We start from the raw sequence: 57,540 nt of genomic DNA on the forward strand, positions 1-57,540 counted from the left end.
AGGACCTCGAACGCATCGCCGCGACCCTCAACAAGCGACCCCGCCCTACCCTGGGACTCAAGACCCCAGCCCAAGCGCTGGCCGAGCTCCTGTCGAACCCGACAGCAGCATGAACGTTGCTTCCACCGGTTGACCCCGCCGGTGCCGAAGGTCAGGGACTATCGCCTCCTCAGCGGTCCCCGCGAATGGCCGCGGCGACCGCCTTCGGCACGTCCGGGTGGAAGACCGTCGGGATGATGAAGCTGGAGTTCAGCTCCTCGTCCTTGACCACCAGCGCGATCGCCTCGGCGGCGCGGAGCAGCATGTCGATGGTGACGTCGCGCGCCCGCGCGTCCAGCAGGCCGCGGAAGACGCCGGGGAAGGCCAGCACGTTGTTGATCTGGTTCGGGTAGTCCGAGCGGCCGCTGGCCACGACGGCGGCGTACTTGTCGGCTTCGGCGGGGTCGACCTCCGGGTCGGGGTTGGCCAGGGCGAAGACGACCGGGTCGGTCGCCATGTCCTTGATCCACTCCGCCTGCAGCACGCCCGGCGCGGAGACGCCGATGAACACGTCGGCCCCGGCCAGGGCGGCGCGCAGGTCACCCTCCACGCCACGGGGGTTCGTGGCCTTCGCCAGTTCGACCTGGGCGGGCGAGAGGCCGTCGAGGTCGGGGACCAGGCAGCCGAGACGGTCGAAGACCACGACGTCCTTGACGCCGGCGGCCAGCAGCAGGGTGACGATCGCGGTGCCGGCCGCGCCGGCGCCGGAGACCACGAGCCGGACCTCGGGCAGCTTCTTGCCGACGACGCGCAGCGCGTTGGTCAGCGCCGCGAGGACGACGATGGCGGTGCCGTGCTGGTCGTCGTGGAAGACGGGGATGTCGAGGCTCTCGCGCAGCCGGCGCTCGATCTCGAAGCACCGCGGCGCGGCGATGTCCTCGAGGTTGATGCCGCCGAAGCCGGGGGCGATCAGCTCGACCGCGCGGACGATCTCGTCGGTGTCCTGGGTGTCGAGACAGATCGGCCAGGCGTCGATGTCGGCGAACCGCTTGAACAGCGCCGCCTTGCCCTCCATCACGGGGAGTGCGGCGCCGGGGCCGATGTTGCCGAGACCCAGGACGGCGGAGCCGTCGGTGACGACCGCGACCGAGTTGCCCTTGATGGTCAGCCGCGAGACGTCCTCGGGGTGCTCGGCCAGCGCCTTGCTGACCCGGCCGACGCCCGGCGTGTACGCCATCGACAGGTCGTCGCGGTTGCGCAGCGGCACCTTGGAGGAGACCTCGATCTTGCCGCCGATGTGCAGCAGGAAGGTCCGGTCGGAGACCCGGTAGACCTCGACCCCCTCGATCGCGTCGACGGCGTCCTCGAGGACCTTGGCGTGGTCGGCGTCGATCGCCGAACAGGTCACGTCGACGACGAGGCGCTCGTGGCTGGACTCGGTGACGTCGATGGCGGTCACGATGCCGCCGGAGGACGTGATCGCGGTGGCGACCGCCCCGACCACCGCGTGGTCCGGGGCGGTGTGCAGCCGCATGGTGATGGAGTACGACGACGTGGTGGCGGTTCGAGGGGAGGACACCCGACCACTTTCTGCCTCGCGCTCGGTTACCAGCAAGTCATCGTGCCCGCCGCGGCCTGAACCGTGACGAACCGCACGCGGGACGCCGTACGCGGCCCCTCACCGCCATCCGGACCCCGGTGACCACCGTCACAATTTTGCACTCCTTGGTACATAGTGCAAGAATGCACTTCATGACAGAAAGTGCAACGCTCCGCCAGGTGAAGCGGCTGCAGACGGAGCGGCGGATCAGCCGCTGCGCCCAGCAGCTCACCGACGAGCGCGGCCTCGACGGCTTCACCATGGACGAGCTCGCCGAGCGCGCCGAGGTCTCGCGCCGCACCCTGTTCAACTACTTCCCGAGCAAGCTCGACGCGGTCCTCGGCCCGCTGCCGCTGATCTCGCAGGAGGCCTGCTCCGCGTTCCTCGCCGGTGGGCCCAGCGGCGACCTGATCGACGACCTCGCCGCCCTGGCCGACGACATCCTCGAGGCCCACGACGTCGACCGCGAGGACATGGAGCGGGGCAAACGGGTGATCATCGGCGAGCCGCGACTGGTCGTCATCGCCCACGAGCGCTTCGAGAAGGTCCTCGGGGAGCTCACCGACCTGATCCTCGAGCGCGAGGGCGCTCGGATCGACCGCCCGCGCGCCCGTCTGCTCATCCGCCTGCTGGTCACGCTGTTCGAGTGCGCCATGGCCGCCGCCATCGCGGGCGACGACCGGCCGCTCGACGAGCTCTTCGACGAGAACCTGCACACCGCCCGCGCCCTGCTCGCCTGACCCGCCGCCCACACCCCTTCCCCAGGAGACCTCCATGGCCACCCTGCTCCATCGACTCGGCAAGACGGCGTACCGCCGCTGGCCGTTCTTCATCGCCGCCTGGCTGATCGCGTTCCTCGCGGTCGGCATCTTCGCCGGGACGATGTCCAAGCCCATGACGGATGCGTTCTCCATCCCGGGCATCCCGTCCGAGAAGGCCGCCGACATGCAGGCCGAGCTGTTCCCGGGGGCCGTCGACGCCTTCGACCAGGCCTCGGTCAAGGTCGTCGTGGCGGCACCCGAGGGCCACACCCTCGACGAGCCGGAGTACGCCGACCAGGTGGCCACTCTGGTCTCGGACCTGCAGGCGCTCCCGCAGATGCCGGACACCCCGCTGGTGGACCCGGTGACCGCGGCCGCGCAGCAGGAGCAGGCCCTCGTCGACGCCGCCCGGCAGTCGGGCGGCGACGTCGCGGTCGCGCAGGAGAACGCGCAGGCGCTCTCGCCGCTCTCCGAGGACGGTCGGGTCGGCACCATCTCGTACGACTTCGACGTCGAGACGATCGCCGACGTGGAGCCGGAGACGATCGAGCAGCTCACCGAGGTCATGGAGAGCGCAAGCCAGGACGGTCTCACCGTCGAGGCCAACGGCGCCGGCTCGGCCGGCATGATGGAGATCAGCGCCAAGTCCGAGCTGATCGGCATCGCCGTCGCGCTCCTCGTGCTCGTGCTCACCTTCGGGTCGCTGATGGCCGCGGGGCTCCCGATCGTGACCGCCCTGGTCGGCGTCGGGCTCGGCATCACCGGCATCACCGCCAGCACCGCCTTCTTCGACATCGGCTCGACCACCCCGATGCTCGCGACCATGATCGGGCTCGCGGTCGGCATCGACTACACCCTGTTCATCCTGGCTCGCTACCGCACCGAGCTGCACCACACCAGCGACCGCGAGGAGGCGGTCGGCATCGCGGTCGGTACCGCCGGGTCCGCCGTGGTGTTCGCCGGCCTGACCGTGCTCATCGCCCTCTCGGCGCTGGCCCTCGTGCAGATCCCCTTCCTGACCACGATGGGTCTCGCCGCCGGCGCCACTGTGCTGATCGCGGTCCTGGTGTCGCTGACGCTGCTGCCCGCCGTACTCGGGCTGCTGAAGAAGCGGGCCTTCGGCGGGACCGTCCGTCGCTACCGCCCGGAGCGGGACACCGACGGCCTGGTCAAGAACAACGGCGTGCGCTGGGCCCGGCTCGTGGGTCGCCGCCCCATCACGTCGGTGGTCCTGATCGTGATCGCCCTCGGCGCGGTCGCGCTCCCGCTGAGCAACCTGCACCTGGCCTTCCCCACCGACAGCACCGCGTCCGCGGAGACCACCCAGCGCCAGGCCTCCGACCTGATCGCCGACTCCTTCGGTCCGGGCCGCGACGCCCCGATGATCGTCGTGGTCGACGGCCGCGAGGTGCCCGACACCGACCGGATGGCGGCGTACGGCGAGGTCGTGTCCTGGGCCGCCGGGATGGACAACGTCCGCAACGCCCAGCTGATCGGCACCAACGAGGACGCCACCGGCGCCCAGGTGCTGATCACGCCGGAGACCGGACCCGAGGACACCGCGACCGAGGACCTGCTCACCGACCTGCGCGACGGGCAGTCCGAGATCGAGGAGGCCACCGGGACCACCACCGGCGTCACGGGCCTGACCGCCATCACCACCGACGTCTCGGAGCGGCTCAGCGACGCGCTGCCGATCTACCTGGCGGTCGTGATCGGACTGGCGTTCATCCTGCTGATGATCGTCTTCCGCTCGGTCCTGATCCCGCTGACGGCGACGCTCGGCTTCCTGCTGACCGTGCTGGCCACCCTGGGCGCGACGGTCGCCGTCTTCCAGGAGGGTGCGTTCGGCCTGATGGAGGGCCAGCCGATCGTGAGCTTCATGCCGATCTTCCTGATCGGCCTGGTCTTCGGCCTGGCGATGGACTACCAGGTGTTCCTGGTGACCCGGATGCGTGAGGCGCACGTCCACGGCATGTCGACCCGCGAGGCGGTCGTCGACGGCTTCCGTAACAGCGCCCGGGTGGTCACCGCCGCCGCGGCGATCATGATCGCGGTGTTCGCGGCGTTCATCCTGATCGACGAGCCGATCATCCGCTCGATCGGCTTCGCGCTGGCCGTGGCCGTCTTCTTCGACGCCTTCCTGGTCCGGATGACGCTGATCCCGGCGCTGATGTACCTGATGGGCGAGAAGGCCTGGTGGCTCCCGGCGTGGCTGGACCGGATCCTGCCGAACGTCGACGTCGAGGGCGAGAAGCTCGACCGGCCGCACCTGCGGACCTACCCGGACGAGGCGCTCGACGACCAGCAGGCGGAGACCGTCCGCGTCTGAGGTCGCCCGCCGGGGTAGTCCGTCACACCAGGGGTCGAGATTTTCGAGATGACCCCCCTCATGTGACGGACTACCCCGGCGTCACCCCCACCTCCCGCAGGAGGTTGGCCGAGAACCGGTCACCCATCGTGCCCAGCACTCCCCGCATCGCGGCGGTGACCGCGGGGGCGGAGAGGCGGGGCAGCGGGAGGTCGAGGGTGATCTCCAGGCTGGTGGCGAGCCGGGTGCCGCCGGGGGCGTCGGCGAGGTCGTACCAGCCCGCCACCCCCGACCGCTCGTGTACGCCGGCGGGCGGGTCGTGCTCGAACTCGATCCGCTCGCCGTCGACGAAGCGCATCCGCTCGGTGAACGCGGGCGCGACCTTCACCCCGAGCACGTCGAGGCCGGTCATCTCCCAGCGCCAGTGCTCGCCGTCGGCGCTCACCCGCTTCAGGAACGGTGTGAGCCGGGTGATCGCGTCCGGGTCGACGAGCAGGTCCCAGATCCGCTGACGGGGCGCGGCGACCACGGCCTCGGCCGAGGTCGAGGCGGTGAACCGGGTCATGGCCCGGTCGTTACCCCGCGAGCGCCTTCTCGATGTCGGCGGCGATCTTCTCCGGCTTGGTCGTCGGCGCGTAGCGCCCGATCACCGTGCCGTCGCGACCGATGAGGAACTTGGTGAAGTTCCACTTGATCTTGTCGCCGAGCACGCCGCCCTTCTCCGCGCGCAGCCACTGGTAGAGCGGGTGCGCGCCGTCGCCGTTGACCTCGATCTTCGAGAACATCGGGAAGGTGACGCCGAAGTTGCGCTGGCAGAAGCCGGCGATCTCCGCGTCGTCACCGGGCTCCTGGTGGCGGAACTGGTCGCACGGGAAGCCGAGCACCGTGAAGCCCCGGCCGTCGAAGCGGTCGTACAGACCCTGCAGGCCCTCGAACTGCGGCGTCAGACCGCACTGCGAGGCGGTGTTCACGACCAGCACGACCTGGCCGGAGTACGACGCCAGGTCGATCTCCTGACCCTCGATCGAGCGAGCGGCGAAGTCGGCCAGGGTCGTGGGCGTCGTCTGCGACATGCGGGCAGTCTGCCAGCGCGGACCCGGAAGCGTCCGGGCGTCTCGGTCAGCCGATCATCCGGCCGCGCACCCGGGCGCTCTGCTGATGGCCGACCGGGTTGTGGTGACCGTCGAGCTCGACGACCACCCGCCGGTCGTCGACCAGCAGCACCACCCGGCCGTCCTCGATGGCGTCGACCTCGCCGGCCACGACGTACTCGTCGCCCTCGACCCGCTCCAGCACCGCGCCGGGCGGGCACCGCTCCACGTCCCCGTTCGCCACCAGCGTCAGCTGCGGGCGCACCCGGCGACGGAAGCGCCACAGCAGCAGGACCACCAGCAGCAGGACCACGTCGGCGACCAGCGTCACGACCAGCGCGCCCGATCCGCGCACCTGACCCTCGACGGAGTACGCCGAGGGGTTGTCGGGCAGCACCCGGACGGTCAGCTCGCCGTCCGCCACCGCCGTGAGACGGGCCTCGTCGGTGACCTCGACGGTCCACCCGCGCTCGCCATCGGAGAGCAGCTCCCCCTCGATCTCGTCGGGCAGCACGAAGCCGACGAAGGACCGGCCGCCCTCGACCTGGTCGCCGACGACCTCGGCCCGCACGTCGACGCCGGACCGCTCGACCCGCTGCTCCAGCCAGGTGCTGTGCAGCAGCGGCAGGTTGACCAGCGCGAGCACGACGACACCGAGCACCACGGCCATCGGCCGGCGGGAGGGGGCGGACATGCGAGCAGTATGCGGGTCACCCGCCGGTTCACCCGCGCCGATCGGCGCGTTCGTTGCCGCCGCGGAGCGAATCTTGCGATGATGTCAAGCAGCCGCGCCGTAGGCGCGCGCCGGTACCACGTCTCCACGTGGTCGATGAGCACGATGTTTCACCTGTGGCTGGGGGGCCTCGACCATGAGTCGTTCTATGCCCGCGCGCGTGCGCGGTTTCCGTCTGCTGACCCATGCGGTCATCACCTCGCTGGTGGGCGGCATGCTCGCCGTCACCACGGCGCTGCTGGGCGCCGCTCCCGCGCAGGCGGCCGGTACGCCGGACCTGCAGCTGAGCGGCGGCCCGGCGGCCGACGTGCTGTACGGCGAGCCGGTGCCGGTCCGGCTGACCGCCTCGCTGCCCGCGGGCGCGCCGAAGGGCTACAACCTGGCCTACCGGTTCGTGCTGCCCACCGGCACGTCGTACGTCGGTGGCTCCGCGGGTGAGGAGGCCGGTGAGCCGACCGTCCTCGCGAATGCGCCGACCAGCGGGAAGACCACGCTGATCTGGCCCAACACCTACGACCTGGTCGCGAACGCCGCCCACACGCTGGCCTTCGAGGTCCGCTACCAGACGACGGCCGCGGCCACCGCGCCCCGTTACGACGTCGGCGGCCCGCTGGCCTTCGACTTCGGCGCGTACCTCTCGACCGACCCGCGCGACCTGGCGGACTTCAGCGCCACCGGCGTCCCGCAGCCGGGTCCGGACTCGTACTCCGGCTTCGCCGAGAAGAGCGCGACCACGAACCTCACCGCGATCGAGATCGAGAAGTCCGAGCCGCACCCGGAGGGCGAGATCCCGCGCGGCGTGCACGACCACCAGACCGTCTACACGCTGACCGTCACGAACAACAAGGTGAACCCGACGACCGGCGTCACGGTCGACGACTACCTGCCCGCCGGCCTGGAGTTCCTCGGCTGCGCCGGCACCACCGACTCCACCACCGACGCCCCGACCAACCCGGGCTCCGACCGGGAGTACCCCGGCTCCGGCCCGATCGTTGTCACCCAGCCGACCACCGACTGCGTCGACCCCGACCTGGTCGAGACCGTCGACACCGACCCCGACGGCGCCGGACCGCTGCCCGCGGGCGTCTACACCCACGTGCGCTGGACCCACCTCGGCGACTTCCCCGCCAGCGGTGTCAAGAAGATCAGGTACGCCGCCGCGATCCCGATCCGCGAGAACACCCTGACCTGGACCACCGCCGGCGGCACCCCCGCCACCACCGGCGCCCAGGCCGCGAACCTCGACAACAACTCCGGCCCTGAGACGTACGACGAGCAGCCGCTGCTCAACGGCGCGATCGCGGCCGGCACCTACCAGTCGCCGATCTCCGGCGGCATCGCCGTCAGCGACGAGGGCACCCTGCTCCGGACCGCCGAGGACATCGCGATCCAGAAGAGCAACGACAACCTGACCCTCGAGCAGGGCGACCTGACCAAGTGGACCGTCGACCTGCAGGTCTCGGAGTACCGCTACGTCGACGACGTCGTCATCCGCGACACCGTGCCCAACGGCCTGTGCCCGCTCGGCGCGACCAACCTGACGACGCAGAACGACGCCAGCGACGCCGAGTGCGCGCCGGTCGCCGGCCGGCTGCCGAGCCAGCCGTACAGCTCGGTCGCCGAGCAGTCGAACGGCACCTTCGCGGTCGTCTGGGACGAGTCGACGTACCCCGCGCTGGCCCGTCTCGCCCCGAGCGCGACCCGGCAGCTGACCTTCTGGACCCGCACCCGGGCCAACTACCAGTCCGACTTCGCGAACAGCACCCCGATCCTGTCGAGGGACGCGGTCACCAACAACATCTCCGCCGAGGGCGTCGACTGGGTCCGCTGCGCGCCGGCCGACCCGACGTGTGCGGGCTCGGGCACCAAGATCGACCACGACGAGACCGACGGCGAGCTCGACCTCGACGTGTCGCAGTCCGGCAAGGCCGCCGACGGCCCGTCGATCCTCAAGCAGGTCGCGGCGACGTACCCCGCGAGCGGCGACTGCGGCGACCTGGCCGCCGCCGACTACGGCAAGGCCGTGCCGGCGTACGGCCCGGGCGACTTCGTCTGCTGGAAGCTCCGGCTGGCCTTCCCGATGAACCTGGACACGTTCAGCCAGGACGTCTTCGACATCCTGCCGAACACGCTCTCCTACGTCCCCGGCACCTGGAAGAAGACGGCGACCAACACCGTCGAGATCACCGACTTCGACGACACCGCGGACGGCACCGAGGGCCGGCTCAGCTGGAAGATCGGCGGCGGCGGGACCGACGTCGACACCGGCGGCGAGATCTTCGAGGTCACCCTGAAGTCGACCGTGGGCTCCCCGCTCGGCCACCACTCCGGTGACGTCGAGGGCAACCTGCAGAAGTTCTCCTACGAGAACACCGCCGGCAAGGCGTTCACGCTGCGCGACCTCGTCGACTTCGAGCTCACCCTGCCCGAGCTCGGCGTCACCAAGACCGCCGACGACGAGGAGGTCGAGGCCGGCCAGGCCGTCGGCTACACCGTCGGCGTGCGGAACACCGGCACCGCTCCCGCCCAGGACGCGCGCGTCTGGGACGTGCTGCCCGCCGGCATCACCTGCGCCGAGATCTCCGCCATCTCGGACGGCGGCTCCTGCACCGGCGGCCGGATCACCTGGACCGGCGTCGACGTCGCCGCGGCGGCCACGAAGAACCTGACCTACACCGTCACGGTCCCCTCCGACGTCAGCCCGGGCGTGGCCTACACCAACCGGGTCGGCGTCGTGGAGTACGGCTACACGACCAACAGCGGGACGACGTACCAGCTCATCCCGGCCAACCCGGTCGTCAAGGACCCGTTCCTGCCGACGCCGAACATGCCGGCCGCGGAGGCGACGGAGACGATCCGCACCCGCGACGCGGCCGTGGTCAAGACCCGCACCACCTCGGTCACCGAGTCGGGCAACAACGCCGGCAGCCAGGCCACCGTCGGTGAGGTCGTCACCTACACGGTCACCACCACGATCCCGAAGAACACGACGGTCTACGGCGCGAAGGTCACCGACCCGCTCGGGTCGCGCCAGACCCTGGTGCCGGGCAGTCTCTGCGTGAGCGGCTGCACCCTCGACGGTGCCCCCTTCGGCGGCGTCACCGAGTCGCCGGCCAACACCGTGCTGGCCACGCTGCCCTCGACGTACGCCGCCCCCTCCGGGACCGACGGCGTGCTGGTGCTGACCTTCCGGGCGAAGGTGCTCGACGTGTCCGCCAACTACCGCGGCCAGTCGCTCGGCAACACGGCCACGTTGGCCTACACCGACCAGGACGGCGGGGCGCACACGCGCTCCGGCTCGGTCAGCACGACGATCGTCGAGCCGAAGATCGCGGTCGCGAAGACCGTCGCCGGGTCGAGCGTCGTGACCTCGGGCGAGGTCAAGACCTTCACCGTCACCGCCTCGAACGCCAGCGGCAGCAACGTCTCGACCGCCCACGAGGTGGTCGTCGTCGACACCCTGCCGGCCGGCACCGAGCCGGTGACGATCCACAACGGCGGCGTCTGGAACTCCGCCGCCCGCACCATCACCTGGACGCACGCCTCGCTCGCGCCGGGTGCCTCGACGGCGTTCACCTACACCGTGCAGGTCGAGGACCCGGCGGTCGGCGGTACGACGTACAAGAACACGGTGCTGGCGACGTCGACCAGCCTGCCGACCTCCACCGGCGGCGTCCGCACGCCCGCCTCGACGGCCACCACGGCCGGCGACTACGACGCCACCGCCGACCGGACGATCTCGGTCGTGCTCCCCGGGATCACCAAGGAGGTCACCCCGGCGACCGCGACGATCGGCAGCAACGTCACCTGGAAGGTCCGGGTCACCGTGCCCGCGAACGTCCGGTACTTCGACACCACCGTCGTCGACACCGTGCCGGACGGCCTGGCCGTCGACGGGTACGGCGCGATCACCTGCGTCTCCGGCTGCCCCGGCACCGACCCCGCGGTCGGCACCTTCCCGGTGACGACCAGCGGTGCGACCCAGCAGGCGGCGTGGTTCCTCGGTGACCTCGCCCCCGCCGCGCAGCAGCGCAGCTACGAGCTGGTCCTGAACGGGCACGTGCTGTCGACCAAGCGCGGCGGCGGCAGCGTCACCGCTCCGGTCTCGTTCACCAACGAGGCCCGGGTCCGGACCAACCGGACCGACATCCTGCCGGTCGCGCCGTCCACCGTGCCGGCGTCGTACTCCGACACCGTCGGCCCGGCCTCCGCGACGACCGCCGTCCGGGAGCCGGCGCTGACCATCGACAAGTCGGCCGACAAGGGTCCGCGGGTCGAGGGCAACGACGTCGTGACCTACACCGTGAAGGTGAAGAACACCGGCTCCTGGCCGGCGTACGACGTGGTGGTCACCGACCAGCCCGACACCGAGCTCGTCGACATCACCCTGGTCGACGGCGCCGCCCAGAGCACCGACGGCTGGAGCACCGGCGACCCCGACCTGGCCTGGCTGGTGCCCGGCCCGATCGCGGCCGGTGCCACCGTCACGTTCACCTACACCGCCAAGGTCAAGCCGGGTGCGCAGCTGAACGCGGGCGACCAGGTCGTCAACACGGCCAAGGTCCCGTCGTACTTCGGCGCCTCGACGGCCGAGCGCACGGCGGACGGCGACAACCCGTGGCGGGAGTACGTCGGCCCGCAGGACACCGTCACCCTGACCGTCGTGAAGCCGAACCTCACCATCGCCAAGACGCCCGACAACGGCGCCGCGACGGCCGGCGAGGACGTCACCTTCACGATCAAGGTCACCAACACCGACGCGCACGCCACCGCTCACGGCACCGTGCTGCGTGACGTGCTGCCGGCCGGGCTGACCTACGTCAGCAGCACCCCCTCCGGCACGGCGTCGGGCTCGACCGTCGACTGGACGATCGGCGCCCTGGCCCCCGGGGCGACGAAGACGATCACCGTCGTCGCCCGCGTGGGCTCCGGGGTCGCGACCGGCACCACGCTGACCAACACGGCCTCCACGCACGCCGAAGAGGTCCCGACCGACAAGACCGACGACGGCTCCGTGGTCGTCGGGACCAAGACCGACCTGAAGGTCACCAAGACCGCGTCGAAGTCGTCGGTGCTGGCCGGTGAGGAGCTCGTCTACACGCTCACCACCACCAACGTCGGCCCCTCGGACGCGCTCGCGTCGACGCTGACCGACACGCTGCCGGCGTACCTCACCTTCGTCTCGCTGGACGACGACGAGCGGTGCTCGGTGACCGGCCAGGCCGTCAGCTGCGACTACGGCACGCTGGCACCCGGCGCGACCCGCACGGTGAAGATCACCGTCCAGGTCGACCCGGCCCGGACCAGCCCGGTCACCAACGCGGTCGACGTCACCACGACGACGCCGGACACGGCGCCGGGCAACAACCACAGCCAGGTCACGACGCCGGTCACCCCGGTGGCCGACGTGTCGGTCACCAAGACGGCCGACGGCGTGGACTACGAGGGCGGCGACACCGTCACCTACACCCTCGTGGCCCGCAACGACGGCCCGTCGACGGCGCAGAACGTCACGCTCACCGACCCGCTCCCGGCCGAGCTGACCTTCGTGTCGGTGACCCCGGGCGCGCCGACCTGCACGCAGGCCGCCGGCACGGTCAGCTGTGCGTTCGGCGCGCTCGCTCCGGGCGCCGAGCGGACCGTCACGATCGCCGCGAAGGCCAAGGGCACCCCGCCGGTGCCGGCCGTGGACAGCCACGACCACCAGCTCGACGTCTCGAAGTCCGAGCAGTACGTCTCGCTGCAGGCCGGTGAGACCCGGACCCAGGACCTGAGCTGCACCGGCGGCGCGACCATGACCGACGGCTCCGTCGAGGTGATGAGCGTCGACCAGGGCACCGGCACCAAGGCCGACGTCGTGGTCCGCGAGGCCCGCTCGACCGGTCTGGGCACCTACCGGTTCGAGGTCACCAACCACGCCACCGGCCAGGCCCAGGTGAAGCTGTTCGGCACCTGCCTCGCGGGCAGCACCACCACCGTCGCGGGCCACGCCCACGACATCTCGGTGGGCTCGCTGCAGACCCTCGGCACCGGCGCACTCGCGGTCGGCCGGCACGACGTGACGCTGCCGGTCGCCGCCGGCACCCGCGCGGTCTCCCCCGGCATCGAGGTGCTCAGCGGTCAGGCCCGCCTGGTCGCGGCCGAGCCGGTCGCGGGCGGCTGGCGGTTCACGGTCGACGTGATCACCCCGGCCCAGGCCACGCTCAGCATCCGGGCGCTCCAGACCCGGACCGCGATGGGTGGCACGCCGGCGCACCTGCACGGGCTGGACCTGCAGCACGTGACCCGGACCGTCACGCTCACACCCGGAGTCGAGCAGACCGAGCGGGTCTCGTGCCCCGTCGGATACAAGGGCATCACGGCGACGTACGACCTGCCCGCCGGCGTACTGCCCCTCGGCAACGAGCCGCAGCCGGTCAACCGGGACTTCCGCCTGCTCAACACCACGGACGGGCCGCTCGACGCGCTGCTCGACCTGGAGTGCATCGGGAACCGCACCGGTCCGGAGCTGGCCGAGGTGCTGACCGTGGTCAACACCGCGTCGGTCGCCACGACGACGTACGACTCCGACGCGGCGAACGACACCGGCTCGGCCACGGTCACCGTGGCCCGCGCGGCCGGCAGCGTCACCCCGACGCCGTCGCCCGCACCGCCGGCCGCGCCCGCCGCACCGGCGGCGGCCCCGGTCTCCGCGGTCCGCGCGTTCCGCGTGGTCTCGGCCAGCCGCGGCGCCACCGTCCGGGTCGCCTGCTCCGGCGCCGGCGTCTGCTCCGGGAAGGTCACCCTGACCGCGGTGATCGCCAAGAAGCACGGCCGCGCGACGCGCACCGTGATCGGCACGGCCCGCTACCGGGTCGTGGGCGGCGACACCGACCGGGTCCGGGTGACCATCAAGAAGCGCTACCGCACGGCCGTTCGCCACGACCGCGCCCGCCGCTTCCGGATCGGCTGACGCACCGCACCACCTGACACACCAGGGCCGGTCCCCCCACACACGGGGGGACCGGCCCTGCTGCCTTCCGCCGAGTCGGCAGAACTTGCGCGCCGAGTCGGCAGAACTTGCGCGCCGAGTCGGCAGAACTTGCGCGCCGAGTCGGCAGAAGTTGTCAGTCCCAGTCGGGCGGCGTCTCGGTGGTGATGGCGACGTACTCGAGGAACCGGGCCACGGCGGCGGGGTCCTCCTCGCGCTGCCAGCCGAACGTGGTCGGTCGCTGGGCGCGGTCGTGCCAGAAGTGCCCGGGGGCCGAGTCGGGCCGGGTGGCGATCAGCCAGACGGCCGTGTCGGCCCCGTCCTCGGCCGTCCGCAGCAGCGGCCGGGTGAGCTTGCGGAAGGTGGGCAGGTGGCTGGCGACGCCGGGCGTCTCGACCCAGCCGGGGTGCATGCTCTCGACGCGTACGTCGGTGCCGTCGTACCGCCGTGCCCAGGCGTCGGCGAGCACGACCTGCATCCGCTTGGTGCGGGCGTACGCCTTGAGCCCGCGGTAGTCGCCGTCGCGGTACTCGATCCCGTCCGGGTCGGACTCCAGGCTCGCGCCGTACATGCCGCCGGTCGACATCCACACGACCATCCCGCGGCTGGCGGTGAGCGCGTCGAGCAGCAGCTCGGTCATCAGGTGCGGGCCGAGGACGTGGACCGCCAGCTGGAGCTCGTGGCCCTGCGGGCTCTCGGTGCGGGTGTCGGTCACCGTGCCGGCGTTGTGGACGAGCCCGTCGAGGCCCGGCACCCGGTCGGCGAAGTCCGCGCCCCACGCCCGTACGGCGGCCAGGTCGCCGACGTCGCAGACCTCCTCGACGAACTCGGTGGCGGGGTGGTCGAGCCGGAGCCGGCGTGCGACGCCGGCGAGCTTCTCGGCGTTGCGGCCCAGCACGTGCACCGTCGCCCCGAGGGTCGCGAACGAGGCGGCCATCGCCTCGCCGATCCCCGACGTCGCGCCCGTCACCAGCACCCGCTTGCCCGCCATCGATCCCGGCTCCGGGTCGGCCGGCCACCACCGCCGACGCAGCCGCGAGCCGAGACTGGTGTAGCCGAGCACGACGGAGCGGTCCAGCGCCGTGTCGAGAACCTGGGTGATCGCCATGGCCCCAGGTTGCCAGGCGTCTGGGCGTCCGACGGGCGAGCCTGTGGAAAGCCGACTCCGGCCGGTCAAGTTCTGCCGACTCGGCGCGCAAGTTCTGCCGACTCGACGCGCAAGTTCTGCCGACTCGGCGCGCAAGTTCTGCCGACTCGGCGCGCAAGTTCTGCCGACTCGGCGCGCAAGTTCTGCCGACTCGGCGATGTGGGTGGGTGGGTGGGGATGGAGCGGGATTGGGGCTGGGGTGGTGGGGGGAGGGTGGGGGTGTGCCGCAGGTGAGTGCCGAGACGTGGGTGCCGGTCCCGCCGGAGATCGCGTTCGCGGTGTCCCAGACGACCGGGGAGGTCCGGTTGTCGTGGGACCCGTTCATCCGGCACCAGCGGCTGCTCGACGCGGAACGACCCGGGGCCGGCGTACGGACGTTCACGCGGGCGCGGGTGGGGCCGTCGATGATCAGCCGGTACGTCTCCTACCGCCCGCCCACGTCGGTCGGCATGACGATGGAGAAGGGGCCGTGGTTCTTCGCCTCGTTCGGGGGCGGCTGGCGCTTCACGTCCGAGGAGCGCGGCGGCGTCGCGGGCACCCGGGCGGTGTGGAAGTACACCTGGTCGGGACGTCCCGCCTGGCTCTCGCCCGTCGCGGACCGGATGGGTCGCCGGCTGCTCGGCCGCGAGATCCGGGCGCGGATCGCGGCCTTCGCCCGGGCCTGCGCCGACGAGCGGGTGCTGGCCTCGCTCAGCGATCGCTGAACAGGGTCCAGTGGCTGCGGTAGTCCGGGTGGTCGACGTACGCCGCCGCCATCCGGTGCAGGAAGCGCGAGACCTCGTCGGCGCGTCGCGGGTCCTCGCGCAGGTCGCGGCGCATGTCCTCGAGGATCGCCTGGGTCTGCCGGGAGAACCGCTCGGCGGGGGCGTCCCCCGCGGCCGCGGCGACGCCCACCGCCTCGCGGATCCGTGACTGGAGGAAGTCGAAGAGACTCGTCATCCCGGGGTCGGCATGGAGGTGGGGCATCGGTCATCGACTCCGGTCGAGGGCATGCGGCAGCGGTACGCGGCGCCCCACCCTAAGACGGCTCTGTTTCGTCGCGATGACAGATCGCTCAAGACCACCCCGCCCACCGCGAACCGTCCGCCAGGTGGTCCGGTCCAGACGTGTCCAGGCCCGCGACCGACCCCTTGCCGGGGGGCCTCCCGTCGCCACTACCTTCCGCTCCGGGGGCCGGGTGGAACGGAATTCCACAGTGACCGAGGGAGCAGTCTGTGAAGAACGTACGAGCCATGATCGGTGCCGCGGCACTCGCGGGCGCCACGATCGCCGCCGGGCTGGTGGGCATCTCGCCCGCCGCGCAGGCGGCGGACGTCGCCTGCAACAACTACAGCTCGACCAGCAGCACCTGCGTCAACAGCCAGCTGGTGCTCGACGGGACCAGCCACAGCGTCGACTGGTACCTGCCCAACGGCACCGCCTCCGCACTCATGGTCCTCGAGCACGGCTTCAGCCGCGGCTGCGGCAACCTGCGCGGCACCAGCAAGGCCATCGCCGAGAAGGGCGTGATGGTGTTGTGCGTGAACGGCGACCTGACCGGCGGCAACCCCGCGCTCGCCGACGCCCTCGGTGACGTGCTCAGCGCCCGGACGGCCACGCCGCCGGCCGGCAAGCCGCTCCCGAGCCGCTACATCGTCGGCGGCCACTCGGCGGGCGGCCACTTCGCCAGCGAGCTCGGCGCCCGCCTGGTCGCCAACGGGTACGGCGACCTCGCCGGCGCCATCCTGTTCGACCCGGTCGCCTCCGGCGACTTCACCGCGAACCTCGAGGCGATCTCCGCCGGCGGCACCCGCCCGGTCCTCGCCGTGACTGCGCGGCCGAGCGTCACGAACCTCTTCAACAACGCCCACGGCGCGCTGACCGCGCTCACCAACCCGTACGTCGGCATCCAGCTGGTCTGGGAGCGGTACGTGCTCGGCGTGCCGGTCGGCGGCAGCTGCCACATCGACGTCGAGGGCGAGAACACCGACATCATCGGCACCGCGGGCGCGCTCTGCTCCGCCAACGCCACCCAGACCGCGCGGCTGCGTGACTTCGGCTCGACCTGGGCCAAGGACCTCGCGACCGGCACGACGACGTCGGCGTACTACTGCACCGACGCGAACGTGGTCTCGACCTGCGGCTCGAAGGTCAAGGACCTGGTCGACCGGACCCTGCCGCTGGCGGCTCCGATCCGCTGATCCACGACGGCTCCACCCCTCGACCGAGCCGGGCGGCCTGCCGCGTGAGGTGGGACCGCTCGGCGACGCTGGGGGCCAGGTCGGCGGCGCGGGCGTACAGCGCCCGCGCCGTCGCCGTCTCTCCCGCCCGCTCACGCAGCCAGGCCTCGGCTGCCGTCCGGCGGGGTACGTCGGCCGGCACGTCCTCGAGCGCACGGAGCCCGGCCAGCGGCCCGTCGACCTCGCCGACGGCCACCGCGCGGTTCAGCGCGACCACCGGGGAGTCGGTGAGCCGCAGCAGCTCGTCGTACCACTCCAGGATCTGGGGCCAGTCGGTCTCGGCCGCCGTCGGGGCGTCGCAGTGCAGGGCGGCGATGGCGGCCTGGGCCTGGTACTCCCCCAGCCGGTCGACGGCGAGCGCCGCCTGGAGCACGTCGACGCCCTCCGCGATCAAGGTCGTGTCCCACCGGGACCGGTCCTGCTCGGCCAGCGGCACCAGCGACCCGTCCGCCGTGAACCGGGCAGAGCGCCGCGCGTGGTGCAGCAGCATCAGCGCGAGCAGCCCGGCGACCTCCGGCTCGGCGCTCGCCCGGGCCAGGCCCCGGGTCACCCGGATCGCCTCCGCCGCGAGGTCGACGTCGCCGCCGTACCCCTCGTTGAACATCAGGTAGAGCACCTTCAGCACAGTGCGCAGGTCACCCGTCGCGCCGATCCCCTCGCGGGCCACCGTCCGCTTGGCCCGGCTGATCCGCTGCGCCATCGTCGCCTCGGGGACGAGGTACGCCGCCCCGATCTGCCGGGTCGTCAGCCCGCCGACGGCGCGGAGCGTGAGCGCCACCGCCGAGGCGGGCGTCAGCGCTGGATGGCAGCACCAGAAGAGCAGCAGCAACGTGTCGTCGTGCTCCTCGGCGGGTCCGGGGGCGGGCTCGTCGTGAACCCGCTCCTCGCGCGTACGGCGGGCCGCCTCCGAGCGCTGCGCGTCGACCAGCTTGCGCCAGGCCACGGTGATCAGCCAGCCCTTCGGATCGGTCGGCGGGTCGTCGGGCCAGCGCCGTACCGCCTCGAGGAGCGCCTCCTGCACGGCGTCCTCGGCCGTCGCGAAGTCACCCCCGCGGCGGACGAGGACGCCGAGGACCTGCGGCGTCAGGTCCCGCAGCAGCTCGGGCATCGGCGGCGCCGACACGCTGCTACTCCGTGACCGTCTCGGGGTGCTCGAGGAAGGGCCGCACCTCGATCCACTCGTGCAGCGGCCGGCCGCCCTGGCCGGGCGCCGAGGACAGGAACGCGGCCGCCTCGTGGGCGCGCTCGACGCTCTCGACGTCGATGACCATCCAGCCGGCGATCAGGTCCTTGGTCTCCGCGAACGGACCGTCGGTGACGGGCGGGCGACCCTCGCCGTCGAAGCGCACGAAGGTGCCCTCCGGCGAGAGCGCCTGGCCGTCGACGTACTCGCCCCGCTCGCGCAGCGTGTCGGCCACGTGGTTCATGAACGCGAGGTGCGCGTCGATCTCCTCGGGCGTCCAGCGGTCCATCAGGACCGTGGCGTCGGGGTGCGGGGTCGGGCCGCCGCGGTAGTGCTTGAGCAGCAGGTACTTGGCCATCTCGGTCTCCTTCGTCCGACGCCGCTCTCGGCGTCACTCACCTCTGGGACGGAGCCGCCGACGGGTTCTCGACATCCTGCGGCGGACATTCTCCCCGGAGCCCGGAGAGCCTCAGTGTCGCTCCTCGAGACCGACCGCGTCGCGGAGGCGGCGTACCGCCTCCTCCAGCTCGGGGTCCTGCCGGGCGCGGGAGGTCATCAGCGCCGAGAGCGCCTCCGCGATCACGTTCAGCTTCTCCTGCGCCGCCTCCTCGCTGCGTCGTCCCGCATTCTCCAGCAGCACGAGCAGCATCAGGGAGAGCACGCTCGCGACGGTGTGGATGGCCACCTGCCAGGACTTCGCGTCCGGGAACAGGGGGAAGCTGAGGAACCAGGCCACGACGATCAGGACGCAGATGCCGAAGAACGGCGCCCGCTCACCTGGAGGTACGTCGCCTCGACGAACCGGTCGAACCCGCTGCGCCCGTCGCTCTTGTCCCGGTCGTCGGCGGCCGCGCTGCGTCGGCCCTCGGTCTCGCTGCTCTCCATCTGCGCACCCTAGGCCGGGACGCCATGAATGGACGCGATCCGCCTCCGGCGGAGGCAGAGCTGGGATAGGAATGGACGGGTGTCGATGAGCGAGTCGGAGTTCGAGGCGTCGCCGGAGACCCAGCAGCGCCCTCCGACGGCCCGATTCGACCACGAGCCGGACGCCCCGGGGATGCCCTTCCCCGGGACCTCGTTCGATCCGCGCAGCGCCCGGCCCGCGGCCTTCGATCCGTCGATCCGGCCGGGCCAGCAGCCGTCGGGCGGCTTCGGCGCCAACCTCCGCGCTTCTGGACCGTCGGGCTCTCCGTGGCTCCCCGTCCCCCACGGCGATCCACTCGGTTCCCTGCCGACGCGCCCACCGGAGCGGAGGGTCGTCAAGGTCCCGAAGGACAAGAAGGAACGGCAGAAGACGCAGAAGACGCTGGAGAAGGAGGCGGCCCTCAAGGTCGTCCAGCAGGCGTACCGGGCGAACAGCGGCACCTCGTCGTACGACCCGGCCGAGAGCGGGAGTAAGCAGGTCGAGACCACGAAGGACGCCACCGGGCAGCGGGTCGCCCAGCTGCTCAAGCTGATCTCCGAGCGGGTCCGCGAGATCGGCGGCGGCGACGAGTTCGAGAGCCTGTGGGTCGACGGCACCCTCATCGTCGCGGCCAACGACAAGGACGCGATCGACCGCGTGGTCCAGTCCATCGCGTCGTCGAGCGACCTGCTCGACGAGAAGCTCGTCTGGCGGCTCCTCGCCGCGCCCCGGGTCTGGCAGTACACGGCCGAGCGCGATCGCCACACCCGGAAGAAGCTCACCAAGGTCGCCCTCGGGGAGCGCGGCGCGAGGTGGACCGACGACCGTGGCGGTCAGGACTTCGCGGCGTACCAGGAGATGGAGGCCCTGCTCGGCGCCCAGCTCCCGAACGTGAAACTGTACGACGAGAAGGGCGCCCTCGAGCAGCTGAACACCTCGAAGGACCAGCGGACGCGGGTGATCTTCTTCCACGGGACGGCGATCCACGCCGAGCAGCAGCTCGTCCGCCTCCTGGCGAAGTCCTCCCTGAGCGCTGCCAGCGCGATGGTGCGGGGCACCAAGCGACCCTGCTACGGCTGCTACGTCGCGATGCGCTGGGCCAAGGAGTCGGGCGCCTGCCCGGGCCTCGACTACACGATGAAGCCCGGGCTGCTCTGGGTCAGCGCGGCGAAGTCGGCCATCGACTCGGTCTTCGACAAGCACTCCGGCCAGCGACCGAGGGACTACATCGACCAGATGTTCCTGGACTTCGCGAACTGCGAGACCTGGCGCTCGCGGGTCGGCGACAAGGACGAGGCCGACATCGACGCGTTGTCGGCCAGCTCCGAGGACGAGACCGAGGAGTCGAGGATCCCGCAGTCCGTCCGCGCCGGGCTGGCCGTGCCCCTCCGCAAGCTGGGGCCCAAGACGAAGAAGCGACAGCGGGCCGCGTCGGACGCCACGCCTGACGCCACGCCTGACGCCACGCCTGACGCCACGCCCGACGGCGCGGATCCAGACGAGACCGGCGGCCGGGCCCAGAAGGTCCCGCGCACGAGGAACCGGACCTCGGCGTCGGGCACCGGCGAGCCGAAGGCCTCGACCGCCACGACGACCCGAAGGCCGCCGAGGCGGAGGCCGGCGCGGGTCCGGCCGGTGGCGGTGCGGGGCGTGGGCGGGGACGACTCCGATCACGCGGACGACGAGGCCGACCTGATGGACAGCACGCCGAGCGCCGCCACCGATCCGTTCCAGTGACCCGACGGCCGTGGGCGCGGGAGCGGCCTGCCCGACGGCCGCAATTGCAGCGACTGGACATGCCGGCGCGCCCAGAACCCGTCCAACGGCCGCAATTGCGGCGCTTGGGCGCCGACCGCGACCGCCCCCGCGCCCGCCCCTCCGCTCAGCGTGCCGGGTCGGGCATCCCCAGGAAGCGCAGGGCGTTGCCCCGCACGATCAGCTCCCGGTCGTCCGCGTCGAGGAAGTCCGAGCGCCGGATGACGTCGGCGACGGGCCGCTCCCCCAACGGGTAGGGGTAGTCGCTGCCGACCATCACCTGGGAGGCGCCGAGGGTCTCGACCAGCGTGCGCAGGGCGGTCGGCTCGAAGACGACCGAGTCGACGCTGAACCGGCCGACGTACTCCGACGGGGGCCTCTGCGAGGTCGCGATGACGTCCGAGCGGCGGTGCCACGCGTTCTCGAGGCGGCCGAGCCAGTGGGCGAAGGACCCCCCGCCGTGCGCGAAGCAGATCCGCAGCGACTCCGGCACCTTGTCGAAGGTGCCGCCGAGGATCATGGCGATGATCGAGAGGTGGGTCTCCGAGGGCATGCCCGCCAGCCACTGCGCCATCCAGCGGTTCAGGCGCGGGGAGCTGGCCATGTCCCACGGGTGCACGAAGACCGGTACGCCGAGGGACGCGGCGTGCTGCAGGAAGGTCACGATGCCCGCGTCGTCCAGGTCCCGGTCGCCGACGTGGTTGCCGATCTCGACCCCGCGGTGACCGGAGGCCACGGCCCGCTCGAGCTCCCGGCACGCGGCGTCGGTGTCCTGCAGCGGCACCTGGCAGAACGGCACCAGCCGCTCCCCGCCCGGCGCGCAGATCTCCAGGGCGAGGTCGTTGAAGATCCGGGCGATCTTCTCGGCCTCCCCGACCGGGGCGTCGTAGTTGAAGAACACGGGGGTCGGGGAGACCACCTGCATCTCCACGCCGTCGGCGTCCATGTCGGCGAGGCGTACGTCGGCGTCCCAGCAGTCCGACTGGACCTTCCGGAACTCCCGGGAGCCGACCATGATCACGGCGTCGCGCTCGGAGTCCACGCGCAACCAGGGCCGGCCCTCACCCAGGTCGGGCCACCCCTGGGGGACGAAGTGGGTGTGGACGTCGATGGTGGACAACGTCGGTCAGCCCTTGCCTGGATGGACGGCACCGCACTGGGGGCAGGTGCGTCCCTCGTCGGAGTTGTAGAAGTCGGTGAACACCGGGGGCAGGTCGGCGACGATGTCGCGCACCTGCAGCTCGACCTCGTGCACCTTCGCGTTGCAGTCGGGGCAGAACCAGGCGAACTTCTCCAGCGTGCCCTCTTCGCGGATCCGCTCGATCACGATCCCGATCGAGCCCTCCTCCGGGCGCTGCGGGGAGTGGTAGATGTCGCGCGGCAGCATCCACATCTCACCCTCGCGGATGTCGATCCGCTCCGGACCGTCCTCGGTCATCAGGTTGACGTGCATGTTGCCCTTGTACTGGTAGAACCACTCCTCGTACGGGTCGAGGTGGAAGTCGGTGCGCTGGTTCGGGCCGCCCACCACCTGCACGATGAAGTCGCCCATCGGCTCCCACATCTGCTCGTTGTTGACCGGCGGCCGGAGCCGGTGCTGGTGCTCGGCGATCCAGGCCTCGAAGTTGAAGACGGGCGGGATGGTGGTCATCGGTTGCCTTCCTTGACGTCCAGGCGGGCGACCGCCTGGATCTCGATGAGCAGGTGGGGGTGCGGGAGCTGGTGGACGGCGACGGTGGTCCGGGTCGGCCCGTGCTCGTCGAAGTGCTCGGCCCAGACCTCGTTGTAGCCGCCGAAGTCGTTCATGTTGACCAGGTACGTCGTCACCTGGACGAGGTCGGTGAGCTCGGCGCCGACGGCGCCCAGGAGGTCGCGGATGTTGGCGATGACCGCCCGGGTCTGCTCGCGGATGTCCAGCGCCGTGACGCCCATGGGGTCGACGCTGGCCCCGGCGAAGCTGTTGTCGGGCCGGCGGCTGCTGGTGCCCGAGACGTAGACGGTGTCGCCGACGACCTTCACGTGCGGGAAGCGGCCGCGCGGGGTCGCCTTGCCCTCGACGACGCGCGCGCCGGAGTCGTTCCGCTCAGCCATCGAGGTCGCCCGTCGTCGCGACGCGCACCGGACCGAGGCCGCCGACCGTCGCCTCGACCGTCGTGCCGGCCGGGAGGGTGACGGCGGCCGTGGCGGCCCCGGCCAGGATGATCGACCCGGCGGGGAGCGCCAGTCCGTGCTGGCGTGCCATCCGCTTGACCGCGTCGAGGGCCAGCACGGGGTCGCCCAGGATGTCGGCGCTCGAGCCGCGCGCGGCCTCGGCCCCACCCACGGTGAGGACGACGTCGAGCGCGGCCAGGTCGAGCTCCGCTCGGGCCTGGTCGAACGGGCGCCACTCCCCCACCACGAAGGCCGCCGACGAGGCGTTGTCGGCGACGACGTCGGTGAGGCTGAAGCGGAAGTCGCGGTAGCGGCTGTCGATGATCTCCAGCGCGGGCGCGACGTGGGTGACCGCGGCGACCGCGTCCCCCTCGTCGTGGGGGTCGATGTCGGAGCCGGTCAGGAACGCGATCTCGGGCTCGATCCGCGGGTGCACCATCGCGGCGACGTCGACGGTGCCGCCGTCGGTCACGGCCATGCCCCGGTGGAGCACGCCGACGATGACGTCCGAGACGCCCATCTGCTCGGCCTTCGCCCGCGAGGTGAAGCCGAGCTTGGCGCCCACGACGGCGTCGCCCCGCTGCTCGCGGATCCGCACGCCGGCGGCCTGCACGGCGTACGCCTGCTCGAGGGTCAGGTCGGCCTCGAGGCTCAGCTGCTCGATGGCCGTGGCGGTGCGCACGGCCGCGTCGAGGCGGCCGGCGAGGTCGTCGAGGTCGGTCACAGGGGTCTCCTTCGCTCAGAGCTGGACGCAGATGTTGGTGGGCTCGGAGTAGAAGTGCATCGAGTGCCGTCCGCCCTCCCGGCCCACCCCGGACAGGCCGACGCCGCCGAAGGGCGAGCGGAGGTCGCGGAGGTACCAGGTGTTCACCCACGACATCCCGACCTGCATCTGCCGGGCGACGCGGTGGCCGCGCTCGAGGTCGCGGGTCCAGACGGCGGCCGCCAGCCCGTAGTCGGTGTCGTTGGCCAGCCGGACCGCCTCCTCCTCGGTGTCGAAGGGGATCAGCGCCGCGACCGGTCCGAAGACCTCCTCGCGGACCGTCCGGTGGGAGTTGTCCAGGCCCGTCCACAGGGTCGGCTGGATCCAGGCGCCACCGGCGAGGTCGTCGCCGAGGTCGGGTACGCCGCCCCCGACCAGCACCTCGGCGCCCTCGGCGACCGCGAGGTCGAGGTAGCCCTGGACCTTCTCCCGGTGCCCGCGCGAGATCAGCGGGCCGGTGGTGGTCGCGGGGTCGTCGGGGCGGCCGAGCCGCAGCTTCCCGGCCCGCTCCACGAGTCCGGCGGCGACGTCGTCGAAGATCGAGCGCTCGACGTACACCCGCTCCGTGCACAGGCAGACCTGGCCGGTGTTGAGGAAGGTCGAGCGGGCCAGGCCGTCCAGGGTCCGGTCGAGGTCGGTGTCGGCGAAGACCACCGCGGCGTTCTTGCCGCCGAGCTCGAACGAGACCGGACGCACACGCGGGGCGACGGCGCGCATGATCGCCGAGCCGGTGGAGGTCTCGCCGGTGAAGGTCACCGCGTCGATGCCGGGGTGGGTGGTGAGGAACTCCCCGGCGGAGCCGGGGCCGAAGCCGTGGACGACGTTGTAGGCCCCGTCGGGTACGCCGGCCTCCGCCAGGATCTCGGCGAGCAGGGCGGCCGTCGACGGGGTCTCCTCGGACGGCTTCACCACGACGGCGTTGCCGCAGGCGAGCGCCGGGGCGACCTTCCAGGTCAGCAGCAGCAGCGGGAGGTTCCACGGCACGATCACCGCGACCACGCCGAGCGGCTTGGGGACCGCGTAGTTGAGCGCCTGACGGCCGCCGGGCAGGTCGGTCAGGAACGAGTCCAGGCCCTCGGCCGCGACCGTGTCGGCGAAGGAGCGGAAGTTCATCGCGGCCCGGGCGACGTCGAGGTCGCGTACGAGCGACTCGGGCTTCCCGGTGTCGCGCACCTCGGCGGCGACGAGGTCCTCGAAGCGCTCCTCGATCCGGTCCGCGATCCGGCGCAGCAGCGCCGCCCGCTCCTGGACCGTGCTCCGTCCCCAGGCGCCGTCGAGCGCCGCGCGGGCGGCGGCGACGGCCGCGTCGACGGTCTCGCGCCCCGCCTCGTGGACGACGGCGGTCAGGCCGCCGTCGACCGGGCTCACCTTCTCGAACGACGCGACGCCGGGAGCGGGAGCACCGCCGACGAAGTTGTGGATCTCAGCAACGGCCATGCCACGAGCGTAGAGATCCGTCACATGCCCGGCTAATGCCTTTCGACTGCGGTTCTATGCCCAATATGACATCCCTGTGTCTAGGGTGTCCCCGTGCAACCACTCTCTGAACGCCTGCTCGAGGGTCGCCTGAAGCTCCGGCACCTGACCCTGGTCACGACCATCGCCGACCACGGCACGGTGATCGCCGCCTCCAAGGCGCTGCACGTCACCCAGCCGGTGGTCACGCGGGGCCTGCAGGAGACCGAGGAGATCCTCGGCGTCCAGCTCTTCGAGCGCGGCCCGCGCGGCGTCACGCCGACCATCTTCGGCGAGAGCTTCATCGGCCATGCCCGCTCGATCATCGCGCAGCTGCGCGACGCCGGCAGCCAGATCGAGCTGCTCGACCGTGCCGAGGCCGGCCGGGTCCGGGTCGGCACCCACCTGGCGGGGTCGAACCTGCTGCTGCCCAACGCGATCGCGTCCCTGAAGGCGGAGCGACCGCGCCTCACGGTGGTCGTCCGGGAGGCCACCCCGGACCTCCTCACCAACGCGCTGCTGGCCGGGGAGATCGACCTGATGGTGGGGCGGCTGATGTCGGCCGCGCCCGCGCAGCTGAGCCAGGAGCGGCTCTACCTCGAGCCGATCACCCTGGTGGCCCGCGCGGGGCACCCCGTCCACCAGCGACGCAAGCCTCGGCTGACGGACCTGGTCGACTACCCGTGGATCTTCCCGATCGCCCAGACGGTGCTCCGCGCCGAGCTCGAGGAGACCTTCATCGCCGAGGGCGCGAAGATCCCGGAGAACCGGGTGGAGTGCACCTCGATCCTCACCCTGCGCCACCTCCTGATCACCACGGACTCGATCGCCGCGCTCCCGCTGCTGATCAGCCACAACGATCCCGAACTGGCCGCGATCCGCACCGACCTCCCGCTGATCCCCCGCTCGGTCGGCGTCACCATGCCCGGCGACCGCCAGCGCACCCCGGCCGCCGAGGCGCTGCTGCAGCACCTGCGCGCCTCGGCGCGGGACCTCGCGAGCACCCTGGCGTAGGGCTCCGGGGGATCAGGGCAGCGCGCGCCCGAGCCGGGGATGCCGGTTGACGTCCTTGTAGAGCAGGTAGCGGAAGCGCCCGGGACCACCGGCGTAGCAGGCCTGGGGGCAGAACGCCCGGAGCCACATGAAGTCGCCCGCCTCGACCTCGACCCAGTCGCGGTTGAGCAGGTAGACCGCCTTGCCCTCGAGCACGTACAGCCCGTGCTCCATCACGTGGGTCTCCGGGAACGGGATCACGCCGCCGGGCTCGAAGGTCACGATGTTCACGTGCATGTCGTGGCGCACGTCGCTCGGGTCGACGAACCGCTGGGTCGTCCAGGATCCGTTCGTGCCGGGCATCTCCTCGGCCGCCACGTCGCCCTCGTGGGTCACGAACGAGGCGGGCCGCTCGATCCCGTCGACCGGCTCGTACGCCTTGCGGATCCAGTGGAAGCGCGCGGGCTCGCCGCCCTCGTTGCGCAGCGTCCACGCCGCTCCGGCCGCGAGGTACGCGTAGCCGCCCGGGGCCAGCCGGTGCTGGTGTCCCTCGAGCGTCACGGTGACCTCGCCGTCGACGACGAACAGCACGGCCTCGGCCGCCGGGTCGTCGTCAGGCCGACTCGAGCCACCGCCCGGGGACACCTCGACGACGTACTGGGAGAAGGTCTCCGCGAAGCCGGACAGCGGCCGCGCGATGACCCAGAGCCGGGTCCCCTCCCAGTGCGGGAGGCTGCTCGTGACGATGTCCCGCATCGTCCCGCGGGGCAGGACGGCGTACGCCGTGGTGAAGACCGCGCGGTCCGTGGTCAGCTCGGCCTGTCCGGGATGACCGCCACGCGGGACGTAGTAGCTCGACATCAGCTGGTGCCTCTCTGCAGGAGCCGGCCTCGCGGGTCGGCGTCGACGTCGAGCTCGGCCCCGCGCAGCCAGGTGCTCCTGACCACGCCGTACAGGCGCTGCTCGGCGTAGGGGGTGATCGGGTGCCGGTGGTGGAGTCGCAGCGGATCGACGACGAACTCCTCGTCGGGGGCCAGGACGCAGAGGTCGGCGTCCCTGCCCACCTCGATCGCGCCCTTGGCGGGCAGACCGGCCAGGCGGGCCGGAGCCTGGGACATCCACCGGGCGACGTCGTCGAGGCCGAGACCACGACGGCGGGCCTCGGTCCACACCACCGGCAGGCCGAGCTGGAGCGAGGAGATACCGCCCCAGGCACGGGCGAAGTCGCCGGTGTCCAGGCACTTCAGGTCGGGCGGGGACGGCGAGTGGTCGGTGACCACCAGGTCCAGGGCGCCGACCTCGAGACCGCGCCACAGGGCCTCGCGCGCGGAGCCCTCCCGGATCGGCGGACAACACTTGTACGTCGTGGCGCCGTCCCCGATCTCCTCGGCGGCGAAGGCCAGGTAGTGCGGACAGGTCTCCGCACTCACCCGGACGCCGTCGTGGCGGGCGGACTCGATCATCGGGAGCACGTCGGGGCTCGCGATGTGCAGGAGGTGGATCCGGCAGCCGGTCCGGCGGGCCAGCTCGATGACGTGGGCGACGGCCAGGTTCTCCGCACCCCGCGGCCGGGAGGAGAGGAAGTCGGCGTAGCGGGGTCCGCCGGCCGAGGCGGCGTGGTGCTCGATGACGGCACTGTCCTCGGCGTGCACGATCAGGAGGCCGTCGAAGGCGGCGATCTCGTGCATCGCCGCCTCGAGCTGACCGAGGTCGAGCGCGGGGAACTCGGGCGATCCGGAGTCGACCAGGAAGCACTTGAACCCCGAGACCCCGTGCTCCCAGAGCTCGCGGAGCCGGCCGAGACTCTCCGGCACGGCCCCACCCCAGAACGCCACGTCGACGCGGGACTTCGCCCCGGCGATCTCCCGCTTGAGGCGGAGCGCGCGGAGGTCGATCGTCGGCGGGACGCTGTTCAGCGGCATGTCCACGATCGTCGTGACGCCGCCCGCCGCCGCGGCCCTCGTGGCGGTGGCGAAGCCCTCCCACTCGGTCCGGCCGGGCTCGTTGACGTGCACGTGGGAGTCAACGAGCCCCGGCAGCAGCACCTCGTCCTCGCCGAGGTCGACGACACGGGCGGCGGGCAGCGGCGTGTCGAGCGACGTGACGGTCGCGATGCGACCCTCGCACACCCCGACCGCGGCGGGGCGGACGCCGTCGGGCAGCACGACGCGCTCGGCCCGGAGGAGCAGGTCGAGATCCGTCATGCCGACCCTCCCGCCCGGGGCCGGGCCAGGGCGCGGATGCCGTCCGGGGACAGCCCGGAGAGCTCCTCGACCTCGCCGGCGCCGAGAGCGCCGCAGTCCAGGCCCCGCACGAGGAAGGAGGTCATCGCGCGCACCGTCGCCGGCTCGTCCAGGAAGCCACCCTCGTCCTTCGACGTCGCGGCACGCAGTCGCTGGGCTGCCTCGGGCAGGCCGTCGCGGAAGAAGGCGTACGTCGCGGCGTACCTGCTCACCAGCTGGGCGGGATGCAGGTCCCACCCCTGGGGGATCCCGGCCGCCAGCGAGCGCCGGACCAAGCGGGCGTGGAGCCGCCAGGCCGAGCGCACCTCGTCGGGGCTGCCGACGGGCAGGACGTTGGAGGACCCGTCGGAGACGAAGACGCCGGTGCCGGCCGCGGCGACCTGCATCACCGCCTTGGCGTGGTCGGCGACCGGGTGCTCGGTGCTCTGCAGGTGCGGCGCGACCCCGAAGGCGGCGGAGTAGTCGTAGGTGCCGTAGTGCAGGCCGGTCACCCGGCCCTCCCCCGCGCGGATCATCGGCGCGAGCGGCGCGTTCCCGCCGGCACCGAGCACCGACTCCGGGGTCTCCACCTGCAGCTCGAACCGCAGTACGCCGGGGGGCAGGTCGAGCGCCGCCTCGAGGCGGGACAGCACGTAGGCGAACGCGGCGACCTGCTCGGTCGAGGTCACCTTGGGCAGCGTGGTGACGAGCCCGTCGAGGGACGCGCCGCGGCGGGCCAGGGTGGCGACGAAGAGCTCGAGGGTGCGCAGGCTGCGGACCCTCGTCTCCGGCTCGAGGCTCTTGACCCGGATGCCGTGGGCGATCCCGGCGCTCCCCGCGGCGATCGCCTCCGCCAGGGCCGTCGCCGCGGTCTCCGCCGCGCGGTCCTCCTCCGCGTCGGGGCGGTGGCCGTAGCCGTCCTCGAAGTCGATGCGGAGGTCCTCGATCGGCTCGGTGGTGAGCTTGGCGAGCACCTGGCGGCGCAGTGCGTCGACGTCACCCGACCGGCACCAGGCCTCCGCGAGCTCGTCGTCGGTGCCCGCGTTCGCGGCCAGGGCCTCCACGGCCGAGCGTCCCCAGGTGCGGGTCGTCGACGCGTCGAACCGGTCCGCCGGCACGTAGACCGTGTGCACCGGCTGCCGCCCGCGCGGCATCCCGGCGTACGCCGACGCGAGGGCGAGGTCCGCGGCGGCCAGTCGCCGGTCCACCTCGTCGGCGAGATCGGTCAGGCCGGCGAGCCCGGGGCTGTCCGGGGTCGTGCTCATTCGTCTGCCTCCCGGGCGAGGGGCCACCCGGAGATCCGCTTGGGGCGCGGGGTGGCGTAGGTGCGGATCTTGCTGGTGCCGAGACCGAGCGCGACGAGCGACTCGGCCAGCTTCACCGCCGCGGTGATGCCGTCGACCACCGGGACGCCGACGGCGTCGCGGACGGCGTCGTCGAGCCCGCCCATGCCGCCGCAGCCGAGCACGATCACCTCGGCACGGTCGTGGCGGACCGCCGCCTCCGCCTCGGCGACGATCGCGCGTACGGCGCGGTCCGGGTCCGCCTCCAGCTCCAGGACCGGCAGCCCGCTCGCGCGCACCGACGCGCAGCGTCCGAGCACGCCGGTCAGGCGCAGGCGGTCCTCGATCAGGGGGACGGTGCGGTCCAGGGTGGTGACGACCGAGTAGCTGCGGCCGACGAGGCAGGCCAGCATCGCGGCGGCCTCGGTGATGTCGACCGCGGGGACCGAGCCGAGCTCGCGCAGCCCCTCGATCCCGTGCTCGCCGAATCCGGCCTGGACGACGGCGTCGTACGGGCCGTCGTACCGGGTGACGGCGTCGAGGACCCCGACGGCGGCCAGGTAGCTCTCCAGGTTTCCCTCCACCGAGTCCGCGCCGAAGCGGGGCGTGAGCGGCACGATCTCGGTGCCGGGGGCGGCGACCGCCCGGGCCGTGGCTCCGATCTGCTCGCTCACCTGCTCGGTGGTGTTCACGTTGACGACGAGGATCCGCACCCTCAGTCCTCCTCTCCGGGCAGTTCTCCGGGCAGCACGACCGGCCGGTCGAACCGCTGCCGGGACGAGCCCCACTGCGGCGCCGTCACGAAGGGCGCCAGCCCGGCCCGCTCCACCGCGCGCCGGGCCTCGGCCACGGCGTCGTCGAGCACCTCGTCCGGGTCGATCCGGGTCAGCACCCGGTCCCGCATCACCACGTCGCCGCCGACGACGGTGGTGACGACGTCCTGCCCCGCGGCCTTGTAGACCAGCGCCTGGACCGGCATGTGCAACGGCTGCAGGTGGGCCTGGCGGGTGTCCACGACGATGACGTCGGCGGCCTTGCCGACCTCCAGCGAGCCGATCTCGTCGTCCCAGCCGATCGCCCGGGCCGCGTCGATGGTGACCATCTCCAGCAGCTTCCCGGGCGGGAGCAGGTAGACGTCGCGCAGCTGGAGCTGGGTCAGGGTCTGCGCCTGCCGCATCGCGGTGAACAGGTCGTACGACGACATCGGGGCGCAGCCGTCGCTCGTGATCGCCGTCGTGACGCCGGCGTCGATCAGCTCGGGCACGGGGCACCGGCCGCGCAGCGCCCCGACGACCACGCCGGGGCCGTGGGTCACCGAGGTGCCGGTCTCGGCCAGGATCCGGACCTCGTCCGGCGTCAGGCCGAACCCGTGCTGGAAGTGCACGTCCGGCCCGAGGAGGGCGTGCGGGTCGCGCGCATGGGCCAGCGCGACCATGCCGCCGAAGGCGTCGGTGTGGATGCGGGTGCCGGCCCGCCGGGCGAGGTCGCGGACCCGCTCGGACTGCTCGAGGTCGACCTTCTCCAGGGTCAGGGCCTGGTCCGGCGGGAGCGGTCCGCTGGGGTTCAGCGAGGGCACCATCGTGTACGGCGTGACGTACACGCGGATCCGTCCGTCCGCGGCGCCGTGCCACTCGCGCACCGTCGCCTCGGCGCCGGCCATCATCTCGTCCAGGCCGACCCGGCGGCGTCGCTGGCCGTCCTCGCGCCAGGTGCCGACCTCGCGCGGCCAGGGCAGGCCGGCCGGGCCGACCCCGACCCCGACCCGCAGGCCGGAGCGCTCGTACGCCGCGGCGTACCCGGCGCCGAGCTCGGGCTCGTCCGACCGCGGCTGCGAGCCGAGCACGCTGATGCCGGTGGTCACGCCGAACCGGGCGCGCTCCATGGCGGCCAGGGCCGCGTCGGCGCTCCAGTAGGCGGCCGACGTGTGCTCGAAGTAGACCCGGGTGACGAGCCGCATCCAGAAGGAGAGCGTGTCGACGCCGATGGTCTTCATCAGGGCGTGCCCGCCGTGCCCGTGGGCGTCGACCAGGCCGGGCAGCACGACCTGGCCGGTGCAGTCGATCGTCTCCGCCGGCGCGTACGCCGCCAGGAGCTCGGCGCTGTCGCCGACCGCGACGATCCGGTCGCGGTCGACGATCACGGCGGCGTCCTCGAGGACCCGCCGGTCGGGGTCCATCGTGATCACGGTGCCGTGCACCAGCGCCAGGGCGACGGGCTTCGGCGCACGGCGGTCGACTGCGGTCGTCACGGGTGTCGCACCATCCTGAACGTCGGGGGGAAGAGCTCCTGCTCGGAGCGGTGGAGGTGGTCGCGCCCGGGGTAGCTGGCCCGGTAGCGCTCGAGGTGCTCCTGGGCCCGGCGCCGGTCGGCCTCCGGGTCGCTCCCGGGGAGCCGGCCGTCCTCCACGACCACCCGGCCGGCGACCACGACGCGTCGTACGTCGCGGCCGTCGCCGTTGAGCACCAGGCTGCGGATCGGGTCGTCGACCGGCCCGAACCGCGGCTCCGTGAGGTCGAAGACGACGAGATCGGCCTGGGCGCCCTCGCTCAGGCGGCCGAGGTCGGGCCGTCCGAGCGCGTCCGCTCCGGCGGTCGTCGCGGCCCGGTAGAGGTCGGCGACCGCCGCCGCGTCCTTGCGCCGCTCCACGGCCTTGGTGAGCACCAGCCCGGTGTCGAGGGCGCGGATCATGTCCGGCGGCGCGGTGTCGGTCCCCATCCCCATCCGGATGCCGTGGCGCAGGTAGCGGTCGAAGGACTCGAGGACGACGGCGTACCGGGCGACGGCCATCGGGCAGAAGATCACCGTGCTGCCGGAGTCGCGCAGGCTGTCCAGGTCCGCGGTCCCGTCGGCCGCCATCTGGCTGTGCCCGGCGACGGCCCACGCGTGCGGGATCAGGGTGCGGGGGCCGAGGAAGCCGATGCTGTCGAGGAGCTCGACGGGCCGCAGCCCGGTCGCCGCATGCAGAGTCCGGACCTCGTCCAGGGTCTGCCCGGCGTGCAGCCGGACCGGGACCCCGAGCTCGTCGCTCGCCCCCTTGGTACGACGCAGCACGGCCAGGGTCTGGTTCTCGATGCGCGACGGCGCGAGCATCCCGCGGACGAGGCCGCCCGCGGTGCCGTCGAAGTCCCGCACGAACCGGATCGCCTCGTCCAGCCCGGCCTCGCCGAGCGCCTCCTCCTCGTGCAGGTACGGCGTCCCGTCCCGGCCGACCGCGGGCACGGAGGACCGGTAGCTGGGTCCCAGGTAGACGCGCAGCCCGAGCTCGGTCGCGGCCTGGGCCGCGTCGGCGAGCTCGGTGTAGGTCTCCGCCCACGCCTGGTAGATCTCCGAGGCGATCGGCAGGGCCGTGGTGATGCCGTTGAGCAGCAGCTGGCCGAAGGCGTAGCGCCGTACGAACGCGCGCTCCTCGCGGGAGAAGACGTCGGCCCGGCGGGTCAGGTAGTCCTCCGACCAGCGCAGGCCGGTGCCCAGCTCGGCGCCCTGGTAGGTGTCGAAGACCGCGTGGTCGATGTCGCCCAGCGCGTTCAGGTCCACGAAGCCGGGCGCGACGACGGCCAGGCCCTCGTCGCGGTCGACGTCCACCGTTCCCTGCCAGCCGTGCCCGACGTGCAGGACGCGGTCGTCCTCGTAGACGACCTCCCCGTCCTCGTGGACGACGTGGTCGGTGCCGTCGTGCCCGACGACGAAGCGCGCGCGGAGCCGGGTCCTCACGATCCGCGGTGCCCGGTGAGGTCGGCGATCACGGAGCGCAGGTGGTCGGCGGTCTGCCGGATGAAGCGGAGCTGCTCGGCCTCGTCGCACGGGTTGGCCAGCAGCCACTCCGTCGTCGGCACCTCCCCGGCGTCCGCTCGCCGCTCGTACTCGCGGGTCAGCCGGAAGACCTCGGCCAGCTCGGCGGTGGTCAGGTCGGGGTGGGCGGCGAGCCAGGTCTCGTCGTACACGTGCATCGGCATGACCGTGCGGTCGCGGGAGTTCTCGATGGACAGGTGGGTCCCGGGGGCCTCGGCGAGCAGCACCCCGAGCAGCGTGGGCCAGTCGATGACGCCCTCCCCGCACGGGGCCAGCATCCGGCCGATCCCGTAGTCGGTGTGGAGGAGCGCGATGTCGCGCACGTGCGTCATCCGCGTGTACGGCGCGACGCGGCGGGCGGCCGCGATCGGGTCCTCGCCGCGCGCGATGACGTTGCCGGTGTCGAAGGTGATGCCGAGGACGTCCGGTCCCACCGCCTCCACCAGCCGCAGCAGCTCGAAGGAGGTGATCTCCTCGTGGGTCTCCAGGTTGAGGTGACAGCCGAGGTCCCGGGCGGCGGGCGCCAGCGAGTGCAGGAAGCGCTCGGTCGCGGCCAGCTGCTCGGTCCAGGTCACGTCGGTGCGGAACCGGTCGAAGACGAAGTAGCCCGGCAGCTTGGGCTTGTAGTTGGCGGTCGCCACCCACAGGTCCTGGCAGCCGACCTCGGCCGCCGCCTCCATCATCATGATCATGCCGCGGCGGTAGTCGCCGCCGCCGAGCTCGCGCACCTCGGGGGCCTCGGCGTGCGCGTAGGGGTTCACCTTCGCCAGCCCGAGCTCGAGGTAGATCCCGAGCTCGTCGGCCTTCTGCCGCAGGTCCTTCAGGACCGCGCGGTCGAGCTCGGGCGTCACGTCCAGGACGGTGCGGAAGAAGACACCCTCCATGCCGAGCTCGGCGGCGTACTCCAGATTGGCCAGCGGGTCGCGGGTCGTCGCCCCGGGAAGCTTGCGGCCGTCGACGCCTACCTGCATGTTCGGAGTCCTCTCGTGGTGGTCGTTCATCGGGCTGTCGCTCATCGGGACTGCCAGGCGACGGCGTGCTTGCGGTGCAGGTCCAGGTGCTCGTCGAGTCCGTCGGCGACCAGCGCGCCGTCGCGGACGACCGCGCGACCACCGACGATCGTGTGCCGGGCGCGCGGCGGGCCGCAGCGCAGCCAGGTCTCCACCGGGTCGGTCACGGCACCGGCGTACGCCGGCCCGCTGGTCTCCCAGACCACGAGGTCGGCCTGCATGCCGGGGGCGAGCCCGCCGACCTCGCCGGCCCGTCCCAGGCAGGCGGCGGCGCCGGTGGTGGCGAGCTCCAGGGCGCGGCGTGCGCCGAAGGCGTCGGCACCGCGGTGCTGACGCTGCAGCAGGAGCGCCGTACGCGCCTCGAGCCAGAGCTGGGAGGTGCCGGCCGACGCGGCGCCGTCGGTGCCCAGCCCCACCGCGACCCCGGCGTCGTCGAGCAGGTCCAGCCGGGCGGCCGGCCCACCGAGGAGCAGGTTCGAGCTCGGGCAGTGGGCCAGGCCGATCCCGGCGGCTGCCAGCGCGGCCGCGTCCGCGGCGTCGACGTGGTTGCCGTGGGCGATCCACGCACGATCCGCCCAGCCGGAGTCGACGAGCAGCTCGACCGCGCCGCGGCCGTGGACCTCGCGGGCCCGGTCGTTCTCGCCGGCCTCCTCGAACAGGTGCAGGGAGAGCCGGGCGTCGTGCTCGGCCGCCAGCGCGGCGAGCTCGGGCAGCAGCTCGGTCCGGGTCGCCGGCAGGGCCGTCGGTCCCAGGGACACCCGGCACCGCGAGCCCGGAGCGGGGTCGTGCCACTCCTCCAGGAGGGTGCGGGACGCCTCGAGCACGGCGTCGGCGTCCTCGGCCCCCCGCACGTCCAGCCGCTGCCGGTCGATGTAGCCGCGGGTGGGGTCGAGGCGCAGCCCGACCTCGGCGGCCGCGCGAAGCGTCTCCTCCACCAGCCCGGGTGCCGGGTGCAGGTAGAGGTTGTCGCCCGTCGTCGTGCACCCGGCGAGCGCCAGGTCGGCCAGCCCGATCCAGGCCGACAGGTAGGCGGTCTCCCGATCGAGGAGTGCCCACACCGGGCGGAGCATCTCCAGCCACGGCCCGAGCGTGCACGCGCTGCTGTCCGCGTGGGCGCGGGTGAGGTTCTGGAACAGGTGGTGGTGCGCGTTGACCAGCCCGGGCGTGACGATCGCCCCGCGGGCGTCGACCACCTCGGTCGCGGCCGGCTCGGAGCCGGCCGGTCCGACGGCCTGGACGACGCCGGCGCGGCAGCCCACCCAGCCACCGGGCACGTCGGGTCCGATCATCGTCACCACGTGCCCGGCGTTCCGGATCAGCAGGTCCAGGGGCTGCGGGTCCATGCTCAGGCCTGCGCCGTCGGCAGCGCGGACCAGTCCTCGACGTGCGAGAGCGGCTCGATGCCCTGCTCGGTGATCAGCAGCGTGTCCTCGATGTGCATGATCTCGCCGCCCGGCCCGTAGGTGTTGGGCTCGATGTTGATGATCATGCCGGGCTCGAGCACGGTGTCGTCCCGCTCGTGCAGGACCGGCCGCTCGGTGCCGCCCACCCCGATGCCGTGGCCGATGCCGATGTGGCCGTAGTTGAACAGCCGCAGGCCGAGCTCCTCGCAGGACTTGCGCGCGAAGAGGTACACGTCGCCGCAGCGCAGCCCCGGGCGCAGGTACTCCATCACCCGCTGGTTGAGCTCGTACTGGCCGGCGTACGCCGCCTGCTGCTCGGGGGTCGCCGGGCCCACGACGGCCATCCGGCCGGCGTCGGTGTAGAGGAAGCCGCGGAAGCGGGACTTCACGTCGATGCGCACCCACTCGCCGACCTCGACCGGGCGCTGGGTGGGCGGGCCGATCCGGCACGCGTTGGGACCGGCGCCGACCAGCGGGTCGGCGCTGGTGAACCCGACCGCCTGCATGTGGCCGACCAGCCGGTCGGCGATCTGGCGCTCGGTCATGCCCGGCTCGATCTCGGCGATGGTCCGGCGCAGCGCGCGCTCGGTGTGACCGGCGGCCTCGCCCATCGTGGCCATGTCGGTGGCGGACTTGACCATCCGCAGCCGGCGCACGGTCTCGTGGAACGGCACCAGCTCCAGCGACGGCCCGCGCTCGACCAGACGGTCGCGGGCCGCGATCGTCAGGCGGTCGCCCTCGACGCCGAGGCGGGCGCCGTCCGGCCACCGGCCGACGAGCGCCCGGCCGACCGCGTCGATGATGCCCTCGGGGAACGCCGCGCCGCGCTCGTCGTACCCGAGGACCTCGAGGCCGGGCGCCATCAGCGAGACCGTGTCGACGGTCTCCTGGCTGGTGAACACGGTGGCCTTGCCGTCGCGCTCGACGAGCACCAGGTTGGGGCGGTCCAGCTCGCTGGCCGAGCGCAGCGGCGCCTGCGCCGCGAACTGGACGTTCTCCAGGCCGAGCAGCAGGACGCCGTCCAGACCGGCCTCGTTCGCCGCCTTCGCGATGCGGGCGACGGCGTGATCGGCAGGGGCAGGGGTGGTCATGACGACTCCTTGACGAGGGTGGGCACTTCGTGGAGGAAATGGCAGGCCACGACGTGGCCTTCACGCGGGGAGTCCAGGGGCGGCGCGTCGGTCACGCAGACGTCGCGGCCCGCGCGGACCTGGCAGCGCAGGGCGAATGCGCAGCCGTCCCCCGGACTCGCCGGGGCGCGACCGCCGGCAGCCGGCGTCGGCAGCTCCGGCAGCCGCAGCCGCGGGTCCGGCAGCGGCACCGCGGCCAGCAGGGCCTGCGTGTAGGGGTGCGACGGAGCGCGGAACAGCTCGGTCGAGTCGCCGGCCTCCATCACCCGGCCGCCGTACATCACCATGACGCGGTCGCTGAAGTACTCGGCGACCGCGAGGTCGTGGACGATGAACAGGTAGCTGAGCCCGAGCTCGGCCTGGAGGTCCTTGAGCAGGTTGAGCACCTGGGCGCGCACCGAGACGTCCAGCGCGGAGACCGGCTCGTCGAGGATCACCAGGTCGGGACTGGTGACCAGTGCCCGGGCGATCGCGGCCCGCTGCTGCTGGCCGCCCGAGAGCGCATGCGGCTTGGCGCCGCACAGCCGCTGCACCAGACCGACCCGCTCGAGCATGTCCAGCGCCACCTGCTCGCGCCCGGCCGGGTCTCCGATCCGGTGGATGTGCAGCGGCTCGACGACGCTCTCGAGGATCGTCATCCGGGAGTCCAGCGAGCTGGCGGGGTCCTGGAACACCATCTGGATGCGGCGCCTCAGGGTGCGCAGCGGTCGGCCGCGCATCGTCGCGAGGTCGATGCCGTCGAACTCGACGCGTCCCGAGGTGGGATCGGTCAGGCGGACGATGCACCGGCCCGTCGTCGACTTGCCCGAGCCCGACTCGCCGACCAGGCCGAGCGTCTCGCCCCGGCCGATCTGCAGGTCGATCCCGTGCAGCACCTTCGTGCCGCCGCGACCGTCGGCGCGGCCGCCGTACACCTTGACCAGGTTCTCGACCCGCAGCAGCGGATCCGTGCTCGTGCTCATGCGCACCCCCCGAGGTCGACACGGAGCTCGTCGGGACCCTGCGACAGCGCCACGAGCTCGGGCTCGGCCGGCACGTGGCACTTGACGGTCACCGAACCGTGCTGCGTCGCGAAACCCGAGGAGCGGGGCGTCTCGGTGCTGCAGTCGGTCCGGCCCCGGCCGACATGGCAGCGGGCCTCGAACGGACATCCGGGCGGGAGCGCGCGGAGGTTCGGCGGGGTGCCGGGGATCGCCGGCAGCCGGCCACCGGACACCATCTGGTCGCGCCGGACGACGGACTGCAGCAGCGCCTCGGTGTAGCGGTGTCGCGGGTTCACCAGCACCTCGAGGGCGGGTCCGCGCTCGACGGTCTTGCCGGCGTACATGACCTGGACCGTGTCGCACATCTGCGCGACCACCCCGAGGTCGTGGCTGATCAGGATCAGCGCCGCGCCGCGCTCGTCCGAGAGTCGGCGCATGAGGCGCAGGATCGTGGCCTGCGTGGTGACGTCCAACGCCGTCGTCGGCTCGTCCGCGATCAGGATCCGGGGGTCGTTCGCGAGCGCCATGGCGATCATCGCGCGCTGCCGCATCCCGCCGGAGAACTCGTGCGGGTAGGCGCCGAACTTGCGGGCGGGGTCGACGATCTCGACGTCCCCGAGCAGGTCGACGGCCTGCCGCTTGGCCACGGCCCGGGAGACGTCCTGGTGCAGCGTGATCGCCTCGACGATCTGCTTCCCGATCGGACGCAGCGGGTTGAACCCGCTCATCGGGTCCTGGAAGACCATCGCGATGTCCTTGCCGCGGACCCCGCGCCACTCGCTCTCGTCGAGCTGGTCGAGCCGGCGACCGTCGAGCTCGATGGTCCCGCCCACGACGCGTCCCGGGTGCTCGATGAGGCGCATCAGGGTCCGGGCCAGCGCGGACTTGCCGGAGCCGGACTCGCCGACGATGCCCAGTCGCTCGAGGCGACGCAGGTCGAAGCTGACGTCGTTCACGGCCGGGACGACCTGGTCGCCCGCGCCGAACTCGGTCCGCGTCCCGCGGACCCGGAGCAGGACGTCGTTGTCCGCGACCCGGGGGCCGGGCGACGCCGGGATGTGTTCGATCATCGGGATGCACTCCGGATCCGGGGGTCGACGAGGCCGTACACGACGTCGATGAGGGTGTTGACGACGACGTAGATCAAGGCGCTGAGGAAGACGAAGGACTGGACGATCGCGAAGTCCTTGGACAGGACCGAGTCGGCCACGAGGCTGCCGACACCGGGCCAGCCGAACACCTTCTCCGCCAGGATGCTGCCGGCGAGGAGCTCGGCGAGCAGCAGGCCGCTGGCCGTGATGGTCGGCAGCGCGGCGTTGGGGAACGCGTGCCGCACGTAGGAGCGTGCCCGCGGGGTCCCCTTGGCCCGCAGCACGAGCATGTACTGCTCGCGCGAGGTCTCCAGGAGGTTCGAGCGCAGCAGCCGCAGCAGGAACGCGGCCGGCACCATCGCCAGGACCACGGCCGGGAGGATCAGGTGCGCGAAGGCGTCCGAGGCCGTCGTCCACTGACCGGCGAGCAGCGCGTCCACGGTGAACATGCCCGTGCGGTGCGGCGGCTCGGCCAACCCGGGGGTCAGACGTCCCTCGGGACCCGGGAACAGCCCGAGACCCTGCGAGAGGACGAGCAGCAGGATCAGGGCCATGTAGAACTGCGGCGTCGCCATGCCGAGCGAGGAGAGGCCGCGGATGACCACGTCCACCCAGCGCCGCCGGGTGTACGCCGCGAGCAGCGCGAGGCTGACACCGACGCTGACGCCGATCACGAACGCCAGGATGGCCAGCTCCACGGTGGCCGGGAGCCGCCCGAGGATCGCCTCGCGAGCAGGCGTGCCGATCGAGTACGCGTAGCCCCAGTCACCGGTGACGAAGTCACGGATGAAGTGGAGGTACTGGAGCGGGAGCGGCTGGTCCAGTCCCATGTCCGCGGCGCGGGCGCGCACCGCCTCCTCGCTGGCGAGCTCGCCGGCCGCCAGTCGCGCCGGGTCGCCGGGCAACACCCGCATGAGCAGGAAGGCCAGGACGGAGGCGCCGAACAGGGTGGCCACTCCCCAGCCGACGCGGCTAGCTATCGATCTCATGTCCACCTCGGGGTGATCGGTCGGTCAGGAGCGCACATAGCTGCCACGCGGGTCCAAGATGTCGCGGGCGCGATCTGCGAGAACGGTGGTGGCGGTGACCAGGACGATCAGTCCCAGTCCGGGGAAGACGCCGATCCACCATTGGCCGGACAGGGCGTACTGGAGGCCGCCGGTGATCATCGAGCCCCACTCCGCCTGCGGCGGCTGAGCCCCCAGCCCGACGAAGCCGAGGGCGGCGAGCGTCAGGATCGCGGCACCGAAGTTCGAGGCCGCCTGGATCAGCAGCGTGGGCATCAGGTGCGGGATCACGTTGCGCCGGGCGATCCGGATCGAGCCCGCCCCGGCGACGACGGCCGCCTCGACGCTGGGCCGCGACATGATGCGCAGCACCTCGCTGCGCAGGACCCGGGCGTACCAGGGGATCGCCGCCAGCACGAGGCCGGCCGCGCCGGCGAAGACGCCGGCCCCCAGGGCCACCGAGACCGCCATCGCGAGCATCAGCGTCGGGAAGCTGAGCAGGGTGTTGATCACCCAGCCCAGGAACCCGCTGACCGGCTGCCGGGACATCCCCGCCACCACGCCCAGGGCGCCGCCGATGGTGGCTCCCGCGAGGACGACCACGGCACCGACCATGAGCGAGAGCCGGGCGCCCTCCAGGAACCGGGCGAAGACGTCGCGGCCCAGGTCGTCGGTGCCCATCGGGTGGGCGCTCGACATCGGCTGCAGGGTCTCGGCGAGGTTCACCTGGTTCGGCGAGACCGTCCAGAACAGGGGTCCCAGGGCCGCGAGCAGGACGACCGCGAGCAGCGCCCCGGAGGCGACCATGATGGTCGGCTCCTTGACGAGCCCGCCGAGGCGGACGGCACGTCTCGCCCGGCGCGCGGCGCGCGGAGCTTCGAGTTGGATGGAGGTCACGAGCAGGTCCTCACTGGGAGACGGTCCAGGTCGTGAAGTCGAGGAACTTGGCGTACTCGAAGTGGGTCACGTCCTTGCTGAGGACGGTGACGTGCTGCGCGGCGTACACCGGGATCCTCGGGAACTGGGCCCGCCACAGCTGGGTGATCTCGGCGTAGAGCTCGTCCGCCTCGGCCGGGTCGGTCGTCGTCCGGGCCTGCTCCAGCAGCTCGTCGGCGCCGTCGACGCACACCTCGGCGTTGTTGAACGGGTTGCCGCACTGGGCCGTGAGGGTGAGCTGGTAGCCCGCCGACGGGACGCCGGGGCCTTCGAGGTTCACCGCGAGCTGGTAGTCACCGCCGGTGTAGCGGGGCGTGAACTCGCTCGGCGGCAGGGCCTCGACCTTCAGGTCGACCCCGATCTCCTTCCAGACGCCCTGCACCAGCGTGGCCAGCTGGACGGCGATCGGCGTGGTCGTGTTCACGATCGCCGTCAGCTTGATCGGGCCGTCGACCCCCGCCTCGGCGATGAGCTTCTTGGCCTGGTCGAGGTCGGTCTCCAGCGGTGCGGAGCCGTCGGCGTCGTGGCCGACCGCGCCGGGGACCACCGGACCGAAGAACAGCGATCCGTAGCCGTAGGCGACGTTCTTCAGGATGTCCTCGTAGGGGACGGCCAGCGTGAGCGCCTCGCGCACCTTCGGGTTGTCGAGCGGCGCCACGGTGTTCTTCAGCGCGATCTGGGCGAACGAGGGCGACTCGTTCGTGACGATGCGGCAGCACGCGTCGGACTCGATGGTGTTGACGCTCTGCAGCGGCATGCCGAGCGTGACGTCGGCGGCCTGGGACCGGGCCTGCAGCAGCAGGTTCGACGGCTCGGTCACGTAGTTGATCTCGATCTCCGGCGTGGCCGGCTGCTCCCCGTAGTAGTCGGGGTTGGCCTTCAGGACCACCTTGTCGCCGGGCGAGTAGGAGTCGAGGAGGTACGCGCCGCCGCCGGCGACGTTGCTCGCCATGTACTGGTTGGGCGTGTTGGGCTTCGAGCCGCCGTTCGCCTCGACCACGGCCGGGTTGACGATGCTGCCGGCCGGCGTGGCGAGACCGGCGAGGAAGTCGCCGTTCGGCCGGTTGAGCTCGAAGACCACGGTGGTGGCGTCGGGAGCCTCGACCGACTCGATGAGCGGCGGCTCCAGCGCGCCCGCCTGCAGGTAGAAGGCGGCGCAGGTGCCCGAGCCCAGCACGCGCTCGACCGAGTACTTGACGGCCTCGGCGTCCATGGGGCTGCCGTCGCTGAAGACCGCGTCGGCGGGGAGCGTGAAGGTGTAGGTCTTGCCGTCCTCGCTGACCTCCCAGTCCTCGGCCAGGGCCGGGACGATCTTGGTGGGGTCGTACTCCGACGTGCCGTCGGAGCCCTCGCGGACGTCGTACTTGGTGAGCGTGGCGTACATGTTGTGGATCAGGCTCAGGTCGTCCTGGTTGCAGGCCGCCGCCGGGTCCAGCGTCGTGTTGCCGGTCGCCCAGTCGATCACCATCCGGTCCGAGCTCTCACCCGGACTCGACGTGCCCGGTGTCGGCGAGGCGGTGCATCCGGCGGCGACGAGCACCACCGCGGCACACCCGGCGAGAGCCAGGCTGCGGTACTTGGAGATGGACATCGTGTGTACTCCCTCTGCGGTCCGATCCGACGCTTCGCCGTGAGATCAGCTGGGCCAGCGCACTGCTGTGACACAAATCATCGTGCTCGCCCGGTCCATGCCTGTCCAATGCTTGTTCCCGGCCCGGCAATAGCGGTTTGAGCATGGCACGGCGTCTTAGTCCGGGACGCCGCGTGGCCGAGGGCTCAGGGCCGGCGGAGCCGGCCGGCCACCGTGGCGAGCAGCCGTCCGGTCGCGCTCGCTGCGGCGGCGGGATCGCGGTCGGCGATCCCCGCGAGGAGGGCGTCGTGGTCGGCGCAGAGCGCGTCGTCCCGACCCTGCGGCGCGGCCAGGCTCGCCCGCAGGGTGGGGACGAAGCCGTCGTACAGCTCGCCGAGCAGGGCGTTGTGGGCCGCCGTCACCACACCGACGTGGAACGCGACGTCGGCCTCGACGAAGACCTCGTGGTCGCCCGCCGCCACGGCGGCCGCGCGCTCTCGCAGGGCACGCCGCAGCGCCGCCAGGTCGGCCCGGGTGCGGCGCGATGCGGCGAGCACGGCCGCCTGGGTCTCCATGGCCTGCCGGACCTCGTGCACCAGCCCGACCTCGACGTCCGCGGCACGCTTGCGGACAAGCCCCGAGACCTCGCGCCCGGCGAGCACGTAGGTGCCGTCGCCCTGGCGGACCTCGAGCACGCCGTTGTGCGCGAGGGCGCGCACGGCCTCCCGCACCGTGTTGCGCCCGACTCCCAGCTCGGCCGCGAGCGCGGGCTCGGACGGGATCCGCGACCCCACGGCCCACTCGCCGCTGTGCACCTGGGCGCGCATCGCCTCGATGGCCTGGTCGACCAGGGAACGGGGGCTCACCGCGGGCAGCGCCATGCGGACCTCTTTCATCGGGTCATCCTATGTTTGTCATACTACGGCCCGTGTCGCTGCCGAGTCGTGTGGATCCCGTCCGGGTGGGCTGGCTCCTGGCGGGGATCCTGCTGATCGCCCTCAACCTGCGCATCGGGATCACCAGCCTCGGGTCGCTGCTCGCCGAGGTCAGTGACGCCAACGACCTCTCCCCGCTCACCGGCGGTCTGATCTCGTCGCTGCCGGTGGCGTGCTTCGCCGTCGTCGGACCGGTCGCGCTCATCCTGCTCCGCCGCATCGGCTCCCACCAGGGCATCGCCGTCGCCCTCGCGGCCCTCACCGCGGGCCTGGCCCTGCGGGTGACCGGCGGCTCGACCAGCCTCCTCCTTGGCACCCTCGTCGCCTGCTCCGGGATCGCGCTGGCGAACGTGCTGCTGCCGGCGGTCGTGAAGGAGCACTTCCCCACCGCCGTCGGCCGGATCACGGGGACCTACAGCGCGGTGCTGTCCATCGGAGCCGCCCTGGCCGCCGCCTCCGCGGTGCCGATCGCCCACGCGGCGGGCTCGTGGCGCGTGGGGCTCGGGGCCTGGGCCCTCGTCGCGGCCGTCGCCCTCGTGGCGTGGCTCCCGCACTGCACCGCCGCTCGACGTCGCGCCGCCCCGGCGGTCCGCCCCCGCATCTCCCTGTGGCGCAACGGACGGGCGTGGGCGGTCACCGTGCTCTTCGCCTGCCAGTCGGTGGTCGCCTACGTGGTGATGAGCTGGCTCCCGAGCATGTACGTCGACGCCGGGTTCGACCAGCGGACGAGCGGCCTCCTGCTCGCGTGCTCGATCTCCGCGGGCGTGCCGATCTACTTCCTCGCCCCGGTGCTCGCCGGCCGGCTGCGGTCCCAGGGCCACCTCATCGGCGGGCTGACCGTGCTCGTGGGCGCGGCGTTCACGGGTCTCTGGCTGGCTCCCCAGCAGGCACCGTGGCTGTGGGCGGTGATGCTCGGCGCCGGGGGCGCCGTCTTCCCGGTGACGCTCACGCTCTTCGCCCTGCGCGCGCGCACCGCCGCGGGCACGGCCGCGCTGTCCTCGATGGCGCAGAGCGTCGGCTACCTCCTGGCCGCGGGCGGCCCGCAGCTGGTGGCGTGGCTGCGCTTCAGCACCGGCTCCTGGGAGACGTCGTACGCGCTGCTGCTGGTCGTCTGCGGCGTGCAGATCACCTTCGGCTACCTCGCCGGCCGCCCCGGGCACGTCGACGCGGACCTGTCCGCGTCCGACGTCGCCGTGCCCGAGGCCGTGCGGACACCGGGAGACCGCTAGTCCCGGGCGGCCTTCCGGGCCGCCCGTCGGCGGTGCAGGATCGGCTCGGTGTAGCCCGACGGCTGCTCGGCGCCGTGGAGCAGCAGCTCCCGGGCGGCGAGGAACGCCTCCCCGTCGTACGACGGCGCCATCGGGACGTAGTCGGGATCGCCCGCGTTCTGCTCGTCGACGAGGACCGCCATGCGACGCAGGCTCTCCTCCACCTGCTCGGCGGTGATCACGCCGTGGCAGAGCCAGTTCGCGACGTGCTGGCTGGAGATCCGGCAGGTGGCCCGGTCCTCCATCAGGCCGGTGCCGGCGAGGTTCGGGACCTTGGAGCACCCGATCCCGGCGTCGACCCAGCGGACGACGTACCCCAAGGTGCTCTGGACGTTCTCGTCCAGCTCGGCGCGGCGGTCCTCCGCGCTCCACCCGGCCGGGTCACCGAGCGGCAGCGTCAGGAGGTCGGCACGCGTGGTCCGGCGGCCGCCGGCGGCAAGCTCCGCCTGTCGCGCGCGCACGTCGACCTGGTGGTAGTGCAGCGCGTGCAGGGTCGCCGCGGTCGGCGAGGGCACCCAGGCGGTGGTGGCGCCGGCCTCGGGATGCGCGATCTTCTGCGCCATCATGTCGGCGAGCTCGTCCGGCACGGCCCACATGCCCTTGCCGATCTGCGCCCGGCCGGCGAGCCCGCAGGCGAGCCCGGTGTCGACGTTCGACTTCTCGTAGGCGTCGATCCAGGCGGTCCGCCTCATCTCGCTCTTGCGGACCACCGGCCCGGCCAGCATCGAGGTGTGGATCTCGTCGCCGGTGCGGTCGAGGAAGCCGGTGTTGATGAAGGCGACCCGGTCCCGCGCGGCCCGGATGCACGCCGCGAGGTTGAGCGTGGTCCGCCGCTCCTCGTCCATGATCCCGACCTTGATGGTGTTCGGGGCCAGGCCGAGGGTCTCCTCGACCATCGCGAAGGTGTCCACGGTCAGCGCCACCTCCTCGGGACCGTGCATCTTGGGCTTCACGGCGTACATCGAGCCGGTCCGGGAGTTGGCCAGGCCCTCGGTACGGCGCAGGTCGTGGCAGGAGCCGAGCCCGGTGACGAAGGCGTCCAGCAGCCCCTCCGGGATCGGGGCACCGTCGGCGTCGAGCACCGCATCGGTGGTCATCAGGTGGCCGACGTGGCGCACGAAGAGCAGCGCCCGGCCGGGCAGGGTCACCTCGCCGCCGTCCGGCGCGGTGTAGGTGCGGTCCGGGGACATCCGGCGGGTGAAGGTCCGCCCGCCCTTGGTGACCTCCTCCGCGAGACGGCCCTGCATCAGCAGCAGCCAGTTGCGGTAGCCGAGCACCTTGTCCTCGGCGTCGACGGCCGCCACCGAGTCCTCGAGGTCCATGATCGTGGTGAGGGCCGCCTCGATCACCAGGTCGCTGACCCCGGCCCGGTCCGTCGCGCCGATCGCGTGCTCGCGGTCGACCGTGATCTCGACGTGCAGGCCGTGGTGCCGCAGCAGGATCGCCTCCGGCCGGGCCGCAGAACCGCGGTGACCGACCAGCTGCCCGGGGTCGGCCAGTCTGACGACGCGGTCGCCGACCTGGGCAGCCAACCCCTCGCCGTCCACGGCGTACCCGTCGACCTCGGCGTGGGAGGCCCCGGCCAGCGGTGCGGCCGCGTCGAGGAGCTCCCGGCCGCGGGCGATGACCGCCGCGCCCCGCTTCGCGTTGTACGACGTCCCGGGCGCCAGGTCCCCGCCGCGGTCGATCACGTCCGACCCGTAGAGCGCGTCGTAGAGCGAGCCCCACCGGGCGTTGACGGCATTGGTCGCGAAGCGCGCGTTGAGGATGGGGACCACCAGCTGGGGTCCGGCCTGGACCGCGATCTCGCCGTCCACGCCCTGCGTGCCGACCGAGAAGGGCTCCGGCTCGTCGACGAGGTAGCCGATCTCGGTGAGGAACGCCTGGTACGCCGCCGGGTCGACCGGCCCGGGTGCGGCGCGGTGGTAGGCGTCGATGCCGCGCTGTAGCTCCTCGCGGCGCGCCAGCAGCTCGCGCTGCCGGGGCGTCAGCTGCTCGACGGCGCGCTCCAGCCCGGACCAGAACGCGTCCGCGCCGACGCCGGAGCCGGGCAGCGCCTCGGACTCGATGAACCGGTGCAGGGCCGGCGCGACCCGCAGCGAGCCGATCTCGACCATGGTCATAGTGTGCTCTCTTTCCGTATGATGGAATCTGTTTTCTGTATTCCGGAAGCTGTCGAGCGAGTATGACACCATGGCCCCGTGAGCGGGAACGAGTCGGGCGGCGTCCAGTCGGTCAACCGGGCGCTGGACGTCGTCGAGGTCGTCGTCGACCGCGGCGGCCAGTCGTCGATCGCCGAGATCGCCGCCGCGACCGGCCTGCCGCTGCCGACCACGCACCGGCTGCTGCAGACGCTGGTGGGCCGCGGCTACATGCACCAGCTGCCCAACCGGCAGTACGCGCTGGGCTTCCGGCTGATCCCGCTGGGCGCGGCCGCCGGACGACGCCTGGCCGACCAGGCCGGCTCGGTGCTCGCCGACCTGGTCACCGCCACCGGCGAGAGCGCCAACCTCGCCGTCCTCTCGGGCGACCACGCCGAGTACGTCGCCCAGGTCCCGTCGCGGCACTCGATGCGGATGTTCACCGAGGTGGGCCGCCGCGTGGAGCTGCACTGCACCGGCGTCGGCAAGGCGATGCTGGCCCAGCTCGACCCCGCCGACGTGACCGAGATCGTGCGACGGGTGGGCCTGCCGTCGTACACGCCACACACGGTGACCAGCGAGACCGCCCTGCTCGCCGAGCTGGAGACGATCCGCGACCGCGGCTACGCCCTGGACGAGCAGGAGCAGGAGCTCGGCGTCCGCTGCGCCTCGGTCGCGGTCCCCCACCCGTCGTTCGGCTGGAGCGCCGTCTCGGTCTCGGGCCCGGTCACGCGGATGACCGACGACCTCGTGGCGAAGGCGGTGCCGCTCCTGCAGCACTCCGCCCAGCGCCTCGCGGCCGCGGCCGACGACCGGTCCTGATCCGGGCGCCCGACCGCGGGCCGCCCAACGGCCGCAATTGCAGCCGCTGGACATGCCGGAGGCGCCAGACCCTGTCCAACGGCCGCAATTGCGCTGGTCGGGCGGGCGCAAGCACGCGGCCGCGGCACACGACCCGCGCGGGCCGAAATGCAGTCCGGCCCCCGGGCCGCATCTCTGCGGGCCCGGGGGCCGGATCAACTTCGCGTGCGCGAGGGGGGATTTGAACCCCCACGCCCTTTCGGACACTGGCACCTGAAGCCAGCGCGTCTGCCGTTCCGCCACTCGCGCGTGAAGCGGCCTCACTGTATGACAGCGCCACGAGGATTCCCAAACCGGCGTGCGGCGGTCCGGCACCCGCTCTCGCCACCCCGTTACGATCGTTGGCAACCCGGCGCCGAGTCGGGCCGGTTGGCCTGCCATGGGGGCAGGGCGAGGACGGAAGGGGGAACGCTGATGGGCGGGCTCCAGAAGTTCGAGCAGCGCCTGGAGCAGATGATCTCCGGCGCGTTCGCGCGCGCGTTCCGCTCGGCCGTCCAGCCGGTCGAGATCGCGGCGGCGCTGCAGCGCGAGTGCGACAACAACGCGCAGATCCTCTCGCGCGAGCGGCGGATGGTGCCGAACGACTTCCACGTGGAGCTGTCGGCGGTCGACCTGGAGCGCCTCGCGCCGTACGACAGCGCGATGGCCGACGAGCTCGTCGCCCAGGTGACGCTGCACGCCGAGTCCCAGGGCTACGTCTTCCCCGGCCCGGTCACGATCGGCTTCGAGGCCGCCGACGACCTGACCACCGGCCGGTTCCGGGTGCGCAGCCAGGCCCAGGCGAAGGTGACGGGCAGCTCGTCGTACACCCAGGTACGACGCGCCCGCGCGCTGCTGGAGATCAACGGCACCCAGCACCCGCTCCAGCCGCCGAGCCTGGTCGTGGGCCGCGGCAGCGAGGCCGACGTCCGCATCAACGACCCGGGCGTGAGCCGGCGGCACGTCGAGTTCGTCGTGCACACCCGCCACGCCGACGGCCACGAGGACGTCCAGGTGGAGGTGCACGACCTCGGCTCCACGAACGGGATGCTGGTCAACGGCCAGAAGCTCAAGCGCTCGCCACTCGACGACGGCTCGATCGTGCGGATCGGGAACACCACGATGACCGTCCGGGTGGTCGAGGAGGACGGTCTTGTCTGAGCTGACCCTGCTGCTGGTCAGGATCGCCTACCTGGCCATCCTGTGGATCTTCGTGCTCTCGGCGATCTCGGTGATCCGCTCCGACATGTTCGGGGCCCGGGTGCCCGAGGCGGCGCGGGCCAAGGCCCCGCGCCGCAAGGAGAAGGCGGCCAAGCCCCCGTCGAAGCGGCGCGGGTCGCCGACCCACGTGCTGGTGGTCGAGGGTTCGAGCGCCGGCGAGCGGGCCGACCTCGACCACGCCCCGATCCTGATCGGCCGCGGAACCGACGCGGCCATCCGCCTCGACGACGACTACGTCTCGACCCGGCACGCGCGGATCGCCGCGTCCGGCGACCAGTGGTTCGTCGAGGACCTCGGCTCGACCAACGGCACCTACATCGGCTCGGTCCGGATCACCCAGCCCACGACCATCACCCTCGGGACCCAGGTCCGGATCGGCAAGACGATCCTGGAGCTGCGGAAGTGATGGTCCCGTCCTGATGCTGCGCCTCCAGTACGCCGCGCTCTCCGACGTCGGTCGGGTCCGCCGCGACAACCAGGACTCCGGGTACGCCGGCCCCTGGCTGCTCACCGTCTGCGACGGCGTGGGCGGGGCCGCGCGCGGCGACATCGCCTCCAGCACGGCGGTCCAGCAGCTGCGCAAGCTCGACGAGCAGCCCGGCGAGGACCTGCTCGGCGCGGTGGCGGGTGCCCTGCACCGCGCCCACGACCGGATCGCCGAGCTGGTCGACGAGGACCCGGCCCTCAACGGCACCAGCACGACCGCCACCGTCGCGCTCTTCGACGGCCGTCGGATCGGCCTCGGCCACGTCGGCGACAGCCGGGCGTACCTGCTGCGCGACGGTGAGCTGAGCCAGCTGACCGTCGACCACACCTTCGTGCAGAGCCTGATCGACGAGGGCCGGATCACCGAGGCCGAGTCGCGGGTGCACCCGCACCGCAACATCATCCTCAAGGCGCTCGACGGCGTCCGCGAGGCCGAGCCCGACCTGTTCGTCCTCGAGCTCGTGCCCGGTGACCGCCTGCTGCTGTGCAGCGACGGCGCCAGCGGCGTCCTCGACGACGCCCGGCTCACCGCCCTCCTCGGCGACGGCACCCCCGACTTCGCCGCGGTCGAGCTGGTCCGAGCCAGCCTCGAGGCCGGCAGCACCGACAACGTCACCTGCGTCGTGGCCGACGTCGAGGAGTCCGACGGCTCCCCCGCCACCGACCTGGACGGCCAGCCGCTGCAGCCCCAGCTGGTGGGCGCGGCCGCCGAGCTGCGCCGACGGCCCAGCCGTGGCGCCCGCGGCCCAGCGCTGTTCCGGGGCACCCGCGCCGGCGACACCGGCGAGCTGGACCCGGTGCCCGGCCTGCCCGACGACCTCGACTACGGCATCCCCGCCGACCCGGTCGACCCGGAGGCGATCCGCTACGCACCCCGGGCGCCCGCGCGCTTCCTCTGGCTCTCCCGGCTGCTCCTCACCCTCGCGCTGGTCGGGCTGCTGTGGATCGCCGTCGCGGCGGCCTGGTCGTGGACCCAGCAGCAGTACTACGTCGCCGAGGACGGCGGCGAGGTCGTCATCTTCCGCGGCGTCAACGCCGACCTGCCCGGCATCTCCCTCTCGGAGCCGTACGAGACGACCAACGTCGACCTCGAGCGGCTCGGCGACACCTACCAGCAGCAGCTGAGCGAAGGCATGGGCAACGGCTCCCTCGAGGACGCCCGCAAGATCGTCGAGAACCTCGTCGAGCGGATGGCGCCGGCCGCGACGCCGACCGGGGTGGCGCCGTGAGCACCACCACCACCGGACTGATGGGCTTCGTGCACCGCCGACGGCGCGGGGCGGAGCTGTTCCTGCTCGTCCTCGCGCTCGCCGTCGGCATCGGGGCGTACGCCGCCGTCGGGATCGGAGTCCAGGGCGAGGTCCCGGCCAACATGGTCGGCTACAGCAGCTGGCTCGCCGCGCTGACCATCGCCGCCCACCTCGTGGTGCGCTTCGTCGCGCCGTACGCCGATCCGGTGCTGCTCCCGATCGTGGCGGCGCTCAACGGGCTCGGCCTGGCCGTCATCCACCGGCTCGACCTGGCGAAGGGACCCGACTCCGACGTCGCCCGCGCCCAGCTGACCTGGATGACCCTCGGCGTGGTCCTGTTCTCGCTCACCCTGATCGTGCTGCGCGACCACCGGCGGTTGACCCGCTTCACCTACACCAGCGGTCTGGCCGCCCTGGTCCTGCTGGTCCTGCCGATGCTCCCCGGCATCGGCAAGACCATCAACGGCGCGAAGATCTGGATCGGCGTCGGCCCGTTCAGCTTCCAGCCCGGCGAGATCGCCAAGGTGCTGCTGGTCATCACGTTCGCCGGCTACCTCGTGCTGCACCGCGACGCGCTCGCGCTGGCCGGGCGCCGGGTGCTCTTCGTCGACCTGCCCCGCGGCCGCGACCTCGGTCCGATCCTCGCCATGTGGGGCGTCAGCCTGATGATCCTGGTCGCCCAGCGCGACCTCGGCTCGAGCCTGCTCTTCTTCGGCCTCTTCCTGGTGATGCTCTACGTCTCGACGGAGCGGCCGGGCTGGCTGGTGGTCGGCGGACTGCTGTTCGCCGCGGGCGCGGCGACGGCGTACACCCTCGCGGGGCACGTGCAGCGGCGCTTCGACATCTGGATCGACCCGTTCTCCTACTACGGCGAGGGCACCAGCGACCAGAGCCGGCAACTGGTCGAGTCGATGTTCGGCATGGCCTGGGGCGGTCTGCTGGGACGCGGCTTCGGCGAGGGCAACCCCTGGCGGATCTCGTACGCCAACTCCGACTTCATCATGGGCGCGATCGGCGAGGAGCTCGGACTGACCGGCGTGCTCGCCGTGCTGGTCCTCTACGGCCTCATCGTCGAGCGCGGCCTGCGGGCGGCGCTGATCTCGCGCGACGGCTTCGGGAAGCTGCTCGCGACCGGCCTGGCCAGCGTGTTCGCGCTGCAGGTCTTCGTGGTCATCGGCGGCGTCACCCGGCTGATCCCGCTGACCGGCCTGACCACCCCGTTCCTCTCGGCCGGCGGGTCCTCGCTGGTCGCGAACTGGGTGATCATCGCCCTGCTCCTGCGGGTCTCCGACCTGGCCCGCCGTCCCCTGCCCGATCTCTCCGCCGACGACGAGGACTCCGACTCCGAGGCCACGCAGGTGGTCCGACTGCCATGAACAAGCCCATCCGCACCATCTCGATCTTCTGCCTGGTCCTCTTCCTCGCGCTGATGGCCAACGCGACGTACCTGCAGTACTTCCGCAGCGAGTCGCTCAACGACCGCGCCGACAACCGCCGGGTCTTCGACGCGGCGTACTCCCGCGAGCGCGGCTCGATCATCGTCGGCCGCGAGGCGATCGCCGAGAGCGTCCCCGTCGACGACCAGTACGAGTTCCTGCGCACCTACAAGAAGCCGTTCAAGTACGCCCCGCTCACCGGCTTCTTCGCCTACGCGTACGGCGCCAGCCAGCTCGAGCGCACCCAGAACGACGTGCTCTCCGGCAACGACGACCGGCTCTTCGTGACCCGTCTCGTCGACCTGCTCAGCAACCAGGGCACCCAGGGCGGCAACATCCGGTTGACCATCGACCCGGCCGCCCAGGACGCCGCGTCCGCGGCGCTCTCGAAGGTGCCCGGCGACGTCCGCGGCTCGGTCGTGGCCCTCGAGCCGAAGACCGGCAAGATCCTGGCCATGGTCACCTCGCCGACCTTCGACCCCAACGAGCTCGCCTCCCACGACAAGGCGGCGGTCGACCAGGCCTGGAAGCGGCTCAACGCCGACGAGGGCGACCCGATGCTCAACCGGGGCACGCAGAAGACCCTGCCGCCCGGCTCGACCTTCAAGCTGGTCACCGCGGCCGCCGCCATCGAGGACGGCCTGGCCGAGGCGGCCGACGATCCGGTGCCCGGCGGCAGCAGCTACCAGCTGCCCCTGACCACCGGCGACTCCGGCCTCATCGACAACGAGGGCCGGCCCTGCGGCACCGACCAGATCCCGTTCACCCAGGCCATGGGCAACTCGTGCAACACGACGTTCGCGCAGCTGGCGATCCAGGTCGGCGAGGACAAGATGCAGAAGCAGGCCGAGGCGTTCGGGTTCAACTCCGACTACCTCGAGGACCTGCGCCCGCAGGCGATCTCGACGTACCCCCGCGACGCCAACGAGCCGCAGACCGGCCAGGCCGGCATCGGCCAGTTCGAGGTCCGCTCCACCCCGCTGCAGATGGCGATGGTGGCGGCCGGGATCGCCAACAACGGCGTCGTGATGCGGCCCTACGTCGTCGACGAGGTGCAGTCGGCCGACCTCGACGTCGTGGAGACCACCCAGCCCGAGGAGTTCTCGCAGGCGGTCGAGCCGTCCACGGCGAAGGTGCTGACGGACCTGATGACCTACACCGTCGACGACGGCACCGCGCGCCCGGCCGCCATCCCCGGCGTCCAGGTCGCGGGCAAGACCGGCACGGCGCAGAGCGGGCAGGACGACGTGCCGCCGTACGCCTGGTTCGTGTCGTTCGCCCCGGCCGACGACCCCGAGGTGGCGGTGGCGGTGATGATCGAGAAGGCCGACATCCCGCGCGGTGAGATCGGCGGCGGCTCCATCGGCGGACCGATCGCGAAGGCGGTCATGGAAGCGGTGATCAAGTGACGACCGGGACCCCGGAGACGTACGCCGACGACGCGCGGCGCTACCTGCTGCGCAGCCGCATCGCGACCGGCGGCATGGGCGAGGTGTGGCGCGCGTTCGACACCACGCTCGACCGCGAGGTGGCCGTCAAGCTCCTCAAGACCGAGTACGCCGACGACCCCGCGTTCCGGTCCCGCTTCGAGACCGAGGCCCGGCACGCGGCGGCGCTGCACCACGCCAACATCGCCTCGGTCTACGACTTCGGCGAGGCCGACGCGACCGACGGCTCCGGCGTGCCCCGCCCGTTCCTGGTGATGGAGCTGGTCGACGGCCAGCCGCTCTCCGCGCTGCTGCGAGCGGGTGCCGGCCTCGACCCCGCGCCGACCCGGGAGCTGCTCGCCCAGGCGGCCGACGGGCTGGGCGTCGCCCACGCCGCCGGCATCGTGCACCGCGACGTGAAGCCCGCGAACCTGCTCGTCACCCCGAGCCGCCAGCTGAAGATCACCGACTTCGGCATCGCCCGCGCGACCGAGGGCCTCGGCATCACCCAGACCGGCCAGGTCATGGGCACCCCGCAGTACCTCTCCCCCGAGCAGGCCCGCGGCGAGACCGCGACCCCCGCCTCGGACGTCTACGCACTGGGTGTCGTGGCCTTCGAGTGCCTCGCGGGCCACAGGCCCTTCGACAAGGAGTCGCCGGTCGCGACGGCGCTGGCGCACCTGCACGACCCGGTGCCGGACCTCCCGCCCGAGGTGCCCGCCTATCTCGCGGCCGTCGTACGACGGTGCCTGGCGAAGGACCCCGCCGAGCGGTACGCCGACGGCGCCGCCCTCGCCGCGGCCCTGCGCGCCCCGGCCACCGCCGCGACCCAGGTCGCCGCCCCCGTCACCCAGCAGACCCAGCTGCTCGGCGCGCCGGTCCCGGCCGAGGCGCCTGCGACGACCACGACGCCGACCGCGGAGGAGGAGTCGAAGGACCGCCGCCGCAACCGCTGGCTGATCATCCTGCTGCTGGTGCTGCTCGGCGCGGTCGCGGTGACCGCGGCGGTGCTGGCCACCAGCGGCGACGACGAGTCCGGTCCCACGGACGACGCGGAGGTCGTGCGGGTGCGCGAGAGCGACTTCGTCGGACGGCCGGTCGAGGAGGTCGCCGACGAGCTGGCCGACCTCGGCCTGGAGGTGACCACCACCGAGGTCGCCAACCCGGGCGAGCGGACCGAGGGCAACGTCTCGTCCGTCGACCCGTCCGGCAACCTCGAGAAGGGCTCCGAGGTGGAGGTCTCCTACTGGGGGCCGGTCGCCGAGGAGGAGCCGAGCGAGACGCCGTCCGAGACGCCGAGCGAGCGACCCACGCCGACACCCACGCCGACGCCGACCCGGGAGCCGACGCCGACACCCACCCCGACGCCGACACCGACACCGACGCCGACACCGACCGAGGAGCCGACCCCCTCGGAGACCCCCGCTCCGAGCGTCTCCGAGCCGGCGACCAGCCCGACCCAGACCGACCGGGAGGTCGCACCCCGATGAGCAGCCCACAGCCGACGACGGTCGGTGGACGCTACGAGCTCGGCGAGCTCCTGGGCCGTGGCGGCATGGCCGAGGTCCGCAAGGGCACCGACACCCGGCTGGGCCGCGTGGTCGCGGTCAAGCGGCTGCGCACCGACCTGGCCAGCGACGCCACGTTCCAGGCCCGGTTCCGCCGGGAGGCGCAGTCGTCCGCGTCTCTGAACCACCCCTCGATCGTCGCCGTGTACGACACGGGCGAGGAGCCCGCCACCGACGGGTCCGGCGTCTCCCAGCCCTACATCGTCATGGAGTACGTCGCCGGCCGCACGCTGCGCGACGTCCTGCGCGAGGGCCGCAAGATCCTGCCCGAGCGCGCGCTGGAGATCACCAGCGGCGTGCTCTCCGCCCTCGACTACAGCCACCGCGCCGGGATCATCCACCGCGACATCAAGCCCGGCAACGTGATGCTCACGCCGAGCGGCGACGTGAAGGTGATGGACTTCGGCATCGCGCGGGCGGTCAGCGACGCCGCCAACACGATGACCCAGACGGCCGCCGTGGTGGGCACCGCGCAGTACCTCTCCCCCGAGCAGGCGCGCGGCGAGACCGTCGACTCGCGCTCGGACGTCTACTCCACCGGCTGCCTGCTCTACGAGCTCCTCACCGGCCGGCCGCCGTTCGTCGGCGACAGCCCGGTCGCGGTCGCCTACCAGCACGTCCGCGAGCAGGCGCTCCCGCCGTCCGACCACGACACCTCGCTCCCGCCCGAGGTCGACGCCATCGTGATGAAGGCGCTGACCAAGCGGCTCGAGGACCGCTACCAGTCCGCCGCGGCGATGCGCAGCGACATCGAGCGCTACCTCGCCGGCCGTCCGGTCCAGGCGACCGTGCCGCCCGCTCCGGCGACCGCGGCCACCACGGTGGTCCCCCCGGTCGCCGACCCGGCGACCACGAGCACGGCGCTGCCCGAGGCCGAGGACACCGGGCCGCGCACCGGCCTGCTGGTCGGCCTGGGCCTGCTGGTGATCGCGCTGATCGTCGGCGGGGTGCTGCTGTGGCCCAAGCTGTTCCCGCCCCCGATCGAGCAGGACGAGGTCCCCGACCTGGGCGGGATGACCGAGCGGTCCGCGCGCGCCGCGATCGGCGAGGCCGGCCTCGCGGTCGGCGAGATCCGCCGCGAGGCCAGCACCGAGGTCCCGGCCAACCGGGTCATCCCGGGCTCCCAGGAGCCGACCGCCGGGCTCTTCGTCGACCCGGGCACCGCCGTCGGCTTCACCATCTCCACCGGCCAGCCGCAGGTGACCATCCCGGTCAACCTGGTCGGCCGCAACCGTGCCGAGGTCGTGGCGGAGCTGCAGGCCCTGGGCCTGGTCGCCGACCCGCAGGAGGAGAAGTCCGACGAGGACGAGGGCGCGGTCATCCGGACGGATCCGCCGCCGGGCACGCCAGTCACGACCGGCTCGACGGTGAAGGTGTTCTACTCCGACGGCCGCGAGACCCTGCCCAACCTGGTCGGGCGCACCCGCCAGGAGGCCGAGCAGATCGTCAAGGACCTCGGCTTCGTGCCCCGCTTCTTCGAGGACGACAACCACCCCGAGGTCCCGAACGGGCAGGTGTTCGAGCAGGACCCGGCGCCCGACAAGGAGTACGACGACCAGACGATCGTCTACCTCACCGTCTCGACCTACGTCGAGCCCACGCCGACCCCGACGCCCACCGCCCCGACCACGCCGACGGACCCGGGGATCACCCCGCCCCCGGCCGATCCCGGCACGGAGCTCCCGGGCGCGGAGAGCGAGCGGTCGACGGGTCCCGTCACTCCATCGGCACGGCGTACGACAGGTCGAGCAGGCCGTCGTACGCCGGCGCGGTGAGGTCGTCCTCGATCTCCAGCTCCCAGCCGATGGCGATGTCGGGGTCCTCGGCCTGCTGGCGGTAGGTCTGCAGGTTCTCGTCGTCGGAGAGGGCCGTGAGCAGGTCGCCCTGGTCGCCCACCGCCGAGATGACGTACGGCGGCGAGTAGGGCTGGCCCTGCAGCGTCACCGAGTTGCCGATGCACTTGATCCCGGTCGTCGACACGATCCGCTTGCCCTGGACGGTGACCGCCTCGGCGCCGCCGCGCCACAGGGCGTTGACGACCGCCTGGATGTCCTGCTGGTGGACCACGAAGTCGCTGAGCCGCACCCCGGACTCGGTGGCGGCCTCCAGGAGCTCCGGGGGCGAGTCCGTGAGCGTGACGGTGACGCCCTCCCCCTCGCGCTCGACCATGCCTGCGGGGTCCTCGACCCGCTCGATCTGGCGCCGGTAGCGGTTCACCGTCCGGTCGTTGACCGACTCCGACAGCGCGGTCACCTCGTCGTTGAGGTCGGCGACCCGGTCCTCGAGGCGCTCGTACCGGTCGGACTCCGTCCGGACCAGGTCGGCGAGGTCGGTGTAGCGGCCCGGACGCAGGTCGATGCCCTCGCTGTTCTGGTAGCTGACCACGAACAGTCCACCGCACACGAGCACCACCGCGGGCGTGCCGATCGCCCACGGGCGCAGCAGTCGGCGCCAGCGGGAGGGACCCGCGTGCGGGTGCTCGGTTGTCACGACGACTAAGGTAGCCCGCGACCCGTGGGCGGACGTCCC

At 72.4% G+C, this 57,540-nt stretch carries 48 protein-coding genes, 1 tRNA gene and 1 pseudogene; 17 read left to right on the forward strand and 33 right to left on the reverse strand.

What is annotated here, in order from left to right; genetic code table 11:
- Nucleotides 1–113, forward strand: a pseudogene (locus VMF51_RS25950) (IS30 family transposase); the annotation flags it as partial.
- Between the two features lie 56 nt (nt 114–169).
- Here VMF51_RS25950 and VMF51_RS21050 read toward each other — a convergent pair.
- A complete protein-coding gene (locus VMF51_RS21050) occupies nt 170–1,513 on the reverse strand; it encodes an NAD-dependent malic enzyme (protein ID WP_325476488.1) in 1,344 nt (447 codons plus the stop codon).
- 218 nt (nt 1,514–1,731) lie between these two features.
- On the opposite strand from VMF51_RS21050, the gene VMF51_RS21055 reads away from it, so the two are divergent.
- A complete protein-coding gene (locus tag VMF51_RS21055; protein WP_325476433.1) occupies nt 1,732–2,319 on the forward strand; it encodes a TetR/AcrR family transcriptional regulator in 588 nt (195 codons plus the stop codon).
- Nucleotides 2,320–2,353: 34 nt separating this feature from the next.
- Nucleotides 2,354–4,672, forward strand: coding sequence for an MMPL family transporter (locus tag VMF51_RS21060; protein ID WP_325476434.1), 2,319 nt, complete (start codon nt 2,354–2,356; stop codon nt 4,670–4,672).
- Nucleotides 4,673–4,742: 70 nt separating this feature from the next.
- Here VMF51_RS21060 and VMF51_RS21065 read toward each other — a convergent pair whose 3' ends face one another.
- Genes VMF51_RS21065 through VMF51_RS21075 form a run of 3 tightly spaced genes read right to left on the reverse strand, consistent with a single transcriptional unit; the run spans nt 4,743 to nt 6,436 of the window.
- Nucleotides 4,743–5,216, reverse strand: coding sequence for an SRPBCC family protein (locus VMF51_RS21065; RefSeq protein WP_325476435.1), 474 nt, complete (start codon nt 5,214–5,216; stop codon nt 4,743–4,745).
- A 10-nt stretch (nt 5,217–5,226) separates the two neighbouring features.
- Nucleotides 5,227–5,724, reverse strand: a complete 498-nt coding sequence (locus tag VMF51_RS21070) for a glutathione peroxidase (RefSeq protein WP_325476436.1) — start codon at nt 5,722–5,724, stop codon at nt 5,227–5,229.
- A 46-nt stretch (nt 5,725–5,770) separates the two neighbouring features.
- Nucleotides 5,771–6,436: a hypothetical protein gene (locus VMF51_RS21075; protein WP_325476437.1), complete on the reverse strand. Its 666-nt coding sequence runs from the start codon at nt 6,434–6,436 to the stop codon at nt 5,771–5,773.
- Between the two features lie 199 nt (nt 6,437–6,635).
- On the opposite strand from VMF51_RS21075, the gene VMF51_RS21080 reads away from it, so the two are divergent.
- Complete coding sequence (locus tag VMF51_RS21080) at nt 6,636–13,427, forward strand: DUF7507 domain-containing protein (protein WP_325476438.1); 6,792 nt, start codon at nt 6,636–6,638, stop codon at nt 13,425–13,427.
- Nucleotides 13,428–13,581: 154 nt separating this feature from the next.
- Here VMF51_RS21080 and VMF51_RS21085 read toward each other — a convergent pair whose 3' ends face one another.
- Nucleotides 13,582–14,553, reverse strand: a complete 972-nt coding sequence (locus VMF51_RS21085; RefSeq protein ID WP_325476439.1) for an SDR family NAD(P)-dependent oxidoreductase — start codon at nt 14,551–14,553, stop codon at nt 13,582–13,584.
- Between the two features lie 260 nt (nt 14,554–14,813).
- Between VMF51_RS21085 and VMF51_RS21090 the strand changes: the two genes are divergently transcribed.
- Nucleotides 14,814–15,296: an SRPBCC family protein gene (locus VMF51_RS21090; protein ID WP_325476440.1), complete on the forward strand. Its 483-nt coding sequence runs from the start codon at nt 14,814–14,816 to the stop codon at nt 15,294–15,296.
- On the opposite strand, the gene VMF51_RS21095 is transcribed toward VMF51_RS21090, so the two are convergent.
- Nucleotides 15,283–15,558 (reverse strand): DUF6221 family protein, encoded by a 276-nt coding sequence (locus VMF51_RS21095; RefSeq protein ID WP_325476441.1) that lies wholly within the window; start codon nt 15,556–15,558, stop codon nt 15,283–15,285. The genes VMF51_RS21090 and VMF51_RS21095 overlap by 14 nt on opposite strands.
- Nucleotides 15,559–15,806: 248 nt before the next feature.
- Here VMF51_RS21095 and VMF51_RS21100 point away from each other — a divergent pair, with 248 nt between their 5' ends.
- The gene (locus tag VMF51_RS21100; RefSeq protein ID WP_325476442.1) at nt 15,807–16,772 is read left to right on the forward strand and encodes a hypothetical protein; all 966 of its coding nucleotides are present in this window, start codon (nt 15,807–15,809) and stop codon (nt 16,770–16,772) included.
- Here the strand turns inward: VMF51_RS21100 and VMF51_RS21105 are convergent.
- The 4 genes from VMF51_RS21105 to VMF51_RS21120 form a co-directional block, all read right to left on the reverse strand.
- A complete protein-coding gene (locus tag VMF51_RS21105; protein WP_325476489.1) occupies nt 16,723–17,919 on the reverse strand; it encodes an RNA polymerase sigma factor in 1,197 nt (398 codons plus the stop codon). The genes VMF51_RS21100 and VMF51_RS21105 overlap by 50 nt on opposite strands.
- Before the next feature lie 19 nt (nt 17,920–17,938).
- Nucleotides 17,939–18,352, reverse strand: a complete 414-nt coding sequence (locus VMF51_RS21110; RefSeq protein WP_325476443.1) for a YciI family protein — start codon at nt 18,350–18,352, stop codon at nt 17,939–17,941.
- Nucleotides 18,353–18,463: 111 nt separating this feature from the next.
- Nucleotides 18,464–18,730 (reverse strand): hypothetical protein, encoded by a 267-nt coding sequence (locus VMF51_RS21115; RefSeq protein WP_325476444.1) that lies wholly within the window; start codon nt 18,728–18,730, stop codon nt 18,464–18,466.
- Between the two features lie 5 nt (nt 18,731–18,735).
- The gene (locus VMF51_RS21120) at nt 18,736–18,879 is read right to left on the reverse strand and encodes a hypothetical protein (protein ID WP_325476445.1); all 144 of its coding nucleotides are present in this window, start codon (nt 18,877–18,879) and stop codon (nt 18,736–18,738) included.
- An 85-nt stretch (nt 18,880–18,964) separates the two neighbouring features.
- On the opposite strand from VMF51_RS21120, the gene VMF51_RS21125 reads away from it, so the two are divergent.
- Nucleotides 18,965–20,635 (forward strand): hypothetical protein, encoded by a 1,671-nt coding sequence (locus VMF51_RS21125; RefSeq protein WP_325476446.1) that lies wholly within the window; start codon nt 18,965–18,967, stop codon nt 20,633–20,635.
- A gap of 145 nt (nt 20,636–20,780) precedes the next feature.
- Here VMF51_RS21125 and VMF51_RS21130 read toward each other — a convergent pair whose 3' ends face one another.
- The 5 genes from VMF51_RS21130 to VMF51_RS21150 are packed head-to-tail and all read right to left on the reverse strand — an operon-like array spanning nt 20,781 to nt 25,004.
- On the reverse strand, nt 20,781–21,773 hold the full coding sequence (locus VMF51_RS21130) for an amidohydrolase family protein (RefSeq protein WP_325476447.1): 993 nt from the start codon (nt 21,771–21,773) through the stop codon (nt 20,781–20,783).
- Nucleotides 21,774–21,779: 6 nt separating this feature from the next.
- A complete protein-coding gene (locus VMF51_RS21135) occupies nt 21,780–22,304 on the reverse strand; it encodes a 3-hydroxyanthranilate 3,4-dioxygenase (RefSeq protein ID WP_325476448.1) in 525 nt (174 codons plus the stop codon).
- Entirely contained in the window at nt 22,301–22,744 is a 444-nt protein-coding gene (locus VMF51_RS21140) for a RidA family protein (RefSeq protein ID WP_325476449.1), read from the reverse strand. The genes VMF51_RS21135 and VMF51_RS21140 overlap by 4 nt, the downstream gene beginning before the upstream one ends.
- Entirely contained in the window at nt 22,737–23,528 is a 792-nt protein-coding gene (locus VMF51_RS21145; RefSeq protein ID WP_325476450.1) for a 2-keto-4-pentenoate hydratase, read from the reverse strand. The genes VMF51_RS21140 and VMF51_RS21145 overlap by 8 nt, the downstream gene beginning before the upstream one ends.
- Nucleotides 23,529–23,543: 15 nt before the next feature.
- Nucleotides 23,544–25,004 (reverse strand): 2-hydroxymuconic semialdehyde dehydrogenase, encoded by a 1,461-nt coding sequence (locus tag VMF51_RS21150; RefSeq protein WP_325476451.1) that lies wholly within the window; start codon nt 25,002–25,004, stop codon nt 23,544–23,546.
- Nucleotides 25,005–25,097: 93 nt separating this feature from the next.
- Between VMF51_RS21150 and VMF51_RS21155 the strand changes: the two genes are divergently transcribed.
- A complete protein-coding gene (locus VMF51_RS21155; protein WP_325476452.1) occupies nt 25,098–26,036 on the forward strand; it encodes a LysR substrate-binding domain-containing protein in 939 nt (312 codons plus the stop codon).
- Between the two features lie 12 nt (nt 26,037–26,048).
- Here VMF51_RS21155 and VMF51_RS21160 read toward each other — a convergent pair whose 3' ends face one another.
- The 15 genes from VMF51_RS21160 to VMF51_RS21230 form a co-directional block, all read right to left on the reverse strand.
- Nucleotides 26,049–26,876 (reverse strand): bifunctional allantoicase/(S)-ureidoglycine aminohydrolase, encoded by an 828-nt coding sequence (locus VMF51_RS21160; RefSeq protein WP_325476453.1) that lies wholly within the window; start codon nt 26,874–26,876, stop codon nt 26,049–26,051.
- Entirely contained in the window at nt 26,876–28,219 is a 1,344-nt protein-coding gene (gene allB, locus VMF51_RS21165; protein ID WP_325476454.1) for an allantoinase AllB, read from the reverse strand. Before allB ends, VMF51_RS21160 begins: the two co-directional genes overlap by 1 nt.
- Nucleotides 28,216–29,502 (reverse strand): DUF6986 family protein, encoded by a 1,287-nt coding sequence (locus tag VMF51_RS21170; RefSeq protein WP_325476455.1) that lies wholly within the window; start codon nt 29,500–29,502, stop codon nt 28,216–28,218. The genes allB and VMF51_RS21170 overlap by 4 nt, the downstream gene beginning before the upstream one ends.
- A complete protein-coding gene (locus VMF51_RS21175; protein WP_325476456.1) occupies nt 29,499–30,233 on the reverse strand; it encodes an aspartate/glutamate racemase family protein in 735 nt (244 codons plus the stop codon). Before VMF51_RS21175 ends, VMF51_RS21170 begins: the two co-directional genes overlap by 4 nt.
- A gap of 2 nt (nt 30,234–30,235) precedes the next feature.
- Complete coding sequence (locus VMF51_RS21180) at nt 30,236–31,768, reverse strand: amidohydrolase family protein (RefSeq protein WP_325476457.1); 1,533 nt, start codon at nt 31,766–31,768, stop codon at nt 30,236–30,238.
- Nucleotides 31,765–33,231 (reverse strand): chlorohydrolase family protein, encoded by a 1,467-nt coding sequence (locus VMF51_RS21185; RefSeq protein WP_325476458.1) that lies wholly within the window; start codon nt 33,229–33,231, stop codon nt 31,765–31,767. Before VMF51_RS21185 ends, VMF51_RS21180 begins: the two co-directional genes overlap by 4 nt.
- On the reverse strand, nt 33,228–34,325 hold the full coding sequence (locus tag VMF51_RS21190; protein WP_325476459.1) for a sugar phosphate isomerase/epimerase family protein: 1,098 nt from the start codon (nt 34,323–34,325) through the stop codon (nt 33,228–33,230). Before VMF51_RS21190 ends, VMF51_RS21185 begins: the two co-directional genes overlap by 4 nt.
- Nucleotides 34,322–35,662, reverse strand: coding sequence for an amidohydrolase family protein (locus VMF51_RS21195; RefSeq protein WP_325476460.1), 1,341 nt, complete (start codon nt 35,660–35,662; stop codon nt 34,322–34,324). Before VMF51_RS21195 ends, VMF51_RS21190 begins: the two co-directional genes overlap by 4 nt.
- A 2-nt stretch (nt 35,663–35,664) precedes the next feature.
- On the reverse strand, nt 35,665–36,813 hold the full coding sequence (locus VMF51_RS21200; protein WP_325476461.1) for a Xaa-Pro peptidase family protein: 1,149 nt from the start codon (nt 36,811–36,813) through the stop codon (nt 35,665–35,667).
- Nucleotides 36,810–37,814, reverse strand: a complete 1,005-nt coding sequence (locus VMF51_RS21205) for an oligopeptide/dipeptide ABC transporter ATP-binding protein (RefSeq protein ID WP_325476462.1) — start codon at nt 37,812–37,814, stop codon at nt 36,810–36,812. Before VMF51_RS21205 ends, VMF51_RS21200 begins: the two co-directional genes overlap by 4 nt.
- Nucleotides 37,811–38,905, reverse strand: coding sequence for an ABC transporter ATP-binding protein (locus tag VMF51_RS21210; protein ID WP_325476463.1), 1,095 nt, complete (start codon nt 38,903–38,905; stop codon nt 37,811–37,813). The genes VMF51_RS21205 and VMF51_RS21210 overlap by 4 nt, the downstream gene beginning before the upstream one ends.
- Nucleotides 38,902–39,915, reverse strand: a complete 1,014-nt coding sequence (locus VMF51_RS21215; protein WP_325476464.1) for an ABC transporter permease — start codon at nt 39,913–39,915, stop codon at nt 38,902–38,904. The genes VMF51_RS21210 and VMF51_RS21215 overlap by 4 nt, the downstream gene beginning before the upstream one ends.
- Before the next feature lie 24 nt (nt 39,916–39,939).
- Nucleotides 39,940–40,830 (reverse strand): ABC transporter permease, encoded by an 891-nt coding sequence (locus VMF51_RS21220; protein ID WP_325476465.1) that lies wholly within the window; start codon nt 40,828–40,830, stop codon nt 39,940–39,942.
- 10 nt (nt 40,831–40,840) lie between these two features.
- Nucleotides 40,841–42,460: an ABC transporter substrate-binding protein gene (locus VMF51_RS21225; RefSeq protein WP_325476466.1), complete on the reverse strand. Its 1,620-nt coding sequence runs from the start codon at nt 42,458–42,460 to the stop codon at nt 40,841–40,843.
- A 185-nt stretch (nt 42,461–42,645) separates the two neighbouring features.
- The gene (locus VMF51_RS21230; protein ID WP_325476467.1) at nt 42,646–43,335 is read right to left on the reverse strand and encodes a FadR/GntR family transcriptional regulator; all 690 of its coding nucleotides are present in this window, start codon (nt 43,333–43,335) and stop codon (nt 42,646–42,648) included.
- A 32-nt stretch (nt 43,336–43,367) separates the two neighbouring features.
- On the opposite strand from VMF51_RS21230, the gene VMF51_RS21235 reads away from it, so the two are divergent.
- A complete protein-coding gene (locus tag VMF51_RS21235) occupies nt 43,368–44,603 on the forward strand; it encodes an MFS transporter (protein ID WP_325476468.1) in 1,236 nt (411 codons plus the stop codon).
- On the opposite strand, the gene VMF51_RS21240 is transcribed toward VMF51_RS21235, so the two are convergent.
- Nucleotides 44,600–46,759 (reverse strand): malate synthase G, encoded by a 2,160-nt coding sequence (locus VMF51_RS21240; protein ID WP_325476469.1) that lies wholly within the window; start codon nt 46,757–46,759, stop codon nt 44,600–44,602. The genes VMF51_RS21235 and VMF51_RS21240 overlap by 4 nt on opposite strands.
- 84 nt (nt 46,760–46,843) lie before the next feature.
- On the opposite strand from VMF51_RS21240, the gene VMF51_RS21245 reads away from it, so the two are divergent.
- Nucleotides 46,844–47,605 (forward strand): IclR family transcriptional regulator, encoded by a 762-nt coding sequence (locus tag VMF51_RS21245; protein WP_325476470.1) that lies wholly within the window; start codon nt 46,844–46,846, stop codon nt 47,603–47,605.
- 205 nt (nt 47,606–47,810) lie between these two features.
- Here VMF51_RS21245 and VMF51_RS21250 read toward each other — a convergent pair.
- Nucleotides 47,811–47,893 (reverse strand) — tRNA-Leu (locus VMF51_RS21250).
- Nucleotides 47,894–48,058: 165 nt separating this feature from the next.
- On the opposite strand from VMF51_RS21250, the gene VMF51_RS21255 reads away from it, so the two are divergent.
- From VMF51_RS21255 to pknB, 7 genes are read left to right on the forward strand one after another with little or no spacing between them, the layout of a single operon-like run.
- On the forward strand, nt 48,059–48,784 hold the full coding sequence (locus tag VMF51_RS21255; RefSeq protein WP_325476471.1) for a DUF3662 and FHA domain-containing protein: 726 nt from the start codon (nt 48,059–48,061) through the stop codon (nt 48,782–48,784).
- On the forward strand, nt 48,777–49,250 hold the full coding sequence (locus tag VMF51_RS21260; RefSeq protein ID WP_325476472.1) for an FHA domain-containing protein FhaB/FipA: 474 nt from the start codon (nt 48,777–48,779) through the stop codon (nt 49,248–49,250). The genes VMF51_RS21255 and VMF51_RS21260 overlap by 8 nt, the downstream gene beginning before the upstream one ends.
- A 13-nt stretch (nt 49,251–49,263) precedes the next feature.
- Nucleotides 49,264–50,559: a PP2C family protein-serine/threonine phosphatase gene (locus tag VMF51_RS21265; RefSeq protein ID WP_325476473.1), complete on the forward strand. Its 1,296-nt coding sequence runs from the start codon at nt 49,264–49,266 to the stop codon at nt 50,557–50,559.
- 20 nt (nt 50,560–50,579) lie between these two features.
- A complete protein-coding gene (locus tag VMF51_RS21270) occupies nt 50,580–51,956 on the forward strand; it encodes an FtsW/RodA/SpoVE family cell cycle protein (protein ID WP_414689491.1) in 1,377 nt (458 codons plus the stop codon).
- Entirely contained in the window at nt 51,953–53,425 is a 1,473-nt protein-coding gene (locus VMF51_RS21275; RefSeq protein WP_325476475.1) for a penicillin-binding protein 2, read from the forward strand. Before VMF51_RS21270 ends, VMF51_RS21275 begins: the two co-directional genes overlap by 4 nt.
- Nucleotides 53,422–54,933 (forward strand): serine/threonine protein kinase, encoded by a 1,512-nt coding sequence (locus tag VMF51_RS21280; protein WP_325476476.1) that lies wholly within the window; start codon nt 53,422–53,424, stop codon nt 54,931–54,933. The genes VMF51_RS21275 and VMF51_RS21280 overlap by 4 nt, the downstream gene beginning before the upstream one ends.
- Nucleotides 54,930–56,786, forward strand: a complete 1,857-nt coding sequence (gene pknB, locus VMF51_RS21285; RefSeq protein WP_325476477.1) for a Stk1 family PASTA domain-containing Ser/Thr kinase — start codon at nt 54,930–54,932, stop codon at nt 56,784–56,786. The genes VMF51_RS21280 and pknB overlap by 4 nt, the downstream gene beginning before the upstream one ends.
- On the opposite strand, the gene VMF51_RS21290 is transcribed toward pknB, so the two are convergent.
- Entirely contained in the window at nt 56,728–57,501 is a 774-nt protein-coding gene (locus tag VMF51_RS21290) for a DUF881 domain-containing protein (RefSeq protein WP_325476478.1), read from the reverse strand. The genes pknB and VMF51_RS21290 overlap by 59 nt on opposite strands.
- Between the last annotated feature and the right edge of the window lie 39 nt (nt 57,502–57,540).

It is taken from the genome of Nocardioides sp., assembly GCF_035503875.1.
Lineage (GTDB): Bacteria > Actinomycetota > Actinomycetes > Propionibacteriales > Nocardioidaceae > Nocardioides.

Coding starts and splice junctions, on each gene's coding strand:
- VMF51_RS21050 (WP_325476488.1), bottom strand. CDS start 1,513: ATGCGGCTGCACACCGCCCCGGACCACGCGGTGGTCGGGGCGGTCGCC.
- VMF51_RS21055 (WP_325476433.1), top strand. CDS start 1,732: ATGACAGAAAGTGCAACGCTCCGCCAGGTGAAGCGGCTGCAGACGGAG.
- VMF51_RS21060 (WP_325476434.1), top strand. CDS start 2,354: ATGGCCACCCTGCTCCATCGACTCGGCAAGACGGCGTACCGCCGCTGG.
- VMF51_RS21065 (WP_325476435.1), bottom strand. CDS start 5,216: ATGACCCGGTTCACCGCCTCGACCTCGGCCGAGGCCGTGGTCGCCGCG.
- VMF51_RS21070 (WP_325476436.1), bottom strand. CDS start 5,724: ATGTCGCAGACGACGCCCACGACCCTGGCCGACTTCGCCGCTCGCTCG.
- VMF51_RS21075 (WP_325476437.1), bottom strand. CDS start 6,436: ATGTCCGCCCCCTCCCGCCGGCCGATGGCCGTGGTGCTCGGTGTCGTC.
- VMF51_RS21085 (WP_325476439.1), bottom strand. CDS start 14,553: ATGGCGATCACCCAGGTTCTCGACACGGCGCTGGACCGCTCCGTCGTG.
- VMF51_RS21095 (WP_325476441.1), bottom strand. CDS start 15,558: ATGCCCCACCTCCATGCCGACCCCGGGATGACGAGTCTCTTCGACTTC.
- VMF51_RS21105 (WP_325476489.1), bottom strand. CDS start 17,919: ATGCCCGAGCTGCTGCGGGACCTGACGCCGCAGGTCCTCGGCGTCCTC.
- VMF51_RS21110 (WP_325476443.1), bottom strand. CDS start 18,352: ATGGCCAAGTACCTGCTGCTCAAGCACTACCGCGGCGGCCCGACCCCG.
- VMF51_RS21120 (WP_325476445.1), bottom strand. CDS start 18,879: ATGGAGAGCAGCGAGACCGAGGGCCGACGCAGCGCGGCCGCCGACGAC.
- VMF51_RS21125 (WP_325476446.1), top strand. CDS start 18,965: ATGAGCGAGTCGGAGTTCGAGGCGTCGCCGGAGACCCAGCAGCGCCCT.
- VMF51_RS21135 (WP_325476448.1), bottom strand. CDS start 22,304: ATGACCACCATCCCGCCCGTCTTCAACTTCGAGGCCTGGATCGCCGAG.
- VMF51_RS21140 (WP_325476449.1), bottom strand. CDS start 22,744: ATGGCTGAGCGGAACGACTCCGGCGCGCGCGTCGTCGAGGGCAAGGCG.
- VMF51_RS21150 (WP_325476451.1), bottom strand. CDS start 25,004: ATGGCCGTTGCTGAGATCCACAACTTCGTCGGCGGTGCTCCCGCTCCC.
- VMF51_RS21160 (WP_325476453.1), bottom strand. CDS start 26,876: ATGTCGAGCTACTACGTCCCGCGTGGCGGTCATCCCGGACAGGCCGAG.
- allB (WP_325476454.1), bottom strand. CDS start 28,219: ATGACGGATCTCGACCTGCTCCTCCGGGCCGAGCGCGTCGTGCTGCCC.
- VMF51_RS21170 (WP_325476455.1), bottom strand. CDS start 29,502: ATGAGCACGACCCCGGACAGCCCCGGGCTCGCCGGCCTGACCGATCTC.
- VMF51_RS21190 (WP_325476459.1), bottom strand. CDS start 34,325: ATGAGCGACAGCCCGATGAACGACCACCACGAGAGGACTCCGAACATG.
- VMF51_RS21195 (WP_325476460.1), bottom strand. CDS start 35,662: ATGGACCCGCAGCCCCTGGACCTGCTGATCCGGAACGCCGGGCACGTG.
- VMF51_RS21200 (WP_325476461.1), bottom strand. CDS start 36,813: ATGACCACCCCTGCCCCTGCCGATCACGCCGTCGCCCGCATCGCGAAG.
- VMF51_RS21205 (WP_325476462.1), bottom strand. CDS start 37,814: ATGAGCACGAGCACGGATCCGCTGCTGCGGGTCGAGAACCTGGTCAAG.
- VMF51_RS21210 (WP_325476463.1), bottom strand. CDS start 38,905: ATGATCGAACACATCCCGGCGTCGCCCGGCCCCCGGGTCGCGGACAAC.
- VMF51_RS21215 (WP_325476464.1), bottom strand. CDS start 39,915: ATGAGATCGATAGCTAGCCGCGTCGGCTGGGGAGTGGCCACCCTGTTC.
- VMF51_RS21225 (WP_325476466.1), bottom strand. CDS start 42,460: ATGTCCATCTCCAAGTACCGCAGCCTGGCTCTCGCCGGGTGTGCCGCG.
- VMF51_RS21230 (WP_325476467.1), bottom strand. CDS start 43,335: ATGAAAGAGGTCCGCATGGCGCTGCCCGCGGTGAGCCCCCGTTCCCTG.
- VMF51_RS21240 (WP_325476469.1), bottom strand. CDS start 46,759: ATGGTCGAGATCGGCTCGCTGCGGGTCGCGCCGGCCCTGCACCGGTTC.
- VMF51_RS21255 (WP_325476471.1), top strand. CDS start 48,059: ATGGGCGGGCTCCAGAAGTTCGAGCAGCGCCTGGAGCAGATGATCTCC.
- VMF51_RS21265 (WP_325476473.1), top strand. CDS start 49,264: ATGCTGCGCCTCCAGTACGCCGCGCTCTCCGACGTCGGTCGGGTCCGC.
- VMF51_RS21270 (WP_414689491.1), top strand. CDS start 50,580: ATGGGCTTCGTGCACCGCCGACGGCGCGGGGCGGAGCTGTTCCTGCTC.
- VMF51_RS21275 (WP_325476475.1), top strand. CDS start 51,953: ATGAACAAGCCCATCCGCACCATCTCGATCTTCTGCCTGGTCCTCTTC.
- pknB (WP_325476477.1), top strand. CDS start 54,930: ATGAGCAGCCCACAGCCGACGACGGTCGGTGGACGCTACGAGCTCGGC.